The 55,896-nt window shown below is 68.6% G+C and carries 51 protein-coding genes and 2 tRNA genes (2 of these 53 only partly in view); 26 read left to right on the top strand and 27 right to left on the bottom strand.

The genetic code is table 11. The features are described 5' to 3' along the window. The 6 genes from SJY11_RS15120 to modA form a co-directional block, all read right to left on the bottom strand. Nucleotides 1–10, bottom strand: the 5' end (the start) of a protein-coding gene (locus SJY11_RS15120; RefSeq protein WP_376987403.1) for a M20 family metallopeptidase. It extends 1,412 nt beyond the left edge of the window; the window shows 10 of its 1,422 coding nt (coding positions 1–10); its start codon is at nt 8–10; the stop codon falls past the left edge of the window. A 119-nt stretch (nt 11–129) separates the two neighbouring features. Then, on the bottom strand, nt 130–537 hold the full coding sequence (cueR, locus tag SJY11_RS15115; RefSeq protein WP_376987401.1) for a Cu(I)-responsive transcriptional regulator: 408 nt from the start codon (nt 535–537) through the stop codon (nt 130–132). Then, nucleotides 534–950 carry a winged helix-turn-helix domain-containing protein gene (locus SJY11_RS15110; protein WP_376987399.1) on the bottom strand — a complete coding sequence of 139 codons (417 nt, stop codon included), beginning with the start codon at nt 948–950 and terminating at the stop codon, nt 534–536. The genes cueR and SJY11_RS15110 overlap by 4 nt, the downstream gene beginning before the upstream one ends. A gap of 75 nt (nt 951–1,025) precedes the next feature. Beyond that, nucleotides 1,026–2,120 carry a molybdenum ABC transporter ATP-binding protein gene (modC, locus tag SJY11_RS15105; RefSeq protein WP_376987397.1) on the bottom strand — a complete coding sequence of 365 codons (1,095 nt, stop codon included), beginning with the start codon at nt 2,118–2,120 and terminating at the stop codon, nt 1,026–1,028. Continuing rightward, the gene (gene modB / locus SJY11_RS15100; RefSeq protein WP_376987395.1) at nt 2,117–2,815 is read right to left on the bottom strand and encodes a molybdate ABC transporter permease subunit; all 699 of its coding nucleotides are present in this window, start codon (nt 2,813–2,815) and stop codon (nt 2,117–2,119) included. Before modB ends, modC begins: the two co-directional genes overlap by 4 nt. Continuing rightward, nucleotides 2,812–3,588 (bottom strand): molybdate ABC transporter substrate-binding protein, encoded by a 777-nt coding sequence (modA, locus tag SJY11_RS15095; protein WP_376989339.1) that lies wholly within the window; start codon nt 3,586–3,588, stop codon nt 2,812–2,814. The genes modB and modA overlap by 4 nt, the downstream gene beginning before the upstream one ends. A 138-nt stretch (nt 3,589–3,726) precedes the next feature. Between modA and SJY11_RS15090 the strand changes: the two genes are divergently transcribed. Continuing rightward, nucleotides 3,727–3,933 carry a TOBE domain-containing protein gene (locus tag SJY11_RS15090; protein ID WP_376987394.1) on the top strand — a complete coding sequence of 69 codons (207 nt, stop codon included), beginning with the start codon at nt 3,727–3,729 and terminating at the stop codon, nt 3,931–3,933. Between the two features lie 18 nt (nt 3,934–3,951). Here SJY11_RS15090 and SJY11_RS15085 read toward each other — a convergent pair whose 3' ends face one another. The 4 genes from SJY11_RS15085 to SJY11_RS15070 form a co-directional block, all read right to left on the bottom strand. Then, nucleotides 3,952–4,476 carry a cupin domain-containing protein gene (locus SJY11_RS15085; RefSeq protein ID WP_376987392.1) on the bottom strand — a complete coding sequence of 175 codons (525 nt, stop codon included), beginning with the start codon at nt 4,474–4,476 and terminating at the stop codon, nt 3,952–3,954. A 60-nt stretch (nt 4,477–4,536) separates the two neighbouring features. After that, nucleotides 4,537–6,084 carry an MFS transporter gene (locus SJY11_RS15080; RefSeq protein ID WP_376987390.1) on the bottom strand — a complete coding sequence of 516 codons (1,548 nt, stop codon included), beginning with the start codon at nt 6,082–6,084 and terminating at the stop codon, nt 4,537–4,539. A 185-nt stretch (nt 6,085–6,269) separates the two neighbouring features. Beyond that, nucleotides 6,270–7,127, bottom strand: coding sequence for a 3-mercaptopyruvate sulfurtransferase (gene sseA, locus SJY11_RS15075; protein ID WP_376987388.1), 858 nt, complete (start codon nt 7,125–7,127; stop codon nt 6,270–6,272). 52 nt (nt 7,128–7,179) lie between these two features. Next, entirely contained in the window at nt 7,180–7,896 is a 717-nt protein-coding gene (locus tag SJY11_RS15070; RefSeq protein WP_376987386.1) for an alanyl-tRNA editing protein, read from the bottom strand. Nucleotides 7,897–8,090: 194 nt separating this feature from the next. On the opposite strand from SJY11_RS15070, the gene SJY11_RS15065 reads away from it, so the two are divergent. Next, the gene (locus tag SJY11_RS15065; protein ID WP_376987384.1) at nt 8,091–8,885 is read left to right on the top strand and encodes an SDR family NAD(P)-dependent oxidoreductase; all 795 of its coding nucleotides are present in this window, start codon (nt 8,091–8,093) and stop codon (nt 8,883–8,885) included. A 10-nt stretch (nt 8,886–8,895) separates the two neighbouring features. Here the strand turns inward: SJY11_RS15065 and SJY11_RS15060 are convergent, their stop codons facing one another. Continuing rightward, complete coding sequence (locus tag SJY11_RS15060; RefSeq protein ID WP_376987382.1) at nt 8,896–10,347, bottom strand: cryptochrome/photolyase family protein; 1,452 nt, start codon at nt 10,345–10,347, stop codon at nt 8,896–8,898. Nucleotides 10,348–10,986: 639 nt separating this feature from the next. Next, nucleotides 10,987–11,061 (bottom strand) — tRNA-Asn (locus tag SJY11_RS15055). Between the two features lie 170 nt (nt 11,062–11,231). Between SJY11_RS15055 and SJY11_RS15050 the strand changes: the two genes are divergently transcribed. Next, nucleotides 11,232–11,305, top strand: a tRNA-Cys gene (locus SJY11_RS15050). Nucleotides 11,306–11,374: 69 nt separating this feature from the next. Here SJY11_RS15050 and SJY11_RS15045 read toward each other — a convergent pair. Beyond that, nucleotides 11,375–12,178, bottom strand: a complete 804-nt coding sequence (locus SJY11_RS15045) for a hypothetical protein (RefSeq protein ID WP_376987380.1) — start codon at nt 12,176–12,178, stop codon at nt 11,375–11,377. Nucleotides 12,179–12,461: 283 nt separating this feature from the next. Here SJY11_RS15045 and SJY11_RS15040 point away from each other — a divergent pair, with 283 nt between their 5' ends. From SJY11_RS15040 to SJY11_RS15030, 3 genes are all read left to right on the top strand, one after another. After that, nucleotides 12,462–13,100: a protein-L-isoaspartate O-methyltransferase family protein gene (locus SJY11_RS15040; protein ID WP_376987378.1), complete on the top strand. Its 639-nt coding sequence runs from the start codon at nt 12,462–12,464 to the stop codon at nt 13,098–13,100. A gap of 225 nt (nt 13,101–13,325) precedes the next feature. Continuing rightward, on the top strand, nt 13,326–14,660 hold the full coding sequence (locus tag SJY11_RS15035; protein WP_376987376.1) for a TolC family outer membrane protein: 1,335 nt from the start codon (nt 13,326–13,328) through the stop codon (nt 14,658–14,660). A 186-nt stretch (nt 14,661–14,846) separates the two neighbouring features. Continuing rightward, entirely contained in the window at nt 14,847–15,428 is a 582-nt protein-coding gene (locus SJY11_RS15030) for a PopZ family protein (RefSeq protein ID WP_376989337.1), read from the top strand. 19 nt (nt 15,429–15,447) lie between these two features. Here SJY11_RS15030 and SJY11_RS15025 read toward each other — a convergent pair whose 3' ends face one another. Together SJY11_RS15025 and SJY11_RS15020 are read right to left on the bottom strand one after the other, a co-directional pair. Continuing rightward, complete coding sequence (locus SJY11_RS15025) at nt 15,448–15,678, bottom strand: hypothetical protein (RefSeq protein ID WP_376987374.1); 231 nt, start codon at nt 15,676–15,678, stop codon at nt 15,448–15,450. Then, a complete protein-coding gene (locus tag SJY11_RS15020) occupies nt 15,678–16,163 on the bottom strand; it encodes a pyridoxamine 5'-phosphate oxidase family protein (protein WP_376987372.1) in 486 nt (161 codons plus the stop codon). The genes SJY11_RS15025 and SJY11_RS15020 overlap by 1 nt, the downstream gene beginning before the upstream one ends. A gap of 216 nt (nt 16,164–16,379) precedes the next feature. Between SJY11_RS15020 and SJY11_RS15015 the strand changes: the two genes are divergently transcribed. The 5 genes from SJY11_RS15015 (at nt 16,380) to SJY11_RS14995 (ending at nt 23,340) form a co-directional block, all read left to right on the top strand. After that, a complete protein-coding gene (locus SJY11_RS15015) occupies nt 16,380–19,199 on the top strand; it encodes a valine--tRNA ligase (RefSeq protein ID WP_376987371.1) in 2,820 nt (939 codons plus the stop codon). A gap of 155 nt (nt 19,200–19,354) precedes the next feature. Beyond that, on the top strand, nt 19,355–19,936 hold the full coding sequence (locus tag SJY11_RS15010; protein ID WP_376987370.1) for a YqaA family protein: 582 nt from the start codon (nt 19,355–19,357) through the stop codon (nt 19,934–19,936). 290 nt (nt 19,937–20,226) lie between these two features. Further along, entirely contained in the window at nt 20,227–21,957 is a 1,731-nt protein-coding gene (ilvD, locus tag SJY11_RS15005) for a dihydroxy-acid dehydratase (protein WP_376987369.1), read from the top strand. Next, nucleotides 21,944–22,894: a tetratricopeptide repeat protein gene (locus SJY11_RS15000; RefSeq protein ID WP_376987368.1), complete on the top strand. Its 951-nt coding sequence runs from the start codon at nt 21,944–21,946 to the stop codon at nt 22,892–22,894. Before ilvD ends, SJY11_RS15000 begins: the two co-directional genes overlap by 14 nt. Before the next feature lie 80 nt (nt 22,895–22,974). Further along, entirely contained in the window at nt 22,975–23,340 is a 366-nt protein-coding gene (locus SJY11_RS14995; RefSeq protein ID WP_376987367.1) for a hypothetical protein, read from the top strand. A gap of 99 nt (nt 23,341–23,439) precedes the next feature. Here SJY11_RS14995 and xth read toward each other — a convergent pair whose 3' ends face one another. The 4 genes from xth to SJY11_RS14975 all read right to left on the bottom strand — a co-directional run bounded on the left by xth (nt 23,440) and on the right by SJY11_RS14975 (nt 25,935). Next, nucleotides 23,440–24,225 carry an exodeoxyribonuclease III gene (xth, locus tag SJY11_RS14990; RefSeq protein WP_376987366.1) on the bottom strand — a complete coding sequence of 262 codons (786 nt, stop codon included), beginning with the start codon at nt 24,223–24,225 and terminating at the stop codon, nt 23,440–23,442. 14 nt (nt 24,226–24,239) lie between these two features. After that, nucleotides 24,240–24,953: an LrgB family protein gene (locus SJY11_RS14985; RefSeq protein ID WP_069057219.1), complete on the bottom strand. Its 714-nt coding sequence runs from the start codon at nt 24,951–24,953 to the stop codon at nt 24,240–24,242. A gap of 11 nt (nt 24,954–24,964) precedes the next feature. Continuing rightward, nucleotides 24,965–25,336, bottom strand: a complete 372-nt coding sequence (locus tag SJY11_RS14980) for a CidA/LrgA family protein (protein ID WP_376987365.1) — start codon at nt 25,334–25,336, stop codon at nt 24,965–24,967. Nucleotides 25,337–25,443: 107 nt separating this feature from the next. After that, nucleotides 25,444–25,935, bottom strand: coding sequence for a BA14K family protein (locus SJY11_RS14975; protein WP_376987364.1), 492 nt, complete (start codon nt 25,933–25,935; stop codon nt 25,444–25,446). A gap of 243 nt (nt 25,936–26,178) precedes the next feature. Here SJY11_RS14975 and SJY11_RS14970 point away from each other — a divergent pair, with 243 nt between their 5' ends. Further along, nucleotides 26,179–26,763: a TIGR00645 family protein gene (locus SJY11_RS14970; protein ID WP_376987363.1), complete on the top strand. Its 585-nt coding sequence runs from the start codon at nt 26,179–26,181 to the stop codon at nt 26,761–26,763. Between the two features lie 50 nt (nt 26,764–26,813). On the opposite strand, the gene trpE is transcribed toward SJY11_RS14970, so the two are convergent. Next, on the bottom strand, nt 26,814–28,343 hold the full coding sequence (gene trpE / locus SJY11_RS14965) for an anthranilate synthase component I (protein ID WP_376987362.1): 1,530 nt from the start codon (nt 28,341–28,343) through the stop codon (nt 26,814–26,816). Nucleotides 28,344–28,345: 2 nt separating this feature from the next. Then, the gene (locus SJY11_RS14960) at nt 28,346–30,259 is read right to left on the bottom strand and encodes a peptidylprolyl isomerase (protein WP_376987361.1); all 1,914 of its coding nucleotides are present in this window, start codon (nt 30,257–30,259) and stop codon (nt 28,346–28,348) included. Between the two features lie 198 nt (nt 30,260–30,457). Here SJY11_RS14960 and tpiA point away from each other — a divergent pair, with 198 nt between their 5' ends. The 8 genes from tpiA (at nt 30,458) to SJY11_RS14920 (ending at nt 37,349) form a co-directional block, all read left to right on the top strand. Continuing rightward, on the top strand, nt 30,458–31,219 hold the full coding sequence (tpiA, locus tag SJY11_RS14955) for a triose-phosphate isomerase (RefSeq protein ID WP_376987360.1): 762 nt from the start codon (nt 30,458–30,460) through the stop codon (nt 31,217–31,219). 166 nt (nt 31,220–31,385) lie between these two features. After that, the gene (gene secG, locus SJY11_RS14950; protein WP_326912209.1) at nt 31,386–31,787 is read left to right on the top strand and encodes a preprotein translocase subunit SecG; all 402 of its coding nucleotides are present in this window, start codon (nt 31,386–31,388) and stop codon (nt 31,785–31,787) included. Between the two features lie 211 nt (nt 31,788–31,998). Beyond that, on the top strand, nt 31,999–33,627 hold the full coding sequence (locus tag SJY11_RS14945) for a CTP synthase (RefSeq protein WP_376987359.1): 1,629 nt from the start codon (nt 31,999–32,001) through the stop codon (nt 33,625–33,627). 79 nt (nt 33,628–33,706) lie between these two features. Then, nucleotides 33,707–34,108 (top strand): DUF350 domain-containing protein, encoded by a 402-nt coding sequence (locus SJY11_RS14940; RefSeq protein ID WP_376987358.1) that lies wholly within the window; start codon nt 33,707–33,709, stop codon nt 34,106–34,108. A gap of 10 nt (nt 34,109–34,118) precedes the next feature. Then, nucleotides 34,119–34,730 carry a DUF1190 domain-containing protein gene (locus SJY11_RS14935; protein WP_376987357.1) on the top strand — a complete coding sequence of 204 codons (612 nt, stop codon included), beginning with the start codon at nt 34,119–34,121 and terminating at the stop codon, nt 34,728–34,730. Between the two features lies 1 nt (nt 34,731). Beyond that, complete coding sequence (locus SJY11_RS14930) at nt 34,732–35,901, top strand: glutathionylspermidine synthase family protein (protein WP_376987356.1); 1,170 nt, start codon at nt 34,732–34,734, stop codon at nt 35,899–35,901. 104 nt (nt 35,902–36,005) lie between these two features. Next, on the top strand, nt 36,006–36,902 hold the full coding sequence (locus SJY11_RS14925; protein ID WP_376987355.1) for a VOC family protein: 897 nt from the start codon (nt 36,006–36,008) through the stop codon (nt 36,900–36,902). A gap of 42 nt (nt 36,903–36,944) precedes the next feature. After that, the gene (locus SJY11_RS14920; RefSeq protein ID WP_376987354.1) at nt 36,945–37,349 is read left to right on the top strand and encodes a DUF350 domain-containing protein; all 405 of its coding nucleotides are present in this window, start codon (nt 36,945–36,947) and stop codon (nt 37,347–37,349) included. Nucleotides 37,350–37,368: 19 nt separating this feature from the next. On the opposite strand, the gene mdoH is transcribed toward SJY11_RS14920, so the two are convergent. Continuing rightward, nucleotides 37,369–39,552: a glucans biosynthesis glucosyltransferase MdoH gene (gene mdoH, locus SJY11_RS14915; RefSeq protein ID WP_376987353.1), complete on the bottom strand. Its 2,184-nt coding sequence runs from the start codon at nt 39,550–39,552 to the stop codon at nt 37,369–37,371. Further along, nucleotides 39,540–41,102 carry an OpgD/OpgG family glucan biosynthesis protein gene (locus tag SJY11_RS14910; protein WP_376987352.1) on the bottom strand — a complete coding sequence of 521 codons (1,563 nt, stop codon included), beginning with the start codon at nt 41,100–41,102 and terminating at the stop codon, nt 39,540–39,542. Before SJY11_RS14910 ends, mdoH begins: the two co-directional genes overlap by 13 nt. Nucleotides 41,103–41,370: 268 nt before the next feature. On the opposite strand from SJY11_RS14910, the gene glmU reads away from it, so the two are divergent. After that, a complete protein-coding gene (glmU, locus tag SJY11_RS14905) occupies nt 41,371–42,735 on the top strand; it encodes a bifunctional UDP-N-acetylglucosamine diphosphorylase/glucosamine-1-phosphate N-acetyltransferase GlmU (protein ID WP_376989336.1) in 1,365 nt (454 codons plus the stop codon). 114 nt (nt 42,736–42,849) lie between these two features. Then, nucleotides 42,850–44,676, top strand: a complete 1,827-nt coding sequence (gene glmS / locus SJY11_RS14900; RefSeq protein ID WP_326912217.1) for a glutamine--fructose-6-phosphate transaminase (isomerizing) — start codon at nt 42,850–42,852, stop codon at nt 44,674–44,676. Between the two features lie 18 nt (nt 44,677–44,694). Here glmS and SJY11_RS14895 read toward each other — a convergent pair whose 3' ends face one another. Beyond that, nucleotides 44,695–45,072: a YbaN family protein gene (locus tag SJY11_RS14895; RefSeq protein WP_376987351.1), complete on the bottom strand. Its 378-nt coding sequence runs from the start codon at nt 45,070–45,072 to the stop codon at nt 44,695–44,697. A gap of 166 nt (nt 45,073–45,238) precedes the next feature. Between SJY11_RS14895 and SJY11_RS14890 the strand changes: the two genes are divergently transcribed. Further along, nucleotides 45,239–45,958 carry a DUF502 domain-containing protein gene (locus tag SJY11_RS14890; RefSeq protein ID WP_376987350.1) on the top strand — a complete coding sequence of 240 codons (720 nt, stop codon included), beginning with the start codon at nt 45,239–45,241 and terminating at the stop codon, nt 45,956–45,958. 690 nt (nt 45,959–46,648) lie between these two features. Then, nucleotides 46,649–47,170, top strand: coding sequence for a hypothetical protein (locus SJY11_RS14885; protein ID WP_376987349.1), 522 nt, complete (start codon nt 46,649–46,651; stop codon nt 47,168–47,170). A gap of 7 nt (nt 47,171–47,177) precedes the next feature. Here the strand turns inward: SJY11_RS14885 and recG are convergent, their stop codons facing one another. After that, nucleotides 47,178–49,280 carry an ATP-dependent DNA helicase RecG gene (gene recG, locus SJY11_RS14880; RefSeq protein WP_376987348.1) on the bottom strand — a complete coding sequence of 701 codons (2,103 nt, stop codon included), beginning with the start codon at nt 49,278–49,280 and terminating at the stop codon, nt 47,178–47,180. Between the two features lie 162 nt (nt 49,281–49,442). Here recG and SJY11_RS14875 point away from each other — a divergent pair, with 162 nt between their 5' ends. Both SJY11_RS14875 and mfd read left to right on the top strand, forming a co-directional pair. Next, nucleotides 49,443–49,739, top strand: coding sequence for an FAD assembly factor SdhE (locus SJY11_RS14875; protein ID WP_376987347.1), 297 nt, complete (start codon nt 49,443–49,445; stop codon nt 49,737–49,739). Between the two features lie 117 nt (nt 49,740–49,856). Beyond that, a complete protein-coding gene (gene mfd, locus SJY11_RS14870) occupies nt 49,857–53,405 on the top strand; it encodes a transcription-repair coupling factor (protein WP_376987346.1) in 3,549 nt (1,182 codons plus the stop codon). Nucleotides 53,406–53,505: 100 nt separating this feature from the next. On the opposite strand, the gene SJY11_RS14865 is transcribed toward mfd, so the two are convergent. Both SJY11_RS14865 and SJY11_RS14860 read right to left on the bottom strand, forming a co-directional pair. Next, entirely contained in the window at nt 53,506–54,522 is a 1,017-nt protein-coding gene (locus tag SJY11_RS14865) for an AMP-binding protein (RefSeq protein WP_376987345.1), read from the bottom strand. Between the two features lie 12 nt (nt 54,523–54,534). Further along, on the bottom strand, nt 54,535–55,896 hold the 3' portion of the coding sequence (locus SJY11_RS14860) for an extracellular solute-binding protein (RefSeq protein ID WP_376987344.1). 450 nt of this gene lie beyond the right edge of the window; only the last 1,362 of its 1,812 coding nucleotides appear in the window; the start codon falls outside the window, past its right edge — the gene reads right to left on this strand; its stop codon occupies nt 54,535–54,537.

Below are 55,896 nucleotides of genomic sequence, written 5' to 3'. Positions count from 1 at the left end.
GGTTGTCCATGATGGTCCTGCCTTGGTCGGACCGGCATATGACCAATCGCGCCCCGTCCCGTCCAGCCGGCTGACGCATGGCCGGGGCGATTCCAGGGCAGTTTCATGCATGGCCGGCAGGCTGCCCTCTCAGCAGCAGGAAGCGGCGGGCGGCGCGGAGAGATCGCTGAGGATCGGGCAGTCGGGCCGGCCGTCGCCCTGACAGGTCTCGGCGAGATGGCGCAGCGTGTCGGCCATGGCCTGGAGCTCGGCCGCCTTGGCTTCGAGATCGCGGACATGGCTCATCGCGAGCTGCTTCACATCGGAACTGGCGCGGCTCTTGTCGCGCCAGAGCGCGAGCAAGGCGCGCGTCTCGTCGAGCGAGAAGCCGAGATGGCGGGCGCGGCGGATGAAGCGCAGCGTGTGCAGATCGTCGCCGGCATAGACGCGGTACTGCGCCTGCGTCCGTTGCGGTGCCGCGATCAGCCCGATGCTCTCGTAATAGCGGATCATTTTGGCGCTGACGCCCGATTGCCGTGCCGCCTCGCCGATGTTCATGGCGTCGTCTCCTTCGCTTCCGCCGGCTGCGCCTTGGCCGGGCGTGGGGTCGGATCGATCGCGCCGCGCAGCGCCTCGATCGGCGCCGCCGCCGCCTCCAGCACCGTGCGCTCGACCGCCCGGTAATGCGCCAGCACCTCGTGGCCGAGCGGCGTCAGCCTTGCGCCGCCGCCCTGGGCGCCGCCGGGCTGGGCCTCGACGAGGGGGTGCTTGAACATCCGGTTGAGATCGTCGACGAGCAGCCAGGCGCGACGATAGGACATCGTCATCGCCCGGCCCGCGCCCGAGATCGAGCCGGTGCTGGCAATCGCCTCGAGCAGATCGGCCTTGCCGGGCCCGAGCCGGCCGCCGGGCGTGAAATCGAGCCGCAGGCCGAGCCTGAGCGCGGGGCGTGTCTCAGTCGGTGCGGGCATGGCGGCGTCCTCGGGCATGCTGTCATGATAGGCATCGGACGCCGAATGCCCAAGGCGACCATGGGCGAAAGGCCTCTAAGGCGTTTCGACCGAGACGCTCTTCACGATGGCCACGACCGGGCTTCCGACGCCGAGCCCGAGTTCAACCAGCGATCTGCGGGTCAACCTGGCCGCCAGCATCGCGCCGCCGCAGTCGATCCGCAGATCGACCGTGCCGGCTTCGGGACCTCCGGCCGTCGCGATCTCCGCGACCATGCCGTGCAGCTGGTTGAGCGCGCTGATACCGGTGACCGGCGCGAGAGCGACCATGACGTCGCTGGCGAGAATGCGGATCCGGATCGTCTCGCCGGGGCGCAGGCCTGTCCGCACGACCTCGATCAGGCCGGCACGCGTCTCGATCCGGGTCAGCCCGAAACCGGGGTCGACCGCGCCGACGCGGCCCTCGATCAGCGAACTGGTCTCGGGCGCGCCCGGCAGCCGCGCGAGATCCGGGCGCGCGAGGGTATCGGCGGCTGGCCCGCAGGCCCTGACCGTTCCGGCCTCGAGGATCGCCACCGTCGTCGCCAGCCGCGCGACCTCGGCCACCGCATGCGAGACATAGACGATGGGGATGCCAGCCTCGTCGCGCAGGCGCTCGATATAGGGCAGGATTTCGGCCTTGCGGGCCTCGTCCAGCGAGGCCAGCGGCTCGTCCATCAGCAGCAGGCGGGGGTTCGATAAGAGTGCCCGGCCGATCGCGACGCGCTGCTTCTCTCCGCCCGAGAGAGCCCCGGGGCGGCGCGCCAGCAGATGGCCGATGCCGAGCAGGTTGAGCACGTCGGCGAACTGGCTGCTGGCCCTGGCGCTGCGCGGGGCGAACCAGCGCCCGAAGAGCAGGTTCTGTCGCACGCTGAGATGCGGGAACAGCCGCGCCTCCTGGAAGACATAGCCGATGCGGCGGCGATGCTTGGGCAGGAAGATGCCGGCCTGCGTGTCGACCAGCACTTCGCCATCGACCACGACGCGGCCGACCGTTGGCGCGATCAGCCCGCCGATGATGTTGACCAGCGAGGTCTTGCCGGCGCCGGAGCGCCCGAACAGCGCCGTGAGGCGGCCATCGGAGCGGAACGACGCGTCCAGATCGAACGTGCCCAGGCGGTGGCGGATGGCGACGTCGATCACCGGGCTCATTCGACGGCGATCCGCCGTCCGACGAGCCGGGCGAGCCATTCAGACAGCACCAGCGCCGCCACCGAAATGGCGATCGAGATCAGCGTGAGCCGCATGGCGCCGGCATCACCATTGGGGATTTGGGTGAAGGTGTAGATCGCCGAGGGCAGGGTCTGCGTCTCGCCGGGAATATTCGAGACGAAGGTGATGGTGGCGCCGAACTCGCCCATCGCCTTGGCGAAGCTCAGGATCATGCCGACGAGGATGCCGGGCAGGCAGAGCGGCAGGGTGACGACGATGAAGACCCAGGCGGGGCTGGCGCCGAGCGTGCCCGCCGCATCCTCGAGCTTGCGGTCAACAGCATCGATCGAGAGCCGGATCGCGCGCACCATCAGCGGGAAGCCCATCACCGCCGCCGCGAGCACGGCGCCAGTCCAGCGGAATGAGAGGACGATGCCGAACCAGTCGTACAGAAACTGGCCCACCGGCCCGCGCCGGCCGAACCAGATCAGAAGCAGATAACCGGTGACCACAGGCGGCAGGATCAGCGGCAGGTGAACGGCGACATCAAGGATCGACTTGCCCCAGAAGCGCCCGCGCGCCAGCAGCCACGCCACCGCGAGCCCGAAGGGCAGGCTCACGAGCATGGCCGTGGTGGCAACGAGCAGGCTCAGGCGGACCGCCGTCCATTCTTCCGGGGACAGCCAGTCGGTCACGTGGCGTTGGCGGCCTTGTTCGGGACCGTGAAGCCCTGCTTCTCGAAGGCGGCCCTGGGGCCGGAGCTGCGCAGGTAGGTGAGGAACGCGACCGCATCGGGGTGGGTCGAGTCCCTGGTCACGGCGACGGGGTAGAGAATCGGCGGGTGGGAATCCTGCGGGAAGGTGGCCAGGACCTTCACCTTCGGATCGGCGGCGGCGTCGGTGGTGTAGACGATGCCGAGCGGCGCCTCGCCGCGACTGACGAGCAGCAGCGCGGCCCGCACATTGTCAGCCTGTGCGACCTTGTCCTTGACCTTGTCCCAGGCGCCGAGCTTCTCCAGCGCCGCCTTGCCGTATTTGCCGGCCGGCACGGATTCGACATTGGCCATGGCGAGGCGGCCGGAGCCGAGGGCAGCAGTGAGCTCAAGGCCCGCCCCCATGGCGATGGTGGCGGTCGAATTGGAGGACGCGATCAGGGCGATGCGGTTGGCGAGCAGGGTGACGCGGGTGTCGGGCCGGATCAGCCCCTTGCCGGCGGCATAATCCATCCAGTCGAGATCGGCCGATAGGAAGAGGTCGGCCGGCGCTCCGGCTTCGAGCTGCTTGGCGAGCGCGCTGCTCGCCGCATAGGAGATCTTCGGCACCGGCTTGCCGGTTTGCCTAACCCAGGCGGCCGTCGCGTCGTCGAGCGCGTTCTTCAGGCTGGCAGCGGCGAAAATCACCAGATCGCGCGGCTGCGCGAGAGCCGGGCCCGCGCCCGATACGAGACCGATGGCCGCAGCCATGGCCATTCCCAGAATTGCACGCCGCTTGAGCATGTGACGGTCCTCCGGATGACACCGCTGTGTTTGGTTGTATATAGCGATGCTCGCAGAAGCTGGCGAGGCGAGTCAAGGCTCCGCGCTGCCAGCAGTGAGAGGAGAGACCGGATGAAAATCAGCGCTCGCAACCAGCTCAAGGGCCGGATCGTCGAGATCACCCGTGGCGCGACGACGGCGCATGTGCGCCTCGACATCGCCGGCACGATCGTGACGTCGGCGATTACCAACGCGGCCGTGGACGAGTTGAACCTCGCCGTCGGGCAGGAGGCCTATGCCGTCGTCAAGGCCTCCGACGTGATGATCGCGATCGACTGAACCTTCGCTTCGTCGGCGTCAGCCCGGCGGGTGCTTGTGGATCGGGTCGACCCAGTAGACCGATTCCGGCGCCTCGACCGGGTCGACATCGGTGATGTTCACCACCACAGCCTCGTTGTCCGAGCGGACCAGCACGCATTCGAGCGGGTTGTCGGGGTCGGCGTTGATCTCCTGATGCGGCACGAAGGGCGGCACATAGATGAAGTCACCTGGGCCGGCTTCTGCAACGAACTCCAGCCGCTCGCCCCAGCGCATCCGCGCCTTGCCGCGCACGACATAGATCACGCTCTCCAGCTCGCCATGGTGGTGCACGCCGGTCTTGGCATTGGGCTGGATCGAGACCGTTCCGGCCCAGATCTTCTGCGCGCCGACGCGGGCATGGTTGATCGCGGCCTGCCGGAACATGCCCGGCGTCTGGGCGGTGTTGGAATCGAGCCTGTCGCCGGTGATGACGCGCACGCCGTCATGCTTCCAGCGCGGCTCGTCGTGCTGGCCGTGGTCATGCGGGTGATCGTGCGGATGGTCGTGGTCGTGATCGCTCATCGGGCGGCTCCTCCGCGGCGAGGGTAGGGCAGATGCGGCGCCCGGGGAACCGCCTCGCCGTCAGGCCGGGTGCGCGATCGCGGCCGGGACCTTCCGCAGCAGGACGACGGCCATCGCGGCGGTGACGATCAAGCCGAGCGTCGCAACCAGCGCCGAGAGCTGCATGCCCGCAACGAAGGCGCCCCGGGCCGCCGCCAGCAGGCTCGCGGCGAGATCGGGCGGCAGACGGGCCGCCTCCGCGACGGCGCCGCCGAGCGTGGCCGCAGCGCTGCGGGCGGCGTCGGGGGCCAGACCGCCCGGCTGGGTCAGGGCCATCTGGCTGCGATAGACGGCGGTGACGATGCTGCCGAGGACCGCGATGCCGACGGCGCCGCCGAACTCCAGGCTGGTTTCGGAGATCGCCGCCGCCGAGCCGGCGCGCTCCGGCGGGGCGCTGCCGACCACCAGTTCCGTCGTCAGCGCGACGACCGGGGTGAAGCCGAGCGAGAAGACCACCGAGGCGACCACGACGAGACCGACGCTCGAGTCGATGTCGATGCGCGAGAGCAGGGCGAAGCCCAGCGCCGCCATGGTCAGGCCCATCGCCATGATCTGGGCCGGCCGGAAGCGGTGGGCGAGCACGGGCACGATCGGCGTGCCCAGGATGAAGGCCAGCGCCGAAGGCAGGCTCCAGAGCCCGGCCTCGAGCGGGGAGAAGCCCTTCACCAGCTGCAAATACTGGCCGATGAAGAGGAAGCTGCCGAACAGGAAGAGGAAGCCGAGCACATTGATCGCCAGCGCCGCGCTGATGACCGGATTGCGGAAGAGGCGCAGGTCGAGGAAGGGATCGGCGAGACGGCGCTGCCGGCGCAGGAAGAGACTGCCGATGGTGAGCCCCGCGAGGATGGGCAATGCGGCCTGCCAGCCGGCGCCATGCTCCGCCATGTGCTTGATGCCGTAAATGACCGCCAGCACCGCCGTAAGAGAGAGGGCCGCGCTGGCGAGATCGACCCGCCCCGCCTGCGGATCCTTGAACTCCGGCAGCAGGATAGGGCCGAGGATCAGCAGCAGGATCATCACCGGCACGCCGACGAGGAAGACCGAGCCCCACCAGTAATGCTGCAGCAAGAGCCCGCCGACGAGCGGCCCGATCGCCCCGCCGGCCGAGAAACTGGCGATCCAGATGCCGATGGCGAAGGTTCGTTCCTGCGGATCGAGGAACATGTTGCGGATCAGCGACAGCGTCGAGGGCGCCAGCGTCGCGCCGGCGATGCCGAGCAAAGCGCGGGTCGCGATCAGCATCTCGGCGCTGGTCGAGAAGGCGGCGAGGATCGAGGCCAGGCCGAAGGCGGCGGCGCCGATCAGCAGGAGCTTGCGCCGCCCGATCTTGTCGCCGAGCGTGCCCATGGTGATCAGCGAGCCCGCGACCATGAAGCCGTAGATGTCGACGATCCAGAGCAGCTGCGCCGCGCTCGGCTTGAGATCGACGCTGAGCTGCGGGATCGCGAGATTCAGGACGGTGAGGTCCATCGAATAGAGCAGGCAGGGCAGGGCGATCACGGCCAGCCCCAGCCAGTCCCGGCGCGTCGCCCTGGCGGGAATTGCCGTCATCTCGGGGGCGGGCGTCATCGTAGCAGTCCGTCTCGTGTTCGCGATGGTCGCGGCCGCCTCTCGGATCGAAAAGTGGGAAGCCTTATGACAGGAATGACGACCCGTCTGTGACAGCAGGCTGAATGGCCTGCCGTCCAATTGTTATCCATTCAGTTTAGTGTTGTCGAGAGGCGCGCCGGTCAAGGACACGGCGCCTCCGCGTCCTAGCCGCGCTTCGCCGGTCCCGTCGCGAGCGGGCGGTCGCTGGCGCCCCATTCGGCCCAGGAGCCGTCATAGATCGCCCGGGCCGGCTTGCCGATCGTCTCCAGTGCCGTCGACAGGATCGCCGCCGAGACGCCCGAACCGCAGCTCGTGATCAGCGGCCGGTCGAGATCGACGCCGGCCTCGGCAAAGGCGGCGGCGATAGCGTCCGGCGATTTCAACTGCCCGTTCTCGACGATCGCGGGGAAGGGCAGATTGAGCGACCCGGGCATGTGGCCGGAGCGGACGCCGGCGCGCGGCTCCGGCGCCTCGCCGCGGAAGCGGTCGCCGGGACGGGCATCGACGACCTGCGCGGTCCCCTCGGCCAGGGCGCGGGCGACATCGCCGGCATCGGCCACGGCGGAATGGTCGAGACGGGCGGTGAAGCTGCGCGCGGCGCGGCTGCGCGGCGGGCCCTGCTCGATCGGGCGATTCTCGGCCTGCCATTTCGGGAAGCCGCCTTCGAGAATCACCACGTCTTTGGCGCCGAAGGTCTTGAAGGTCCAGCGCACGCGCGGCGCGGCAAACAGCCCGAGCCCGTCATAGACGACGATGCGCATGCCGTCGCCGATGCCCATCGCGCCGACCGCGGCGGCGAAGGCCTCCGGGCGCGGCAGCATGTGCGGCAGGTCGGAGCCGGTGTCCTTGACCGCGTCGATGTCGAAACGCAGGGCGCCCGGAATGCGCCGCTCGGCATACTCGGCATGGGGATCGCGGCCATGGACCGGCAGGTACCAGGAGCCGTCGACCACAACGACGTCGGGCGCGTCGAGGCGCTGCGCGAGCCACTCGGTCGAAACGAAAACGGTGTCGCTGGGCATGTGGGCGTTTCCCCTGAACTTTGATTGTTTCGCCGTCGGCGGTCGGGCGCCCTCAGGCGAGCGCGATCCGGACGCGGCGGTTCTGCTTGCCCTTCTTCTCGATATCCGTGACCGCGACAAGGCCGATCTCGGCGGTGTTGCGGACATGGGTGCCGCCGCAGGGCTGCAGATCGATCTCGCCGATCGCGACGAGCCGGATGCGGCCCGAGCCACGCGGCGGCTGGACCGACATGGTCTTGACCAGGCCTGGATTGGCGTCGAGTTCGGCATCGGTGATCCAGCGCTCGATCACGGGTGCGTCGCGCGCGACCAGGGCGTTGAGCTTGTCGGCAATCTCCGCCTTGTCGAGCCCACCCTCGGGAATGTCGAAATCCAGCCGGCCATCGCCCTCGCCGATCGCGCCGCCGGTGACGGGGAAGGGCAGGACGACGCTGAGCAGATGGAGCGCGGTGTGGATGCGCATGCGCTTCAGCCGCCGCTCCCAGTCGAGGACGGCGGTCAGCGCCTCGCCGGGCTGGGGCACGGGCTGGCCCTCCATCGGCACATGCAGCACGCGGCTGCGGTCCTGCGGATCATAGATCGCGCTGCCGATCTCGATCGCGGAGCCATCGGCCCGGCGCAGCAGGCCGGCATCACCGGGCTGGCCGCCACCGGTGGCGTAGAAGACGGTCTTGTCCAGTTCGATGCCGCCGCGCTCATTGATCGCCAGCACGGTGGCGGGGGTCTCGGCGAGATAGGCGTCGTGGCGGAAGAGCAGGGCGGTGGTCATCGGTCTCGCACTCTTGAGATTCGTCCCGGCGGTCGCGCCGGGGGCATCGGCATGGCCTCGCGAGACTGCACCGATCCCGGCGCCCGCGCTACAGCGCGGTTGCGTGGGCGCTGCGCTTCGGTGACGGCGGAGGAGGGCTTCCGTCCGCCCGGCGCAGGGCCTAGATAGGCGGTCTTCCCCGTCAGCGAGGTCCCATGTCCCTGCCGCGCATGCAGCCGAGCGACGGCATCGCCTGGATCACCGGCGCGAGCACGGGAATCGGCGAGGCGCTGGCGCTCGAACTGGCGCGGCGCGGCTGGAGCGTCGCGATCACGGCGCGGCGGCTCGACCTGCTCGAGGATGTGGCGCGGCGGGCGGAAGGGTTGCCCGGCCGCATCGTCGCCCATGCCGGCGACGTCACCGATTCCGCTGCGATGCAGGCGGTGGTCGACGGCATCGAGAGCGTCCATGGTCCGATCGCGCTCGCCGTGCTGAACGCTGGCATCGCGCCCGAGTCGGACGGCCTCCTCGACATGGAGGCCTTCGAGCGAATCATCGCGGTCAATCTCGTCGGCGTCGCCCGCGGCGTGTCGGCAGTTCTGGACCGCATGGTCGCGCGCGGCCGCGGTCAGATCGCGGTCAACGCCTCGGTCGCCGGCTATGGTGGGCTGCCGGGCGCCTCCGCCTATGGCGTCTCCAAGGCGGGCGTGATCCATCTCTGCGAGACGCTGAAATTCGACTGCGACCGGGCGGGGATCACTCTCCAGCTGGTCAATCCGGGCTGGGTCGACACGCCGATGACGCGCCCCAAGACGGTGCCGATGCCCTTCATCATCACCCCGGAGGCGGCGGCGCGGCGCATCGCCGACGGTCTGGCGTCGGGCGGCTTCGAGATCACCTTCCCGCGCCGCCTGGCCTGGCTGCTCAAGGCGGTGAACCTGCTGCCCTATCCGGCCTATTTCTCGCTGCTGCGGCAGGCGTCCCGGCGCGAGCGCGCCAGGACGCTCTGAACCACGGGCGTCAGTCCCGGGTCGCGGCCAGGGCCGCCAGCGCCCGCTCGCGACCGGCGTCGAGATCGACGATCGGCCGCGGATAGGTCTCGCCGAGCCCGATCCCGGCGCGGCGCAGGGTGCCGGCATCGGCCTTCCAGGGCTCATGGATCAGCGCGTCCGGCAGGTCTGCGATCTCCGGCACCCAGCGACGGACATAGAGGCCGTCGGGATCGAATTTCAGCCCCTGCGTGACCGGGTTGAAGATCCGGAAATACGGCGCGGCGTCGGCGCCCGAGCCCGCGACCCACTGCCAGCTGGCCGCGTTGTTGGCCGGGTCGGCATCGACCAGCGTATCCCAGAACCAGGCCTCGCCCTTGCGCCAGTCGATCAGCAAATGCTTGATCAGGAAGGAGGCGACGATCATCCGGACGCGGTTGTGCATCCACCCGGTGGTCCAGAGCTCGCGCAGACCGGCATCGATGATGGGGTAGCCGGTCGCTCCGCGCTGCCAGGCCTTCAGCCCGGCTTCATCGCGGCGCCAGGGAAACGCGTCGAAACGGGCGTTGAAGTTCCGCGTCGCGAGTTCTGGATTGTAGAACAGCAGGTGATAGGAGAATTCGCGCCAGCCGATCTCCGACAGGAACTTTTCGGCATCGGACGAGGAGGCCGCGGCCTCTCCGCTTTCGACGGCGCTGCGCGTCGCATGCCAGATCTGGCGCGGGCCGATCTCGCCGAAGCGCAGATGCGGCGACAGGCGCGAGGTTGAGACATAATCGGGCCGGTTGCGGCCCTCGCCATAGCCGTTGAGTGGGCCGGTGAGAAAATCCGTCAGTGCCGCGGCCGCGCCGGCCTCGCCGGGCGTCCAGGCTTCACGCAGGCCGCCAGCCCAGTCCGGGCTCGTCGGCTCGAGGGCCAACGATTCGAGCGTCACCGCCATCGCCGCCACAGGCTGCGGCAATTTGAGTGGAAGGACCCGTTCCGGAGCCGGCCGGGGCGCCGGCGGCTCGCCCAGCGCGCGCGCGGCACGCCAATAGGGTGAGAACACCTTCATCGGGTCGCCGGTCTTGGTGGTGACCTGCCAGGGCTCGTTCAGCAGCGCGGCGTTGAAGGTGGCGACGCGATGGCCGGCAGTCGTCAGCGCGGTCTTGAGGTCGGTGTCGAGAGCGATTGCTGCGCCTTCATAGCGCCGGCTCCAGGTGACGAGATCGACCTTCGCCTGCGCCGCGACGCGCTGCAGGATCTCGGCAGGATCGCCCCGCATGATGACGAGCTCCGCGCCGCGCTCCGCAAGCGAGGCGCCGAGCGACGCCAGCGACCGCGACAGCCACCAGCGGCTCGCAGCACCGGGAGCGCGCCGCGCGTCGCCCTCGTCGAAGATGTAGAGGCACAGGGTCGGGCCGTTCTCGACAGCGGCCGCCAGGGCCGGATTGTCGGCGAGGCGCAGATCGTCGCGAAACCAGTGGAGGGATGAGGCTGCCATGCGCGAGAGCTAACGCTTGGTCGCCCGCCGCGCCAGCAGGGCGAATGCGGCAGGAGGAAGCAGGCCGGTTCGCCCTGCGCCCGCTGCCACCGGCCTGTTACTCGTGCTGGCGGGTCACCAGGTGCAGTCCCATGGCGATCGCGGCGGTCGTAGCGACGTCCGTAGCTGCGCTGTGGCGAGCCGTAATGGCGGCGATAGCCATAGCCTGGCCGCGATAGCGGTTCCGCGGCCCGCAACAGCGACCTTCCGGATCCTTCATTGCCGCGGATCTGGGCCAGTTCGATGTCTGACCTGACCGGGTCGGCCAATACCGGCGGCACGGGGATCGAAGTCCCTGCCAGGGTGCCGGCCGCCCTGCCAGGCCCGGCGTCGTCACCGCTGCGAGAATCAAGTTGGTCATGTCTTGTGTCCCGGGCGGGAGCTGCGTGGCTGTTCGGCCCCTGACACCCCAGCGTCGCAGGCGCCCGATGGTTGCAGGAGAGCAAGGCGCCGCTCCAACTCCGGGTGGAATCGGTCTCGAATCGGGGCCTGAAAGGGGGACGCCATCGTGGGAAATTCCGGCCGGAGGCCGGTGAGGCAGCGACGGCGCAGTGCCCAAATGCGAAAGGCCCGTGGCAGGGCACGGGCCTTTCGAAACACTGGCTCCCGGAGCAGGATTCGAACCTGCGACCAATCGATTAACAGTCGATTGCTCTACCGCTGAGCTATCCGGGATCGGTGGCCGCGTATAGCGACGCCGTTCCGGCGACGCAACCCCTTTTCCAACCGCTCTCCCGGAATGGCGCCGATCTGCACCGTCCCCCTAGCATGGCAGTTGCGGCGCGGCCCTGCATATGGTTATAGCGGGCCATCGGGTCGGCGCTGCGGCGTTTCGGTCCGCGGAAGGCCTCGTGGCGGAGTGGTTACGCAGAGGACTGCAAATCCTTGCACCCCGGTTCGATTCCGGGCGAGGCCTCCAATCTTTTTCAGACGATCGATCGTTGAGGACGCGACCGGCCATCGCTAGGGCGGGGCGTTCGGCTGCGCGTCAAGAGCCCGGATCGCCGACGACCAGCGAGGCTGGCTCGGTGTAAGGTGCGACAAGGCGTTCCAGCATGCCAGCGGTCTCCGGATCCTTCGCGAAATGGATCAGGCTCCAGATCTCTCCCGCCATCTCGAGCAGATACTGCTCGGCGGCGGCGGCATCGAGCGCCGAAAAATCGAACTTGGTTTCGTTTCCGGGGCGGCCGGCTGCGACGTAACGCGCCATCCGGCTGCGCAGTGCGTCGGAATATCGCTCGATCGTGGGGTTCTGATTGACCTTGGCGATGAGCATTCCGCCCTCGGCGACGGCCGTCAGCATCCGCCGCAACAGAATCGTCCGGTTGAAGTCGGACAGCTTTTCCAGATTGGTCTGCAGTTCCGGCAGAAAGGATGCGCGCGGGTTGGAGACGGTTCCGCTCATGCCGGCGGCCCCCGTCGTCTCCAGATAACGGCCGATTGGCCTGAGGAACTCGAGGTCGCAGGAAAGACCGCTGCACCGAATGCGTTGGGCACTGATCTCGACGGCGACCTGGCGGCCCGACGCGGTGTCGATGACAGCCTCCTCGCAATCATAGAAGCCGTGCCGATCCAGCAGCCAGAGCCGCCGGTCTCGATCGCCGTCGCTGCGCGCGCTGCCCTTGCCGACCAGCGACTGGCCGTCGAGTTCCTCCCAGATCCGCTCGACCAGGGCCAGATAAGCGCTGTTGGCGGCAAGATAGCGCGCATCATACAGGCCGGTGGTCGAAAGGACCGTCGCGACCTCCGAGCGGTCAACGAGCCTCAGGCAGAGAGATTTCGTATCGAACATGCCGGCCGTCCACGCGAGTCGCGCATGACGTTACGTCATATATCTGATGCGCGACACATGACTCCGCTTGCCCTGGCGTCGGGATTGCGCGTCATGCGCGCAACGACGCCGCGACCTGCCTGTCGCGTCGCGAGGGCGGCGGGCGGCGTCTTGCCTTTTGCAACGCACTCGAACAGAAAGCAGCCGTGGTCGACGGGGACGCTTTCGCGCGGCACGGCGCGGCGTGCAGGTCATGTGCGACCGCGGCCGGCCTCGTCGTCGGGACGCACGGAGAATTCGGGACATGGACAGTTTCGCCGCCTTGCGCCGCATGATGGTCGACTGCCAGCTGCGGACCTATGACGTGACCGACCGTGCCGTGCTGGCGGCGGCGGACACGGTGCCGCGCGAGGCTTTCCTGCCGGCCTCGCTATCGCATCTGGCCTATCTCGACCAGGCGGTGGGGCTTCCCGGGACGGGGCGGGCGCTGATGGCGCCGATGGTGCAAGCCCGCATGATCCAGGTGCTCGATCTGCAGGCCGGGGAGCAGACGCTCGATTATGGCGGCGGTTCCGGTTACGGCGCGGCTCTGATGGCGCAGATGGGCGCCGAGGCGACGCTGTGGGAGCCGGATACGGCCGCACTCGAACAGGCCAGGGCGGCGTTCGCCCAGGCGGGCACGACGGTTGCGGCTTCGGCGGAGAAGCCGGCAGATGCCAGCTTCGACGCGATCCTCGTCTCGGGTGCCTGCGAGACGACGCCGGATTCGCTGTTTGCGCTGCTGCGCGAGGGCGGCCGGCTCGTCGTGGTCGAGGGCAGCGGCCGCGCCGCGCGTGTGAAGCTCTATCAGAAGAGCGGCGGCAAGGCTTCGGGGCGTGCCGTGTTCGACGCGGCGGCGCCGGCGCTCGAGGAGTTCCGCACGAAGCCGGAATTCGTGTTCTGATACCCGGCAGTGTCGCATTTTTGCGGCACAGACGCAGGCATGGTTGGCAATGCTGCATCTGCGCGTTGGCGGATGGCGAGCGGCGGGCTATGTATCATTTCTTAGTATGCCGAGGCTGGGGCGATGCCTGGGCGCGACTTGAGTCCGCACATGAGGCGTCCTGTGGTAAGATGGTTTGATGGTAGAAAGATCTGCGGATCGGGTCTGGCGGCTGCGCTGGGCCTGATGATCGCGTCGGGAGCATCTCCGGCTCTCGCCCAGACCATGGAGGCGGCGCTGGCGCGCGCCTACTCCGGCAATCCGACCTTGAACGCCCAGCGCGCCTCTCTGCGGGCGACGAACGAGAACGTTCCCCAGGCGCTGTCGGGCTATCGGCCCCGCATCACGGCCTCGGCCGATATCGGTGCGAGCATCACGGATGCGAATATCCCGGGTGCGCGGACCTCGACCACGCGTCTCGCCCCTCGTGGCGGCGGCGTCCAGATCGACCAGAACATTTTCGACGGCGGCAAGACCCGCAACTCGGTCGGGCAGGCTGAATTGCAGGTGCTCGGTGCCCGCGCCACGTTGCGCAACACCGAGCAGAACGTCCTGCTCGACGCTGCGACGTCGTATATGAACGTGCTGCGCGACACGGCGATTCTCACCCTCAATCGCAACAACGTCGAGGTGCTCGAGGAGCAGCTGCGCCAGACGCGCGATCGTTTCCAGGTGGGTGAAGTCACGCGCACCGACGTCGCGCAGGCCGAGGCGCGGCTGTCTCAGTCGCAGTCGCAGGCCATTCTCGCCGAATTGAACCTGAAGACATCGATCGCCCGCTATCGCCAGAACGTCGGTGCCGAGCCGAGGCAGTTGGCGCCGGGGCGGCCGGTCGAGAACCTGCTGCCCAAGACGCTGCCGGCCGCGCTGAACGCTGCGCTCTCCGGGCATCCCGCGATCATCGCATCGCTGCACGGCGTCGATGCGGCCGAGCTCCAGGTCAAGGTGACGGAGGCCGATCTCTATCCGGTGCTCGGTGTCCGCGGTCTCGTGCAGCAGCGCTACGACGCCAGCACCTTCGGCGACAATCGCACTTCCGCGAGCGTCGTCGGCACGCTGACGATCCCGATCTATGAGGGCGGTCAGGTTTATTCGCGGACGCGTCAGGCGAAGGAAACCGCCGGCCAGCGCCGCATCGAGGTCGACACCCAACGCGATACCGTCCGCGCTGCCGTCGTTTCGGCCTGGGGCGGGCTGGAAGCCGCCAAGGCCCAGATCGTTGCCGCGCAGGCGCAGGTCCAGGCGGCGGAAACCGCGTTGTCGGGTGTGCGTGAGGAGGCCAAGGTCGGCCAACGGACGACGCTCGATGTGCTGAACGCCCAGCAGGAGCTCGTCAGCGCGCGCTCGACACTGGTGACCGCGCAGCGTGACCGCGTTGTCGCCTCCTATTCGGTGCTGTCTGCGATCGGCCGGCTCTCGGCCGCCACGCTGAAGCTCCGGGCCGAGGCCTATGACGAGCGCAAGCATTACGAGCAGGTGAAGGGCCTGCTCTGGGGCACGCAGACGCCGGACGGGCGCTGACCCTGGCGGTTGCCCCGCGCGCCGGGCTGGGCGCAGCGTCCGCCCACGGGGTATTCGCGCAACAGACGTGCTTTCCCTGTGGGCGAGGTCGCGACGTGCCTTGCCTGACATCACCTGCGTGAAATACTCGATTACTGGGCGGCGTTGATTCTGTCGGTGCGCCCGGAGTCGAGTGGTCCGGATCCAATGAGCGCGCAACCGAAGCCCAACGAACCGTCGATGGAGGAAATCCTCGCCTCCATCCGGCGGATCATCTCGGACGACGAAAAGCCGGCCGAAGAGGGCGCGGCCGTCGAAGCTGCGCCGGTCGCACCAGAAGAGCCGCCTGAGCCGCCGCCTGTCGAGGACGACGATGTTCTCGATCTCGGGGCCGAGGCGGCGCGCGTGCTTCCGCCCGAAGAGCCTGCCGACGTGCCGGACGGCGACGTCGATTTCCTCGAACCGCCGCCGGCTCCCGAGCCGGTCGTCACCGCGCCGCCGCCGGAACCGGAACCCGCCCCGGCGCCTGTCTTCGCGGCCGCGCCTCCTCCGCAGCCAGCGCTCGACATGGCGCAACTGCTCTCCGACCAGACCAGCTCCGCCGTCACCAGTGCCTTCGGGCAGCTCGCCCACACCGTGCTGACCAACAATGCGCGGACGCTGGAGGATCTGGTCAAGGACATGCTCAAGCCGATGCTCAAGACCTGGCTGGACGACAATCTGCCGACCATGGTCGAGCGTCTGGTGCGCGCCGAGATCGAAAGGGTGGCGCGCGGCGGCCGTCACTGACCGCAGCGCGCTCTATTGGTCAGACGTCGCCGATCCGACGGCGGCTCTCCGCAGCCCCCGTCTTCAGCCGTTCGAAGGCGCCGGCCTGGTTGAGACGCTTGAACGCGAAGGCCGCGAGCGTCATCATCGCGGTCGGCGCGCCGAGCCGCGAGACCAGCATCGCGAGGCCGACGGCCACCGGGCGGGGATAGCGGCCGGACGCGGCTTCCGCCGCGATCCAGGCGCCGACGGCGTGAACGAGCAGGTTCATCAGAGCACCACCTTCCGATTGACGCCGATATCCGGCTTGGCACCGGTCAGGGCCGCGGCCGCCATCTTTACCGTCGTGACGATCTTGCCGGGGCTGGCCCAGAACTCCGCCATCGAAGGCCGCACGCGCAGCACGCGGATGTTCGGGTCGTCCTCACTGTCCCAGAAGGCCTTGTTGCTCGGCTCCCAGAGCTGCTTCACCTTGGCCCGGTCGTCGACGACGGTCGCGGTGCCGGTCACCGAGACGTAGCGCATGCTGCTGTTGTCGGCGAAGGTGACGCAGACATTGTCGTTGATGCGGATCTCGTCGTCCTTGTGGTGGCGACGGTCGGTCAGGAAAAAGATCGTGTCCTCGTCGCGCTCGCCATGGGCGTGCATCGGCCGGGCGCGCAACTCGTCGCCCTCGCCGTCATGGGTCACGAGCATCGCGAATTTGATGTCGTCGATCAGGTCCCAGACCTGGGTCTGTTCGGTGTGATGGGTCATCTCGAAGCTCCTGCTGGATTGCAGCTTCAACCGTCGTGGGGCGTGGTGGTTCCGCCACGATGGGGCGCAAGCGAGGCCTTCGGCAGGTTGCGGCGTCGTCGCAGCCTCCCTGACGGTTGACGCGAGGGGGCCGCTTGCGCTCTTAAGTCCGGCAACCTTTCGGGCCCAGTTTCTCCGGCCGGGCCATGTCCCGGTCGTTTTCGTTCGAGCGAAGCGATGATGGACAAGACATTCGAGCCGGCCGCCGTCGAGGCGCGGATCAGCAGGGCCTGGGAGGAGGCGAACGCCTTTGCCGCCGGGCGCGGCGCGACGCCGGGTGCCGAGCCCTATTGCATCGTGATCCCGCCGCCCAACGTCACCGGCTCGCTGCATATGGGCCACGCGCTCAACAACACGCTGCAGGACGTGCTCTGCCGCTTCGAGCGGATGCGCGGCAAGGACGTGCTCTGGCAGCCGGGAACCGACCATGCGGGCATCGCCACGCAGATGGTCGTCGAGCGCAGGCTCGCCGCCGAGAACAAGACCGACCGGCGCACCATGGGCCGCGAGGCCTTCCTGGCCGAGGTCTGGAAGTGGAAGGAAGAGTCCGGCGGGACGATCGTCAATCAGCTCAAGCGGCTGGGGGCCTCCTGCGACTGGTCGCGCGAGCGCTTCACCATGGATGAGGGGCTGAGCCAGGCCGTCCTCAAGGTCTTCGTCGCCCTGCACAAGCAGGGCCTGATCTACCGCGCCAAGCGGCTGGTGAACTGGGACCCGAAGTTCCAGACCGCGATCTCGGACCTCGAGGTCGTGCAGGTCGAGAAGACCGGCTCGTTCAAATGGCAGCGCAGCAGTGAGGACGAGTTCGACTCGGCCAAGCTCGACAAGGTCCTGAGCAAGGATCCGGGCGGGCATCTCTATTATTTCAACTACCCGCTCGAAGGCGTGACCTACGACGCCGACGACGCCTCGACCTATATCCAGGTCGCGACGACCCGCCCGGAGACGATGCTGGGCGACACCGGTGTCGCGGTCCATCCGGATAACGAGCGCATCGGCAGCCTGATCGGCCGCAACGCCGTGCTGCCGCTGGTCGGCCGCGTCATCCCGATCGTCGGCGACGACTATGCCGATCCGGAGAAGGGCACCGGCGCGGTCAAGATCACCCCGGCGCATGACTTCAACGATTTTGAGGTCGGCAAGCGCCACAAGCTCGCGGTCATCAACATCCTCGATGGCGAGGCGCGCATCCTGCTGGCGGAGAACGAGGCCTTCCTCCAGGGCAGCGCGCCCGAGGGGCAGACGCTGGCGCTGCACGGTCTCGACCGTTTCGCGGCGCGCAAGACGGTCGTCGCGCTGATGGCGGAGCGCGGCTTCCTCGCCAAGATCGAGCCCAACACCAACACCGTGCCGCATGGCGACCGCTCGGACGTCGTGATCGAGCCCTGGCTGACCGACCAGTGGTATGTCGACGTCAAGCCGCTGGCCAACCGCGCGCTCAAGGCAGTGCAGGACGGGCGCACGAAGTTCACGCCCGAGAACTGGACCAAGGTCTATTACGACTGGCTGGAGAACATCGAGCCCTGGTGCGTCTCGCGCCAGCTCTGGTGGGGCCACCAGATTCCGGCCTGGTACGGGCCCGATGGCGAGTGCTTCGTGGCGGAATCGGAAGCCGCCGCTCAGGCGCTGGCGCTCGGCCATTATGGCGGTGCGGTCCAGCTCACGCGCGACGAGGACGTGCTCGACACCTGGTTCTCCTCAGCGCTCTGGCCGTTCTCGACGCTGGGCTGGCCGGAGGATACGGCGGAGCTGAAGCGCTACTACCCGACGGCGACGCTGGTCACCGCCTTCGACATCATCTTCTTCTGGGTCGCCCGGATGATGATGATGGGTCTCAACTTCATGGACGAGGTGCCGTTCAGGGACGTCTACATCCACGCCATCGTTCGCGACGAGAAGGGCGCGAAGATGTCGAAGTCGAAGGGCAACGTCATCGATCCGCTGGTGCTGGTCGACCAGTACGGGGCCGATGCACTGCGCTTCACGCTGGCCGCGATGGCCGCCCAGGGCCGCGACATCAAGCTCGCGACCAACCGTGTCGAGGGCTACCGCAACTTCGCGACCAAGATCTGGAACGCGGCCCGCTTTGCCGAGATGAACGGCTGTGCCCGCGTCGAAGGCTTCGACCCTGCGCAGGTGAAGCTGCCGCTCAACCGCTGGATCCTCAGCGAGGCCGCCACCGCGGCCGAGGGCATCGCGGCGGGCATCCCGAGCTTCAGGTTCAACGAGGCGGCGGGCGCAGCCTATCGCTTCGTCTGGAACCAGTTCTGCGACTGGTATCTGGAGTTGGCCAAACCGGTGCTGCAGGGCGAGGGCGTCGATCCCGCCGAGAAGACCGAGACGCAGGCGACGGTCGCGCATGTCATCGACCTGATCTGTCAGTTGCTGCACCCCTTCATGCCCTTCCTGACCGAGGAACTCTGGGCGCAGAAGGCGGGCGAGGGGGCTCCGCGCGCATTGTCCGCAGGAGATGCGGCGCTGGTCTGCCTGACCCGCTGGCCGGACCTCGCCGCGCTGAAGGACGAGGCAGCGGAGGCCGAGATCGGCTTCGTCGTCGATCTGATTTCCGACATCCGCTCGGTCCGCTCCGAGGTGAACGTGCCCGCCGGCACGCAGGCGCCGCTGGTGCTCGTCAACGCGTCTCCTGCGACGCGGGCCACGGTCGAAGCCTGGGCGCCGATGATCGAGCGCCTGGCGCGCGTCTCCGCCATTGCTTTCGAGGCGGCCTCGCCGGCGCAGTCGGCCCAGATCATCGTGAGGGGCGAGGTCGCGGCGCTGCCGCTGGCCGGGATCATCGATCTCGAGGTCGAGCGCACGCGCCTGACCAAAGAGATGGCGAAGCTCGACCAGGACATCGCCACCGTCGACAGGAAGCTCGGCAATCCCGACTTCATGGCCCGGGCGCCGGAGGAGATCGTCGTGGAGAATCGCGAGCGCAAGGCGGCGGCAGAAGCGCGCAAGCTCAAGATCGCGGAGGCGCTGGCGCGGCTGTCGTGAGGACCGCGCCCGTTTTCGGCCGCGGGGCTGTCGTCAAATTGACGTTACCGCAAGACATTGCTGGCATTCTTCCCGCGACACGGTTAGATGCGCGTCGGACGCAAGCCCGCCATGCATCTCGATGCCGATAACCCAGGACCGGTTGTTCTTCCGCCATGTTGAAGCGCGCCTATGACGGGCTGGTTGCCTATTCCTCGCATCCGGCCGCCCCTTGGCTGCTGTTCTTCCTGACCTTCGTCGAGAGCTCGGTCAGCCCGCTGCCGCCGATCCCGCTCCTGATTCCGATGTGCATCGCCCGGCCGGACCGCGCCTGGTTCTATGCCGGGGTGTGCTCGCTGGGCGCCGTGCTCGGCGGCTATCTCGGCTACGCCATCGGCGCACTGCTCTACGACTCGGTCGGTTCCTGGCTGATCAGCATCTATGGGCTGCAGGACAAGGCGGCGCAGCTGATCTCGACCTCGCAGGATTTCTGGTTCTGGGTGCTGGTGACCAAGGGCCTGACCCCGATCCCCTTCAAGATCGTGACGATCATGTCGGGCTTCCTGCATTTCGACCTGTGGAAGTTCACGATCGGCATGGTGATCTCGCGCGTCACCTTCTTCGCGATGATTGCGGTCGCGCTGCGCTATTATGGCGACGACATTCGCATCTTCATCGAGAAGCACCTGCCGATGACGGCGCTCGCACTCGTGGTGGTCATCGTCGGCGGCTTCTTCATCCTGCCGATGGTGCTCTGAGCGCCGCCGGGCGTACCCTGTCGGGCGGGTTGTGGCATCGCGGCAACAGTTCGCCGGATTGCGCCGGGGTACCGGCGCCGGGATGGAACCGCCGCGATCCCGCCACAAAGCGCCCTCAGCAAGGGTGGGTGATAAGTCTCTGAGATATAGACGAATTAAAGTCTGATTCCGGGGTCGCGGGTGCTGATATGCGGCATCGGGGAGGGCGGGACCGACGTTGCGCCCGGCTTGGCCTGCGTGGCACATCTGCCGCGCGCGTCACAGCGCAGGGTGGAACGAGGAAAAAGACGATGGATGCGCGTGTTTTCGACAAGTCCAGGCTTCCCAGCCGGCATGTGAGCGTGGGCCCGGCCCGCGCCCCGCACCGCTCCTATTACTACGCCATGGGCATGACCTCACGGCAGATTTCCCAGCCCTTCGTCGGCGTCGCCTCCTGCTGGAACGAGGCCGCGCCCTGCAACATCTCGCTGATGCGCCAGGCCCAGGCCGTGAAGAAGGGCGTCGCCTCGGCGCAGGGCACGCCGCGCGAGTTCTGCACCATCACCGTCACCGACGGCATTGCCATGGGCCACCAGGGCATGAAGTCGTCGCTCGCCTCGCGCGAATGCATCGCCGACTCGGTCGAGCTCACCATGCGCGGGCATTGCTATGACGCGCTCGTCGGCCTCGCCGGCTGCGACAAGTCGCTGCCCGGCATGATGATGGCGATGGTGCGCCTGAACGTGCCCTCGATCTTCATCTATGGCGGCTCGATCCTGCCCGGCACCTTCAAGGGCAAGCCGGTCACGGTGCAGGACGTGTTCGAGGCGGTCGGCAAGCACTCGGTCGGCGCCATGTCCGACGAGGACCTGCAGGAACTCGAGGAGGCGGCCTGCCCCTCGGCCGGCTCCTGCGGCGCGCAGTTCACCGCCAACACCATGGCCACCGTCGCCGAGGCGATCGGCCTTGCGCTGCCCTATAGCTGCGGCGCGCCGGCGCCCTACGACGTGCGCGACACCTTCTGCTACACCGCCGGCGAGATGGTGATGGAGCTGATCGCCCGCAACATCCGCCCGCGCGACATCGTCACCCGCAAGGCGCTCGAGAATGCGGCGATGGTCGTCGCGGCCTCGGGCGGCTCGACCAATGGCGCGCTGCACCTGCCGGCGATCGCGCATGAATGCGGCATCGATTTCGATCTCTTCGCCGTCGCCGAGATCTTCAAGAAGACCCCCTACATCGCCGATCTGAAGCCGGGTGGAAAATACGTCGCCAAGGACATGTTCGAGGTCGGCGGCATCCCGCTGCTGATGAAGACGCTGCTCGACCACGGCTTCCTGCATGGCGACTGCATGACGGTCACCGGCCGCACGATCGCGGAGAACCTCGCCAGCGTGAAGTGGAACGACGAGCAGGACGTCATCCGTCCCGCCAACAAGCCGCTGTCGGACAATGGCGGCGTCGTCGGCCTGCAGGGCAATCTCGCCCCCGAGGGCGCGATCGTGAAGATCGCCGGCATGACCACCGAGCAGCTGACCTTCACCGGCCCGGCGCGCTGCTTCGACTGCGAGGAGGACGCCTTCGCCTGCGTCAGCAAGCGCGAGTACCAGGTCGGCGACGTGCTGGTGATCCGCTACGAGGGCCCCAAGGGCGGGCCGGGCATGCGCGAGATGCTGTCGACCACGGCTGCCCTCTACGGGCAGGGCATGGGCGACAAGGTCGCGCTGATCACGGATGGCCGCTTCTCGGGCGCCACCCGCGGATTCTGCGTCGGCCATGTCGGGCCTGAAGCCGCCGTCGGCGGGCCGATCGGCCTGATCCGGGACGGTGACATCATCGAGCTCGACGCCATCACAGGAAAGCTCGCAGTCCGCCTTTCTGATGCCGAACTTGAGGAGCGTCGTAAGAGCTGGGTGCCGCGGAAGACGGACTACAACTCCGGCGCTCTCTGGAAATATGCGCAGACCGTCGGCTCCGCCAAGGGAGGGGCCGTGACCCATCCGGGCGGCGCCGCCGAGACCCATTGCTATGCGGATATCTGAGACCACGATCGCAGCCTTGTTCCTCGTCCTGGGTGGCCAGCAGGCCGCCTGGGCGCAGGATGTCATGGGCGGTCGGGGTCCGGTTCCGCCCCGGCCGATCCCCGGGGTGGCGCTGCCCGAGCCCCGCGCGCTCGACGTGCCCTCCGCCGGCGCGGCGACCATCGCGCCTTCTCCCAACGCGCCGGCCGCCCATACGGCGCTGCCGCTCGTGCCCTTCAGCAGCGCGCGTGACGCGATCCGCGCCTGGATGCGGGATTCCACGGCCGGCAACCAGGCTGGTGCCGTGCGCGCGCTCGAATACGCGGCCGCGCAGGGCCATCTCACGGCGCAGTTCAAACTCGGCCGAATGTATGCCGGCGGCGAGGGCGTGCCCGCCAACGATCTCAAGGCGTTCGAGTATTTTTCGAAGATCGCGGACGAGAATGCCGACGCGATTCCCGGCACGGCCAATGGCCGCATCGTCGGCAGCGCCTTCGTGGCGCTCGGCGGCTATTTCATGGACGGGATCAACGGCAGCTATGTCCGCCCGAATCTCGACCGCGCCTTCGACATGTTCCACTACGCCGCTTCCTATTTCGGCGATCCGGAAGGCCAGTACAATCTCGGCCGGCTCTACATGAACGGGCAGGGCACGCGCCGCGATGCGCGTCAGGCGGCGCGCTGGATGAAGCTCTCGGCCGAGAAGGGCTATGCGCCCGCGCGCGCCGTCTTCGGCGACATGCTGCTGCGCGGGGCCGAGGGCGTGCCGCGCCAGCCGGTGCTCGGGCTGATGTGGCTTTCGCTGGCGCGCGAGAGCGCCGATCCCGACCGCGACAGCTGGATTATCGAGCGCCACGAGACGGCGTTTGCGACCGCTTCGGCCGGCGATCGTACCGCGGCGCTCGCCCTGATCGAGCGCCAGCAGGTGGCCGGCGCACGCGCTGCCGTGCCGCGCTGAGGCACCGCCCTTTTCCGACGCCGGTCGCATCCAGCCGCAGGAACGTCGCGTAACGGCTCCGTCAATCGGAGTCCCGTTCCATGCACATCGCACGCCTTGTCGTCCTCGCCGCGCTTGTCTCCCTGCCGGGCGCGCCCAGCCTGGGGCAGGAGGCCTATGAAAGCTGGCCCGTCCTGGCCGATCCGTTTCCGAGCACCGGCGGCGGCGGGATCATGATCCACGACTACGATCCCGTCGTCGCAGGCGGCGAATGCACCACGCATTTCCGCGCCATCGAGCCCAACGGCACCGTCTATCGCAATGCGATCGTGTTCGACGCGGTCGAGGCGCAGGGCGGCATCCTCTGCACGAACGGCCGCTGGCGTTCGCTCGATAGCGATGCCACCGGCACCACGCCGTTCAAGGTCTTCATCAAGGACGGGGTGAAGCGCGGCTCGGGCGAGTGAGCCGCACGTCGTCATTGCGAGCGCAGCGAAGCAATCCAGGGGCCGCGCGCTCGACGTCCAGTTGGATTGCTTCGCTGCGCTCGCACTGACGGGACGGCTTCAGGCTGCCCGCAGTTCCACCATCACCGGCACATGGTCCGACGGCTTCTCCCAGCCCCGCACATGCTTGGCGATCTGCACGCTTTCCAGCCTGTCGGCGGCCTGGGGCGAGAGCAGGAGATGGTCGATGCGGATGCCGTTGTTCCGCTGCCAGGCGCCGGCCTGATAGTCCCAGAAGGTGTAGAGGCCGGCCTCGTCGGTGGTGGCGCGCAGGGCTTCGGTGAGACCGAGATTGATGAGCCCCCGGAAGGCCGTGCGGGTCTGCGGCAGGAAGAGCGCGTCCGAGACCCAGGCGGCCGGATCGCGCGCGTCGCGCGGCTCGGGGATGACGTTGTAGTCGCCGGCCAGCACCAGCGGCTCCTCATGGGCGAGCAGCATCCGCGTATGGGCGGTGAGGCGCTTCATCCAGCCGAGCTTGTAGGGATATTTCTCGGTGTTGGGCGGGTTGCCGTTGGGCAGGTAGATCGAGGCCAGCCGGACGACGCCGCCGGCCAGCGGCAGCACGCCCTCGAGATAGCGCGCCTGCTCGTCGGCCTCGTCGCCCGGCAGCCCGCGGCGGACATCCTCGAGCTTCGCCCGAGACAGGATCGCGACGCCGTTGAAGGTCTTCTGGCCGTGGGTCTCGACCTGCCAGCCGGCCTCCTCTATCTCGCGGCGCGGGAAGTCGGCGTCCATGCATTTGATCTCCTGCAGGCAGAGCGCGTCGGGCTGCGCCTCCTTCAGGAAATCCAGCAGATGGCCGAGCCGCTGGCGGACCGAATTGACGTTCCAGGTGGCGATGCGCACGGGCAGGCTCCGGTTCAGAAGAAGCGCAGGATAAGCGGCACCAGCGCCGCCGTGACAAGCCCGTTGAGGCCCATCGCGATGCCGGCGAAGGCGCCGGCCACAGGATTGACCTGGAACGCGCGCGCCGTGCCGATGCCATGCGCGGCGAGCCCGGCGGCGAAGCCGCGGGCCCGCCAGTCGGTGAAGCCGAGCACGACCATCAGCGGCGTCACCATGACCGCGCCGAGGATGCCGGTCGCGATCACCAGCGTGGCAGTGAGCGAGGGTTCGCCGCCGATCTCGCGGGCGATGCCCATGGCGATCGCCGCCGTGACCGATTTCGGCGCGAGCGAAGCCAGGATCGGATGCGGCACGCCGAAGGCCGCCGCGATACCGACAGCGCTGACAACCGCGGTCACGGCGCCGGCGAAGAGCGCCGCCAGGATCGGCAGCACCGCCTTGCGCACCAGCGGCCAGTGCCGGTGCAGCGGCAGGGCGAGCGCGACGGTGGCCGGGCCGAGCAGGAAGTGCACGAACTGCGCGCCCTGGAAATAGGTCTCGAAGGGCGTGCGCGTCGCCGTCAGGATCGCGGCCAGCAGGGCGACGGCGATCAGCACGGGGTTGGCCAGCGGGTGGCGCCCGAAGCGGGCGGAGATCCGGTCGGCGACGACATAGGCGATGAGCGTCACGGTGAGCCAGAGCAGCGGATCGGTGGCGAGATAGACCCAGAGCGTCTCGACGCGGGCCAGATCGGGCGCGATCACGACTCCGGCTCCGCCCGGCTGCCGACCAGCGCCGCGACCTTAACGAAGACGAACGCCGTGACGGCCAGCGTCAGCGCCGTCGAGAGGGTGAGCGCCACGATCAGCCCCGGTCCATGCGCCGCCAGGGAGGCGGCGTGGCGCACGATGCCGGTGCCGGCCGGCACGAACAGCAGGGACAGGTGAGCCAGCAGGACGCCGGCCACAGTCGCCAGCGGGGCGCCGTCCTGCGCCGCCGCCGGACGCAGCCGCAGGCCGAGGAACAGCAGCGCCATGCCGATGACGGGGCCTGGAACCGGCAGGGCGAACAGGCGGGCCATGGCCTCGCCGACGAGCTGGCAGGCCAGAAGCAGGGTCAGGGCTGAGATCATGCAGGGCGGCTCCGATGCCGCTCCACCCTAGCGCCGTCCATGCGCGCAAACAAAAGCCTCCCCGCGGTGCTGCGGGGAGGCTTGGACGATCCGGACGTCAGGCGGCGTCAGGGGCAGGCGCGAACCACGCCACCCTTGGCGATGTAGGTGCCGGTCTCGGGATCGTAGGAGCGGAAGCGGCGCGAGCAATAGGCGACGGCGTCGACATCGCTCGGGCTGTAACCATAGGCGCGCAAGGGCGCTCCGTAGACCGGCGCCGGCTCGACATAGACTGAAGGCGGCGCGACATAAACCGGGGCCGGCGCCACATAGCGCGGGGCGGCCAGCGCACCGGCAGCGAGCGCGCCGCCGATCACGCCGGCGGCGATGCCGGCGCCGACGGCCGCTCCGCGACCGCCGCGGTAATAGCCGTAGCGCGGGCCATAATAGCGCGGGCCATAGCCGTAGCGGCGATACTGCACGGTTTCGACGAGACCGGTCGCGGCACCGGCGGTCGCCAGGGCCGGGCCGGCCGCGGCAGAGATCGGGGCAGCTAAGGCCGGGGCCGCCAGCAAGGCCGTGCCGACGAGGGCGGCAGCGAGGGTGAAGGTCTTGATCATGGGCGGATCCTCTCTTCAGGAGCGAGAGGAAGCTTGCGCATCCTCCGATGGTCACAAAGCGTAACGGCGACGCTCGTTGGTTGGAAAGGTGACACGTGATCGCGTCAAAATTTCGTCGTGTGTCGCACGGGAGAGCCGTGGTCGCGTCCATGCGGAAGACGCTTGCACGCCGCCGATCTGCGCTCCATATCGCAGCGACCGATTTTGCACTGCATCATCCGTTTGCAGGATACGATACCGACCATGGCGCAGGCTGACGAAACCCCTCCTCAGAAGACGGCCCCGGCGCCCGTGCCGCTCAGCCTGATGTCCCGGATCATCTTCGGTTCGCGCTGGCTGCAGCTGCCGCTCTATCTCGGGCTGATCGTGGCGCAGTGCGTCTATGTCTTCAAGTTCCTGAAGGAGCTGGTGCATCTGGTCCAGCACGCCACCGATTTCAGCGAGCAGCAGATCATGCTGGTGGTGCTGGGGCTGATCGACGTGGTGATGATCTCGAACCTGCTGGTGATGGTCATCGTGGGCGGTTACGAGACCTTCGTCTCGCGGCTCAATCTGCAGGGTCATCCAGACCAGCCGGAATGGCTCAGCCACGTCAACGCCAGCGTGCTCAAGATCAAGCTCGCCATGGCGATCATCGGCATCTCGTCGATCCACCTGCTGCGGACCTTCATCGAGGCCGGCAATATCGGCAGCGCCAACCGCACCACCGACTACACCGAGACCGGCATCATCCTGCAGACGGTGATCCACACGGTCTTCATCCTCTCGGCCATCGGCATCGCCTGGGTCGACCGGATGACAGTGGCATCGCCCGGCAAGGGACACTGACGGGCCCCTGCCTGTCTCCGCAGCGGCTCAGGAGGCGCGGAGACCGCGGCCTACTGGCCCCGCCCGGCCCGTGCGGCGAAACGGATCGCCTCCTCGGCGGCGCGGAACAGGGCCTTGGCCTTGTTCACGCATTCGGCCTGCTCTGACGCGGGGTTCGAATCATAGACGATGCCCGCGCCGGCCTGGACATGCATGCGGCCGTCCTTGACCACGGCCGTGCGCAGAACGATGCAGGTGTCCATCTCGCCATTGGCGCCAAAATAGCCGATGCAGCCGCCATAGGCGCCGCGCGCATCGTGCTCGAGCTCGTCGATGACCTCCATGGCGCGCACCTTCGGTGCCCCCGAGACGGTGCCGGCGGGGAAGCCTGCCGCCAGCGCCGCGAGCGCGTCATGGCGCGGATCGATCGTCCCCTCGACATTCGAGACGATGTGCATGACCTGGCTGTAGCGCTCGATGAAGAAGGAATCGGTGACCTTCACCGATCCGATCTGCGCGACGCGGCCGACATCGTTGCGCCCGAGATCGAGCAGCATCAGGTGCTCGGCCCGTTCCTTGGGGTCGGCCAGCAGCTCCTGGGCGAGGGCCTCGTCCTCGGCCGGCGTGGCGCCGCGGCGGCGCGTGCCGGCGATCGGCCGGATCGTGACCGTGTCGTCGCGCAGCCGCACCAGGATCTCGGGGCTCGAGCAGACGATCTGGAACGCGGCGAAGTCGAGATAGCAGAGGAACGGCGCCGGATTGACGCGGCGCAGGGCCCGGTAGAGCGCAAAGGGCGGAAGCTGGAACGGCGCCTCGAAGCGCTGCGACAGCACGACCTGGAAGATGTCGCCGGCGCGGATGTAGTCCTGCGCGGTCGCGACCATGCCGTGGAACTGCGCCTCGGTGGTGTTGGAGACGATCGCCGGCTCGGGCAGGGCGGCGATGTCGATCGCCGCCTCCGGGGGCAGGGGGCCTTCCAGCGCGCGTACCACCGCATCCAGCCGCTCCAGCGCCCGCTCATGGGCGGCGCGGGCCGAAACGCCGGGCTGGTGGCGCACCGGCGTCACGACATGGATCTCGTCGCGCACCGAATCGAACACGACCATCAGCGTCGGCCGGGTCAGGATGGCGTCGGGCACGCCCGTGCCGGTGTCCTTGGGCTCCGGCAGGCGTTCCATCAGCCGGACCATGTCGTAGCCGAGATAGCCGAAGACGCCCGCCGCCATCGGCGGCAGCTCGTCGGCGCCCGTCGCCTCGGCCTGGGGAATGGCGCTTTCGTCGAGCAGCGCCCGCAGGCTCTCGAAGGCCGGGCGGGGATCGGGGAGGAAGGCCTCGCCGAGCGCCGGGCGGCAGAGCGCGGCCTCGCCGCGATGGCAGCGCCAGATCAGATCGGGCTCGAGGCCGATCATCGAGTAGCGGCCGCGGACCGCGCCACCCTCGACCGATTCGAGCAGGAAGGCCGGCCCCGTCGTGGCGTGGCGCAGCTTCAGAAAGGCGGCGACGGGCGTCTCGCAATCGCCGACCAGCACCTGCCGCAGGATCTGCGGGGTGCCGGCCTCGTAGGCGGCGGCGAACGCGTCGGGACCCTGCGCCTCGGTCATGGTCAGTTCTGGTTGCCGCCGGTGGCGTTGCGGAACGCCGCCTCGTTGATCGAGACGCTGAGTTCGGCCTGCCGCTGCGCGACATATTGCGTGAGAATGTCCTCGCTGACGCTGGCGCCGAGCGTGCGGGCGAAGTTCTCGGCCTCTTGAGTCGTGCGGGCATAGCTCGGCACTGTGGCGGCATCGACCTTGAACAGGATGCGCCCGCCATCGGCGACGGACGCCGAGCCGCTCTTGCCGGCCGGGGTGCCGAAGATCAGGCTGACGACATTGGCGGGCAGGTCGGGGCGCTGCTCCTGGCGGCCGATGCCGGCCGCCTGCTCGATCGTCAGTCCGGCTGAGGATGCGACGACATCGAAAGACTCGCCCTTGTCGAGCCGCTCGACCAACTCGCGCGCCTTGGCGGAGAGGCGGCTGGCGACCTCGTCAGCGCGCCATTGCGTCTCGACCTGCGCCTTGACCTCGTCGAAACCCTGCTCGCGCGCCGGGTCGATCGTCCTGACGTCGTACCACACATAGCCCGTGTCGCGGGGCAGGCGGATCGCCTCGTTGTCGACCCCCGGCTCCGAGCGGAAGATGGCCTGGACCGTGGCGTCGCCGCCAGCCAGCGGAGCCTCGGCGCTGCCGTCCGGGCGGAGGAGGCCGGCATCGATCGGCCCGACGCTGCGGAGCGGCAGGTTGAACTCCTTGGCGATCTCGGCCAGCGGCCGGGCCGCGGCGCGCTGGTCCTCGATCTTGTCGTGTATCTCGGTGATGAGACTTGCGGCGCGGCGCGTGGCGACGTCGCCGCGCATCTCTGCCGCGACCTGCTCGAAGGGGCGCACTGTCTCAGGCACGACCGCGGTCACGCGCAGCAGCACCGGGCCGAAGGCACTCGTGACGGGGGCGCTGACCGTGCCCTCCGCCAAGGCGAAGGCGGCGTCGCGGACGGCCGGATCGAAGACCTGGGTGCGGGTGAAGCTGCCGAGCGTCAGTTCGGCCGCGGCGATGTTGCGCGCGGCCGCGACGGCATCGAAGCTCTCGCCGGCCTCGATGCGGGCGCGGGCGGCCTGCGCCTCCTCGGCATTGGGGAAGACGATCTGCTGGATGGTGCGCGTCTCGGGCGTGGTGAAGCGCTGCGCCTTCACCTCCTCATAGCGCGCGCGGGCCTCGACCTCGCTGACGGCGGCGGCGTCGGCCAGCGTCTCGGCCGACAGCGCGAGGATGTCGGCGGTGCGCCGCTCGGGCGCCCGGAACGCGCCCTTGCGCTCCTCGAAGAAGGTCTTGAGCTGCGCCTCGGTCGGGGCCGGAATCTCGCCGGCCAGGCCGGGCGCCAGGCGCGCCAGGGTGACGTCGCGCCGCTCGTTGCGCAGGCGGTGACCAAGTTCCTGGAGCGCCACCGGCGCGCCGACGGCGCCCACGACCATCTCGCCGATCTGCTGGCGCAGGATGGTCTCGCGCTGCTCGCGCACATAGCTCTGCTCGGTGAAGCCGTTCGAGCGCAGCAGATCGTTGAAGCGCGGCGCCGAGAAATTGCCGGAGGCGTCGCGGAAGGTGGGATCCGCGAAGATCAGCGTGCGGATGGTGTCGTCGGACACGGCCAGGCGCATGGACTGCGCCGTCTGATCGAGCACCGAGGCCGTCACCAGGCGCGAGAGCGCCTGCCGGTTGAGGCCGAGCGCGCGGGCCATCTCCGGTGTGATCTGGCGGCGCTGCTGGCGGGTCAACTGCTGGAGATCGTTCTGGAAGGCCGTGCGCATCTGCTCCAGGCCGATCTCGGCCTTGCCGACGCGGGCGACGGAGTTGCGGCCATACCCCTGGAAGATGTCGCCGATGCCCCAGATCGCGAAGGAGAAGATCAGGAAGCCGAACAGGACGAAGATGAGAAGCTTGCCGAAAAAGCTCCGACCCGCGTTGCGGATGCCCGTCATCATCATGGAGATCTGTCTTTCCTGGCCCTGGCGGGGCGCTGCGGGCGCCCCGGCCGGTTTTCGTCGGCGCTGCTTATAGGAACCGCAGCGCCGTGCCGCAATCGCCCCCGCGGATTCGTGTGCCATCGACGCAGGCGAGGCCCGCCACCGTTGCAGGCCACCGCCGGCATTGCTAGAGCCGCAGCAGCATTCGGGAGAACGCATGTGACGCGCAGCATCAGGCCCCTTGTGGCCGGCAACTGGAAGATGAACGGACTGAAGGCGGATCTCGCCATCGCCGCCGCTGTCGCAAAGGGCTACGATTCCGGCCTGAAGAGCGCCGTGGATTTCGCGATCTGCCCGCCCGCCAGCCTGCTCTATCCGGCGAGCGCCGCGCTGATCGGCTCGCGGATCGCAACGGGCGGCCAGGATTGCAGCATGCAGGAGGCCGGCGCCTTCACCGGCGAGGTCTCGGCCGCGATGCTGGCCGATGCAGGGGCCGCTTTCGTCATCGTCGGCCACTCGGAGCGGCGCACACTCCATGGCGAGACCAACGCGACGGTGAAAGCCAAGGCGCAGGCGGCCCATCGGGCGCTGCTGGTGCCGATCGTCTGCGTCGGCGAGACGAAGGCCGAGCGCGAGGCCGACAAGGCCGTCGCTGTCGTCCGCAAGCAGCTGCGCGGCTCGGTTCCCGACAATGCGACGGCGGCGACGCTGGTCGTGGCCTATGAGCCGGTCTGGGCGATCGGCACCGGGTTGACCCCGACGGCGGCCGATGTCGCCGAGATGCACGAGGCGATCCGGGCCGAACTCGGCCGCATGCTCGGCAAGGCGTCGGCGGCCGGCGTGCGCCTGCTCTATGGCGGCTCGGTGAAGCCGTCCAACGCGGCCGAGCTGATGACCGTCGCCCATGTCGACGGCGCGCTCGTCGGCGGGGCGAGCCTCAAGGCCGAGGACTTCTTGGCGATCGCGCGGGCCTGCGCCTGACGGCCGGCGCCAGAAAAGCCGGTCGCGCGCCGCATCACCGGGGTGGTGCGACCGCCAAGCGCGTGCTATGTGCCGCGCCGTGTTCGCCGGCCCCTCGGGCCGTCGTCGAACAGGAGGAGCGGGCGACCCTTGGCGGTGGCCCGCGCCATACCCATTTCGTGAGCTCATGCAGAACGTTCTCATCGTCATCCATCTGATCATCGTGGTCGCGCTCGTCGGCGTGGTCCTACTGCAGCGCTCCGAAGGCGGCGGGCTCGGCATGGGGTCGGGCGGTGGTGGGGCAGGCGGCTTCATGACCGGTCGCGGCCAGGCCAATGCGCTGACGCGGACGACGGCGATCCTCGCCGGGGCCTTCTTTCTGACCTCGATCGTGCTCGCCGTGATGGCCAATCAGGGCCGCGTCCAGCGCTCGATCATCGACGGCGCGCCGGCGCCGACCGCTCCCGCGGGGCCTGCCGGGCCGAGCGCCCCCAATGCCGGTGGCGTGCTCGACCAACTGCGCCAGTTGCAGGCGCCGAGCGGCGCGCCGCAGCCGCCCACGCCGGCGGCGCCAGTGCCGCAGCAGTGAGGCAGGGATGTCCCGCAAAAGTGGTTTCCGCTTTTGCGACAAGGATGTGCCCAAGCAAGTCTTGGCAGGGGCCGGGCAACCGGCCCTTCTCTTTTGTGTGGGGTGCGTTCGCCGCCGGGCGGCGCTCTCCTGTGGACAAGCGTGCAGGGCAGGACGGGGCTGCACGCCTGGACTTAGCGAATCGCACCCGTCGCTTTAGAGGTGTCCACCCATGACGCGGTATGTCTTCATCACCGGCGGCGTGGTGTCTTCGCTGGGCAAGGGCCTGGCGGCGGCGGCGCTGGCCGCCCTCCTGCAGGCGCGCGGCCACACGGTCCGCCTGCGCAAGCTCGACCCCTATCTGAACGTCGATCCGGGCACGATGAGCCCGTATCAGCATGGCGAGGTCTTCGTCACCGACGACGGGGCGGAAACCGACCTCGATCTCGGCCATTACGAGCGCTTCACCGGCCGGCCCTGCAACAAGGGCGACAACATCACCACCGGCCGCATCTACATGGACATCCTGACCAAGGAGCGTCGCGGCGACTATCTCGGCGCGACCATCCAGGTCGTCCCGCATGTCACCAACGCCATCAAGGAGTTCATCCTCGACGGCAATGAGGGCTACGACTTCACCCTGGTCGAGATCGGCGGCACCGTCGGCGACATCGAGAGCCTGCCCTTCCTCGAGGCGATCCGGCAGGTGAACCAGCAGTTGCCGCGCGGGCAGTGCATCTTCATCCACCTGACGCTGCTGCCCTACATCCCCACGGCCGGCGAGCTGAAGACCAAGCCGACGCAGCACTCGGTCGCCGAGTTGCGCTCGATCGGCATCCAGCCCGACATCCTGCTCTGCCGCACCGACCGCGAGATCCCTCGCGAGGAGCGCCGCAAGCTGGCGCTGTTCTGCAATGTCCGCGAGACGGCGGTGATCGAGGCCCGCGACGTCGCCTCGATCTACGACGTGCCGCTATCCTACCACGCCGAGGGGCTCGACAACGAGGTCCTGGCCGCCTTCGGCATGGATGCCAGCCAGGAGCCCGACATCTCCAACTGGCGGCGCATCTCCGAGCGCGTGAAGAACCCCGAGGGCGAGGTCACCATCGCCATCGTCGGCAAATATACGGGGATGAAGGACGCCTATAAATCCCTGATCGAGGCGCTGATGCATGGCGGCATCGCCAACCGCGTCAAGGTCAACCTCGACTGGATCGAGTCGGAGGTCTTCGAAAAGGAGGACCCGGCGCCCTTCCTTGAGCATGTTCACGGCATCCTCGTGCCGGGCGGCTTCGGCCATCGCGGCGCCGAGGGCAAGATCAGGGCTGCGACCTTCGCCAGGCAGCGCAAGGTGCCCTATTTCGGCATCTGCTTCGGCATGCAGATGGCAGTGATCGAGGCGGCACGCTCGCTCGCTGGTATCACGGACGCAAACTCGACCGAATTCGGCCCGACGACCGAGCCCGTCGTCGGCCTGATGACGGAATGGATGCGCGGCAACGAGATCGAGCAGCGCGCGGCCGACGGCAATCTCGGCGGCACGATGAGGCTGGGCGCCTATGCCTCGACGCTGGCGGCGGGTTCCAAGATCGCGCAGATCTACGGCACGACCGAGATCTCCGAGCGCCACCGCCACCGCTATGAGGTCAATATGGGCTATCGCGACCGGCTCGAGGCTGAAGGCATGAGCTTCTGCGGCCTCTCGCCGGACGGTCTGCTGCCCGAGACGATCGAATATCCCGACCATCCCTGGTTCATCGGCGTGCAGTACCATCCCGAGCTGAAGTCGCGCCCCTTCGAACCGCATCCGCTGTTTGCGAGCTTCGTCGAGGCGGCGATGGTGCAGAGCCGGCTGGTGTGATGCTGCGCATCGGACCGCTGGCGTTGCGCTCTGGCTGACGTATAGTGACCTCCGCGACAGGGTGACGCGGGGGTACGGCATGGCGATCTCGATGGCGGGGCTGCCCGCGTTCCTTTTGTACTTCGTGCTCGGCGCCGCGCTGATCGGCTGTTTCGTGGCTATCTATCTGCGCCTCACCGCCCATGACGAGATCGCGCTGATCCGCGGCGGCAATCTCTCGGCGGCGATCGCGCTCGGCGGCAATGTCGCGGGCTTCTCGGTGCCGCTCGAAAAGGCGATCGCGCAGGCGAGCAGCATCCCCGATCTGGTGATCTGGGCGATCGCCGCGATGATCATCCAGTTCGGAGCCTATGGGCTGGCGCGCATGCTGATCCCCGATCTGTCGCGCAAGATCGAGGAGGATCGCCTGCCTTCGGCGGTGATGCTCGCGGTCATCGCGGTGATCTCAGGCACGCTCGCCGCCGCCAGCATGACGGCCTGAGGAGGTGGCGATGAAACGCTCGACCCAGATCGGCCTGGCCGCGGCGGGCCTTCTGCTCGTCGCGAGCTATTTGGGCCGGAGCGGCTCTCAGGACCAGAGCGAGGAGAGCCTCGTCTACGGCAATCTCGCCGAGTGCCGGGCCGGCGGGCAACTGACCTCGACCCAATGCGACCAGCGTTTCCGGGAGGCCTCGGCCAACCATCTGCGCGACGCGAAGAAGTTCACCAGCACCAGCGCCTGCGAGGCCGAATACGGCTCGGGCTCCTGCCAGAGCGCGGTCTGGAACGGTGCCTCGGTGGTGGTGCCGGCGCTCGCCGGGTTCATGCTGGCGCGCAGCCTCGCCCAGGGCGGCGGCGCGGCACAGCCCCTGCTGCCGCCGACGCGCCAGGCCTGCCCGCCGGGAGGGCAGGCGCCGGAATGCCAGCAGGCGCGCTCCTCGTCATCCAGCGGTGGCTTCTATGCAGGGCGCGGCGGCTCCTCCGCGCGTGCCTATTCGACCACCTCGGGCGCCGCGCTGGTGGCGCGCGCCGGCTCGTCGCCGGGCGTGGCGACGACAACCACGACCTCACGCGGCGGCTTCGGCTCGACCGCGCGGTCCTATTCCTCCTCCTCCTCCTCCTGAGATGCGCCGGGTTCCCCTCGCGCCGCGCCCCGACTGGCAGACGCAAGTCGAGCGGCTGGGCTTCGCCTTCCACACGCTCGATGGCGAGACCTATTGGGACGAGAGCGTCGCCTATGCCTTCACGCTCGACGAGATCGAGCGCGATCTCGAGGCGCCGACGGACGCGATCGAGCAGCTCTGCTTCGCCTTCATCGAGAAAGCGATCGACGACGATGCGGTGCTGACGCGGCTGGCGATTCCCGCGGCCCACTGGGATTTCATTCGCGACAGCTGGCGGCGCGGCGACCGCAACCTCTACGGCCGGCTCGACCTCGCCTATGACGGCAGGGGCCCGGCCAAGCTGCTGGAATACAACGCCGATACGCCCACCGCGCTGTTCGAATCGGCCGTGGTGCAATGGGACTGGCTGGAGCAAGGCATGGCGCGCGGCGCGCTGCGCCCGGATTGCGACCAGTTCAACGCGCTCCACGAGCGGCTGATCGCCGCCTTCGCGCAGCTGCGCCAGCCCTCGCCCTACCGGCTGCATCTCGCCTGCGTCCAGAACAGCAACGAGGACAGGGGCACGGTCGATTATCTTATGGACTGCGCCGTCCAGGCCGGGCTCGATGCGCGCTTCACCTATGTCGAGGAAATCGGCCTGCTCTCGGACGGGCGCTTCTGCGACGGCGCCAACCAGCCGATCGAGACGCTGTTCAAGCTCTATCCCTGGGAATGGCTGTTCCGCGAGGGCTATGCCGCAAACCTCGCCTCGTCGCGCTGCCAGTTCGTCGAGCCGCCCTGGAAGGCGCTGCTCTCGAACAAGGGCCTGCTGGCCTGCCTGTGGGAGATGGAGCCCGGCCATCCCAATCTGCTGCCCGCCTTCTTCGAGGGCGACCCGCGCTGCGCCGGGCTCTCGGCGCGCCATGTGCGAAAGCCGCTCTATTCGCGCGAGGGCGCCAACATCGCCCTGATCGAGCGAGGCGCCGTGATCGACAGCGACGACGGGCCCTATGGCGCCGAGGGCTTCATCCTGCAGGACGCCGCGCCGAACCTCTTCGCCGAGGACGGCCACTATGCCGTGCTCGGCTCCTGGCTGGTCGCCTCGCAGGCCAGCGGCCTGTGTGTGCGCGAGGATGTCTCGCCGATCACCAAGAACGGCTCGCGCTTCGTTCCGCACTATATCGAAGGGTGAGGCGGGCGGGGCAGAACCGTTGCGCCCCGGCGGCGCATGACCGGCGGGCGCCGACCTGCTAGGGATGGTGTAACCCCCCTGCAGCCGTTGCGAGAGCCATGCCCATGTCCATGCCCATGACCGATCCGACCGCTGCCCCGTCGCCACGCGGCCTCGACCATCTCGTGATCGGCGTGCGCGATCTCGATGCCGCCGGCGCCTTCTACGAGAGGCTCGGCTTCACCGTCGGCGCCCGCAACCGCCATCCCTGGGGCACGGAAAACCGGATCGTGCAGTTCCCGGGGTCGTTTCTGGAACTGATCACGATCGGCGATGCCGCAGCGATTCCGGCGCCGGCGCCCAGGCAGTTCTCCTTCGGCCAGTTCGTGCGCGAGGCGCTGGAGCGTGGCGAGGGCCTGTCGATGCTCGTCCTCGAAAGCCGGGACGCCAAGGCCGATGCGGCCGCGTTCCACGGGGCCGGCATCGGCGATTTCGAGCCCTTCTTCTTCGAGCGCCAGGCGAAGCGGCCCGATGGCAGCACCGTTCGCGTCGCGTTCTCGCTGGCCTTCGCTGCCGATCCGCTGGCGCCGGAATGCGGCTTCTTCGTCTGCCAGCAGCACGAGCCGCAGAATTTCTGGAACCCCGCCTTCCAGCAGCACGCCAATGGCGCCAGCGCGCTCTCGGCCGCGATCCTCGTGACCGACGACCCCGGCAAGCATCGCACCTTCCTGTCCGCCTTTGCCGGTTTTCCGGACGTGCTCGAGGGCAACGCGGACTATGTCCTGACGCTGCCGCGCGGGCGCATCGACGTGCTCGATACCGAGGCCGCGCAGGCGATCTACCATGCCGAGCCCGACACGACGCCGGCCCGCTTCCTCGGGTTTTGCGTCACCGTTCCCGATCTCGATGCCCTCGCCGAGCGGCTCGAGGCGGCGGAGATTTCCTTCGGCCGGGGCGAGGAGCGGATCGTGGTACCGGCCGAGGCGGCGATGGGCTGCGTCATTGCCTTCGAGCAGGGTTGAGGGGCAGGCTCCCCGGCATCGGCTCACAGGATTCGCACCATCATGATCGCGCAGGCGCTTCTGAAACTCCCCGATTTCGCGCTGTTCTTCTCGGTGTCGCTCGCACTCGTGGGCGTCTACCTGGCGGTCTACACGGTCGCGACCTCGCATAACGAGTTCGGCCTGATCCGTCAGAACAACATCGCGGCGGCGCTGTCGCTCGGCCTCAGCCTGACCGGCTTCGCCCTGCCGCTGTCGAGCGCGGTCGTGCATTCGACCACCATCGCCGACCTGCTGGTCTGGGGCGCGGTCGCGATCGTCGTCCAGTTGATCGTCTATGTGCTGGTGCGGATCGTCCTGCCGAACCTCTCGGCCCGGATCGCGGCGGGTGAACTCGCGGCGGCGCTCTTCCTCGGCGCGGCCTCGCTCGCGGCCGGTGTCATCAACGCGGCGGCGATGAGCTTCTGACGGCGAACCGCCAGCGGGGTCACCCCGCCGGGCGCTCGGCGGGCAGCGAGGCGAGCAGCGCCACCAGAGCGCGGTCGTGCAGCACGACCATGCGCTCCTTCGGCTTCAGCCAGATCGCGGCATCGTCGATCGTCTCGGCATCGACGAGCTTGGCCTGGGCGACGGCGCGCTCCGGCTCGATCTCGCCACGCCGCCGTGGCGCGGCCTCCGGCAGCATGGCGTCATGCGCGTCCCGCAGGGCAGCATCCGAATGCAGGGCCCGCAACCCGTCGGCATCATCGTAGCCCGCGGCGGCGAACTCGGCCTGAAGCGCGTTGGCCCGCTGCGCGACGGCCGGCGGCTCGCTCTCCTCGGGCGTGAAGAGCAGCTTGCGGCGCTTGAGCCAGAGGCCGATGGCGAGCTGGCCCGAAGCCCAGGAGAGCGGGATCGCGAGCACGAGACCGACGATGGTCGGGGACATCCAGGCGAAGAGCGAGGTCGCGATCAGGAAGGCCGAGATGCCGGTGACGAGCCCCAGCAGCGTATGCATGCGGTGGCGTCGGACGATGTCCCGGAGCGGGATCGAGCCGTCGTCACGGCGCTGCGGGTTCCAGCCGGTGTCGCGCCCGAGCAGGATCTGGAAGACCGAGCCGGACTGGATCAGCATCATGATCGGCGCGAAGAAGGCCGAGAACAGCACCTCGATCACGGCCGAGATCACCAGCCGGATCGCGCCGCCGCCGGCCCGCCTGAGCTTGGAATCGAACAGGCTCAGCAGCAGCCCGAACAGCTTCGGCGCCAGCAGGATCGCCATGGTCAGGGCGAAGAGGTTCAAGGCGCGCTCGGGGTCGAAGCGCGGCCAGACCGGGAAGAGCGTGAACTCTGAGGTGAAATATTCCGGTCGCGCGTAGCTGACCTGAAGCACGATCAGGATGCCGACGACGAGTTGCATCAGCCAGAGCGGCGAGGCGAGATAGCCCATGATCCCGGTGGCGAAATGCTGCCGCGTCGGCGCGACGAAGCCCTTGGCGCCGATGATGCGCGAGTGTTGCAGGTTGCCCTGGCACCAGCGCCGGTCGCGCACGGAGACGTCGATCAGCGAGGGCGGGCTCTCCTCATAGGAACCCGTCAGGTCCGGCAGCATGTAGACCGACCAGCCGGCGCGGCGGATCAGGGCGGCCTCGACGAAATCGTGGCTCAGCACATGGCCGCCGAAGGGCGGTTTGCCCTTGAGGTCGGGCAGGCCGCAATGGTCGGCGAAGGCCCTGGTGCGGATGATCGCGTTGTGGCCCCAGTAATTGCCATCGCGGCCTGACCACATGGCCAGCCCGGTCGCGATGACGGGGCCGTAGACCCGCGCGGCGAACTGCTGGAGCCGGGCGAAGAAGGTGTTGCGGTTGATGATCAGCGGCAGCGACTGGATGATGCCGGCGTCCGGATCTGCCTCCATCGCGGCGGCCAGGCGCACGATGCAGGTCCCGGTCATCAGGCTGTCGGCGTCGAGCACCACCATATGCTCGTAATGGCCGCCCCAACGCGTGACGAAATCGGCGATGTTGCCGGCCTTGCGGTGATGGTTCTTCGGCCGATGCCGGTAGTAGACCCGCGCGCCGGGGCCCAGACGCTGGCGCAGCGCCAGGAAGGCCCGCTCCTCGGCGATCCAGACATCGGGGTTCGTGGTGTCCGAGACGATGAAATAGTCGAAATGGTTGCCGAGTCCGGTGGCCTCGACGGATTCGCGGATCGCCGCCAGCGCGGCGAAGGTGCGGGCGGTCGATTCGTTGTAGATCGGCATCACCACGACGGTTCGATGCTGCAGCGTCTCGACGCGGGCAGTCCGTGAGCGAGCGAAGATCAGCCCGAGGAAGCCGAGGACGGCACTGGTGAAGGCCAGAGAGATCCAAGAAAAATTGATCGTGAACAGCACGAGCAGGACATACTGCAACGAGGTCGTGCGGCTGACCGAGACGACGTTGTACATCTCCCAGGCGCCGTAGCCGGTCAGCGCCAGCCCGCCGCCGAAGACGAAGAGCCGCTTCAGCCACGGTGTGCGCCAGGCCTGCGGGGCCACCGGCCTGCGACGGTCGCTGTCCGTCCAGCGGCTGAACGACTGGACGGGCATGATCAGGCGATTTTCGGGGGGCGTCGCCGGCTCCTGGCCGGCAGCAAGCAGATGCTCGGGCATCGGGACCTCGCCCGGGTGGGGCGCCGTCACCACGTCCATCGGTTCAGCCAGGTTTCCGAGACGGGCTGTCCGCCGGACTGCAGGACGAGCCGCAATTCGCAGAGGCTGTCCGTCCCGGGATCGACCTCGAAGCCGACGCGCATCAGCTTGCGCTCCGGGAAGGGCCAGAGCCGGATGTTGTGAATCTGACCCGGTTGCGTGGTGATATGGGCCCGTGTCGAGGCGACCATGGCGGCATCCGCCAGCCTGTCGCCGGTGAAATCGACGAGGAAACGCCGCCGACGCCCTTGGCTGCCGCGGCCCTGCCGCATGCGGGTGGCGAGCGCGAGGCCGGGACGTTCCGGCGGCTGCCAGCACCAGGCCTGGCGATAGGCGATCGCGGTCTCGCTGCCGGCGGGGAGCGACTGACGCGGGCGCCAATAGGTGATGACGTTGTCGTTGACGTCCGACTCGCTGGGAATCTCGATGAGCTGGACCGAGCCCGCTCCCCAGTCGCCGAGCGGCTCCATCCAGACGCTGGGGCGCAGTTCGAAGCGCTGGTCTTCGTCCATGAAGGCGGCCGAGTCGCGCTCGCGCTGGACCAAGCCGAAGCCCTTCGGGTTGGCGTCCATGAAGGACGAAACCTGGAGCGTCGCCGGGTTGCTGACCGGACGGTAGATCCATTCCCCCGTGCCCGAGCGCATCTGGACGCCGGAGACCTCGTGCACGGCGGGGCGGATGTCGTCGAAGCCGCGCCGGCTCTGCGGCCCCGAGAGGAACGTGCCCATGGTACAGCCGAAGCCGATATGGTCGAGCTGCTGGCGGGCGAACAGCGTCATCTCGACATCCATCAACGTGACGTCGCCGGGCCGCAGCGTCATCCGCAGCGCGCCGGTGAGGCTTTCGGAATCGAGCAGCGCATGAATGACGAGCAGGCCCGAGGCCGGGTTCGGCCGCTCGATCCAGAAGGCACGGAAGAAGGGGATCTCCTCGCCGCGGGTCTCGCCCGGGCGCAGGATCAGGGCGCGGGCGAGGGCGCCGAAGTTCTGCCCCCGCGCCAGGGCCCGGAAGAAGGTTGCGCCCTGAAACATCGCCACTTCGAAGGGCCGCTCGAGACCCGTCGCGATGCGCATCCCGGAGAACTGAAGATCGACACTGGCGGCCGGCGGCGTGACACGGCCATAATCGAACCTGGAGCGATCGAAGGCGACGCGGCGGACCGCGCCATCCTCGATCGTGAACAGGTTCACCGGATTGGCGAAGACGTAGCCGCGATGGAGCGGCTCGATGGTGAAGCCGCGATTCTCGCCGGCCCAGATCAGGCTGCCCGGCTGCGCCCGGATACCGGAATACAGATCGAAGGGGAGGGACGCGTAGCCCTCGGGCAGATCGGTCGCCACCAGCGGCACGACGGGCCGTTGCGCGAGGATGCGCGCGGTGTCGATGACCAGCGAGGGATCGAACGGTTTGCCGTCGAACAGGAAGGACTGGTTGATGGCCGCAAGCGCCGTGGGAACCTGGGCACGGGCCGCGCCCGCGGCGACCAGCGTAGCGGCCGCGGCGCCGCCGGAACCTTCGAGAAACTGCCGACGATTCAAAGGTTTCGACATCAGACCCAACATGCGCGGACGACGCCCTCGCCCTTGCGCGCTTCTAGAGCATTTCCCGGTGAGATGAAAAGCGGCCGGGTCGGTAATTTCTGGCGGATGGGTCGTCTCCTAGCGGCTCGACGCGCAAACAGCCAAGCTGACTTTGGCAAATGCCGAAGGGATCGGCTATCCACCAGCTCTGCAACACCACCATGCGCCGACACGACCCGGAACGGTCGCGCCGACGGGCCCGTCGCGGCCGGCAAAGGAAACGACAATCATGACCGAAATGCAGTCCCCCCGGTCCTGCCTGGCGATTCTGCTCGCGGCCGGCGAAGGCACGCGGATGCGCTCGCAGCGTCCCAAGGTGCTGCACGAGGTCGGCGGGCGCTCGCTGCTGGGCCATGCCCTGTCGGCGCTGGCGGCGGCCGGGGCCGACAGGATCGTCGTGGTCGTCGGGCCCGACCGGCCGGAGGTGGCAACGGCCGCGCAGGCGCTGCTGCGCTCGGCCCAGATTGTGGTGCAGGCGGAGCGGAAAGGCACTGCCCATGCGGTCCTGGCGGCAAGGGAGGCGCTGGCGGCCGGTTATGACGATGTTGTCGTCGCCTTCGCCGATGCGCCGCTGGTCCGGCCCGAAACCTTCACCGCGCTGCGCGGCGCGCTGGCGGGCGGTGCGAAGGTGGTCGCGCTGGGCTTCGAGGCGCGCGATCCGGCCGGCTATGGCCGCCTCGTCGTCGGGGAGGCGGGGCTGGAGGCGATCGTCGAGCACAAGGACGCGACGGAGGCGCAGCGCGCGATCACGCTCTGCAATGCCGGGCTGATGGCGCTCGACGGGCACGAGGCGCTGGCTCTGCTCGGCGCGATCGGAAACAGCAATGCGCAGGGGGAATTCTACCTGCCGGACGCGGTCGCCGTCGCGCGGGCCCGGGGTCTGGCGACCGCCACCGTCCTCGCGCCCGAAAGCGAGGTGCAGGGCGTCAATGACCGCATCCAGCTGGCGGCGGCCGAGGCCGAGTTCCAGCGCGGCAAGCGGCGCGCCGTCATGGCCGCCGGGGCGACTCTGACGGCGCCCGAGACCGTGTTCTTCAGCCATGACACGCAGGTCGGCCGCGACGTGACGATCGAGCCCCATGTCGTCTTCGGCCCCGGCGTGAGCCTCGCCGATGGCGCCGTGATCCATGCCTTCTCGCATCTCGAGGGGGCGGAGGTCGGGCCCGGCGCCAGCGTGGGACCCTTCGGGCGCCTGCGGCCGGGGGCGCGGCTCGCCGAGAAGGCCAAGGTCGGCAATTTCGTCGAGATCAAGGCTGCCGAGATCGGGCCGGGCGCCAAGGTCAGCCATCTCACCTATATCGGCGATGCCACGGTCGGGGCCGACGCCAATATCGGGGCGGGAACGATCACCTGCAATTACGACGGCTTCTTCAAGTATCGCACCACCATCGGTGCGGGGGCTTTCGTGGGCTCCAATTCCTCGCTGGTCGCCCCCGTCACGATCGGTGCGGGGGCGATCGTCGGCTCCGGCTCGGTCGTGACGGAGGATGTCGCCGCCGATGCCCTGGCGCTCGGCCGGGGCAGGCAGATCGCCAAGGAAGGCTGGGCGAAGAGCTTCCGCGACGCCTCGCAGGCTCGTAAGGCCGCAGCCAAAAAGCCCTGAAAAGCGGCCATCGCCGCAAGCTGGCATTCACAGTTCGACATTTAGAGTGATTTTGCGTGGGGGTGCCGGAGCGCTATGCGGTTGGCCAACGGCAACGTCTGAAGAGGTCTTCGCATGTGCGGCATCGTCGGGATTCTGGGCAAGGAAGCGGTCGCGACCCAGGTGGTCGAGGCGCTCAGGCGGCTCGAATATCGCGGTTATGATTCAGCGGGCGTCGCCACGCTGGAGCATGGCCTGCTGACCCGCCGTCGCGCCGAGGGCAAGCTCAAGAATCTCGAAGTCCGCCTGTCCAGCGAACCGCTCGAAGGGTTGATCGGCATCGGCCATACCCGTTGGGCGACACATGGCAAGCCCAACGAGACCAACGCCCATCCGCACGCCACCGCCAAGCTCGCGGTCGTGCATAACGGCATCATCGAGAACTTCCGCGAACTGCGGGCGGAACTCCAGGCCGACGGCTACGTCTTCGCGACCGAGACCGACACCGAGATCGTCGCCTTCCTGGTGACGCGCGAACTCGATCGCGGCCTAACGCCGGTCGAGGCCGTGGCGGCGAGCCTGCCGCGGCTGCGCGGCGCCTTTGCGCTCGCCTTCCTGTTCGAAGGGCAGGAAGACCTGCTGATCGGCGCGCGCAAGGGTTCTCCGCTCGCGGTCGGAATCGGTGACGGCGAGATGTATCTCGGCTCGGATGCGCTAGCGCTCGCCCCTTTCACCAACCTCATCGCCTATCTCGAAGAGGGCGACTGGGTCGTGCTCAACCGCAAGGGCGCGAGCTTCTACGACAAGGCCAACCAGCCCGTGCAGCGCCGCGCCCAGCGTGTCGCCGCCGGCGCCTTCCTCGTCGAGAAGGGCAATCACCGCCATTTCATGGCGAAGGAAATCTACGAGCAGCCCGAGGTCGTCGGCCATACGCTGACCCAGTATCTCGATATGGCGGCGGGGCGGGTGCGCCTGCCCTTCGAGGGCACGATCGACTGGGCCTCGCTGTCGCGGCTGTCGGTTTCGGCCTGCGGCACGGCCTATTATGCCGGGCTGACGGCGAAGTACTGGTTCGAGAAACTCGCCCGCCTGCCGGTCGAGATCGATGTCGCCTCGGAATTCCGCTACCGCGAGGCCCCTTTGCCGGAGAACGGACTGGCGCTCTTCGTTTCGCAATCGGGCGAGACCGCCGACACGCTGGCCTGCCTGCGCTACGCCCGGCAGGAACGGCAGACGGTGCTGTCCGTCGTCAACGTGCCGACCTCGACGATCGCGCGCGAGAGCGATGCGGTGGCCCCGACCATGGCCGGGCCGGAGATCGGCGTGGCCTCGACCAAGGCCTTCACCTGCCAGTTGACGGCGCTCGCCTGCCTGGCGCTCGCTGCCGCCCGTGGGCGCGGCACGCTGTCGGCCGAGGAGGAGGCGCGCCATGTCCAGAGCCTGATCGCCCTGCCGGGGCTGATGGCGAAGGCGCTCGAGCTCGAGCCCGAGATCGAGAAGCTCGCTCGCGAGCTCTCGAAGGCCCGCGACGTGCTTTATTTGGGCCGTGGCACGAGCTTCCCGCTGGCGCTCGAGGGCGCGCTGAAGCTCAAGGAAATCAGCTACATCCACGCGGAAGGCTATCCGGCGGGAGAACTCAAGCACGGGCCGATCGCGCTGATCGACGAGCAGATGCCGGTCATCGTGGTGGCACCGCATGACGGCCTGTTCGAGAAGACCGCCTCCAACATGCAGGAGGTCGCCGCACGCGGCGGGCGCATCATCCTGATCACCGACGCCAAGGGCGCTGCCGAATGCGGCATCGAGCCCGAGACGACGATCATCATGCCGGACATGGACCCGACCTTCGCGGCGATCGTCTATGCGCTGCCGATCCAGATGATCGCCTATCAGACGGCGGTTTTCATGGGCAAGGACGTCGACCAGCCGCGCAACCTGGCAAAATCCGTCACGGTCGAGTGAGGCTGGACCCGGTCGGGATCAAGGTTCCGGCCGGCTCGCGACATATAGGCCAGCGGCCAGCAGGCACAGCCCCGTCGCCCACAGCGCGACAGGCGGTGCGTTCGTTCGCGTCAGGATCGCGAAGCTGATCAGCATCGAGCCGCAGGCGACCAGCTTCACCCTGCGGTCGATCGTGCCCGCCTCGCGCCAGCGCCGCACCTGCGGGCCGAGCCGCGGATGACCGAGGAGCCAGGCCTCGAACCGTGGCGAGGATTGCGAGAAGCACCAGGCGGCCATGATCAGGAAGATCGTGCCCGGCATCAGCGGCAGGATCATGCCGACGGCCCCCAGCGCCGTCAGGACCCAGCCGGCCGCGAACAGCAGCGAACGGCGGAAGCGGTGGATGCGGCGCGTCATCGCCCGGGAAGCTCCGCTGATTCCGTTTCCAGTGGCCACGAAAGCACCCTCCGGGCGCCGCTCGCAAGCACGGGACGCGGCGATCCTTGAATTCGGGCGGTGCCGCTGGCACGTCTGTCGCATCGCGTCCCGACGCTCGCGCCCTTCAACCCATCGGACCCGCCGCATGACGCCCACTCCGCCGGACCCACGCCTCGTCGCGCAGGCCGACCTGCTCAACCCGAGCTTCGGAACGCGCCTGCGGCGCTATTTCCTGACCGGCCTCGTGATCGCGGCGCCACTCGCCATCACCGCCTCGGTGACATGGTGGTTCGTCAATTTCGTCGACGGGCTGGTCAAGCCGCTGATTCCGGCCGCCTATTGGCCCGATACGCATCTGCCCTATCCGATCCCCGGCTTCGGGCTGATCATCGGTCTGCTCGGGCTGACGCTGCTCGGCTTCATGACCGCCAATCTCGTCGGCCGCACGCTGATCGACGCGGGCGAGGCGATCCTCAACCGGATGCCCGTGGTCCGCGGGCTCTACAAGGGCGTGAAGCAGGTCTTCGAGACGATCTTTTCCCAGTCTGGCACCTCATTCCGCAAGGTCGGCATGGTGCAGTTTCCGCAGCCGGGCATGTGGTCGATCGTCTTCATCGCCCAGGAAGCGGCGCCCGAGATCGCCGGGCGCCTGCCGGATGGGGACGAACAGATCGGCGTCTTCCTGCCCTGCACGCCCAATCCGACGACGGGCTTCTTCTTCTACCTGCCGCGCCGCGAGGTGGTGGACCTGCCGATCTCCGTGGAGGACGGTGCCAAGCTGATCATGTCCGCCGGGCTGATCCAACCCGGCGCGGTGGCCGCGAAGGGATCCTTGCGCCCGCCGCCGACGACGACGCAGGCCTGACGCGCCCCTTGCATCGCGCTGTGATTGTGGTTGAGATGGAGGCGCGGCGGGGTTGGCGCCGCCGAAATGGCGAGGCTTGGATGAGGACATTCGGTCGTCCCGCCCTTGCGGCTCTGCTTTCGGTCCCCGCCGCACTGTCGGCCGGGGCAGCCGAATATCGCCAGGCATTTCCGGAACAGACCGAAGGCTGCTTCATCCGCCGCTACGACCGCACGCATCTCGCTGCGAACCCGGCGCAGAGCGTCGCGGAGATCGTCATTGCCCGGGACCGCGCCGCGCTGCGCCGCGAGGCGATCGACGGTCCCGAGGCGCCCGAACTGGCCCTCGCCGTAAGTGCGCGGCTGCGAGGCTCGGGAAGGGTCGGGCCCGAGCCACTGGACTGTCACGGCTTAAGGGCCTGGGAGGCCTGGGAGGCCGGAAAGGGGGGGGGCGGGAGCGGCTGCAATGCGCCTCCGCCTGCGGGCGCGGCGATGTCGACATCCTTGTCGAAGGCCCGAACCGTCTGGTCCTGCGGATCGGCGGAACGGTCGAGGGGCAGCCGATCACCCATGCCATCGGCATCGGCCGGTCCTGCTCCCGCGAGAGCGACGTCGTCTGGCTCGGGGACAAGGCCGCCGACCGGGTGTTCGTGCTGGAGCGCGCCCCGACGGCGCGATGCCGGCCGTGAGGGGCCTGCCCGGAGGGCTTGCGATGCTGTCGTTCCTCGCCGTGCCGGCGCTCGCGCAGACACGTGAAACAGCGCTGGACGCGTCGCTGCCAAAGCTGGAGCCGGTCTGCTATGCGCGGTTCTACGATGCCGCCCATCTGCGCGCCCATCCCCAACAGAAGGTGAGTTCGGTCAGGCTGGTGCGGGATTTTCCGACGATCAGATCCGAACGTAGCCTGGAGGCGCAGCGCGAGGCGGAGCAGGGCCGCAGCGCCTATTTCCGCCTGATCGTGACCTACCGGGATCGCGGCTCGCACCGCTTCGTCGGCTCGGGCTCCTGCCGCGTGGCGGAGGGAGCCATCCGCTGCTCATCCGATAGCTGCGACGGCGGCGGCTTCCGGCTGCGCATCGAGGATCGCGATACACTGCTGATCGGCGATGCCAAGTGGGGGGCCGGGTTTGCAACCTCGGGCGGCTGTGCCGGTGGCGAGGGCCGCAGCCTGAACGAGGGGGCGGACGACCGGGTTTTCCGCCTGACGCGCATGCCGGTCGCGCGCTGCCGCTGAGACCCGGTCAACCGGCCCGCAGCAGCCGGATCGCGACGTCGCGCTCGAAAAGGTAGAGGAGCGTGCGGATCGCCCGGCCGCGCTCGCTGTCGAGCTGCGGGTCGCGCTCGATCAGGAGGCGCGCATCGTCGCGCGCCGCCGCGAGCAGGTCGCCATCGGTTTCGGGCCGGGCGACGCGCCAGTCCGGCGAGCCGGATTGCTTGGTGCCGAGCACCTCGCCCTCGCCGCGCAGGCGCAGATCCTCCTCGGCGATGCGGAAGCCGTCCTCCGTTTCGCGCATGATCGTCAGCCGCGCCTCGGCGACGGGGCCGAGCGGGCCCTTGTAGAGCAAAAGGCAGGTCGAGGCGGCCGAGCCGCGCCCGATGCGCCCGCGCAGCTGGTGAAGCTGGGCCAGCCCGAAGCGCTCGGCATGCTCGATCACCATGACGCTGGCATTGGGCACGTCGACACCGACCTCGATCACCGTGGTCGAGACCAGGATGCGGGTTTCGCCCGCGACAAAGGCCGCCATCGCGGCGTCCTTGTCGCGGCCGGGCATCTGGCCATGCAGCAGCCCGACCCTGTCGCCGAAGACCTCGCGCAGGGCGTCATAGCGCTCCTGCGCGGCGGCGACGTCGAGCGTGTCGGATTCCTGCACCAGCGGGCAGACCCAATAGACCTGTGCACCCTTGTCCACGGCCCGGCCGACGGCGCCGACGACCTCGTCATGGCGTTCCGAGGAGATCGCCTTGGTCACGATCGGCTGACGGCCGGCGGGTTTCTCGGCGAGGATCGAGATGTCCATGTCGCCGAACCAGGTCAGCGAGAGCGTGCGCGGGATCGGCGTCGCCGTCATCACGAGGATGTCGACCGCCTCGCCCTTGGAGCCGAGCAGAAGGCGCTGATGCACGCCGAAACGGTGCTGCTCGTCGACGATGGCGAGCGCGAGGTCGTGGAAGGCGACGCCCTCCTGGAAGAGCGCATGGGTGCCGACCGCGATCGCGATTTCGCCGCTCGCCAGTCCTTCCAGAACGCGGGCCCGGCCGGGGCCCTTCTCGCGCCCGGTGAGCAGAGCGAGCTTCAGCCCGGCCTTCTGGGCGAGCGGGGCCAGTCTCTCGGCATGCTGGCGCGCCAGGATCTCGGTCGGCGCCATCAGCACCGATTGCCGCCCGGCTTCGGCGGCGGCCGCCATCGCCATCAGCGCGACCACGGTCTTGCCCGAGCCGACATCGCCCTGCAGCAGCCGCAGCATGCGCTCGGGCTTTTCCATGTCGTCATGGATATCGACGAGCGCCTGGCGCTGGCCGTCGGTGAGCGTGAAGGGCAGGGCGCTCTCGATGGCATGGCGCAGCCGGCCGTCGCCGGAGGTGGCGCGCCCGGCGCTCTTCTTCTGCTGGCGGCGCACCAGCGCGAGCGCGACCTGGCTCGCCAGCAGTTCGTCATAGGCGACGCGACGGCGGGCGATCGTGTCGCCCTCGATCGCCTTGAGATCGTCAGGGTGATGCAGAGCCTGCATCGCCTGCGGGAAGGACGGAAAGCCGCTCTTCGCCAGGAAAGCGGGATCCTGCCATTCTGCGAGATCGGGACATTTCTCGGCTGCGGCGGCGACGATTCTCGCCATCACGCGCGGTCCGACGCCCTCGGTCAGCCCGTAGACCGGCTCGATCGAGGGAAGCGTCGCCGCGTGCTTGGGCTCGAGCAGCCGGTCGGGATGCACCATCTGGCGCATGCCGTCCCAGAGTTCGAGCTTGCCGGAGATGATGCGATAGGCGCCGATCGGCATCGTCTGCAGCAGATGGCGGACATCGGCATGGAAGAAGACGAGGGTGACGTCGCCGGTCTCGTCCTCGACGAGGATGCGATAGGGCGCCTTGGCCTTGGTTTCGGGCGGCGGGCGGTGTTCGGTGACGCGGGCGGAAAAGGTCGCGATCCCGCCGATCGGCGCATCGACGATCGAGGCACTGGGCCGCCTGTCGATGGCCCCCGTCGGCAGACGAAACAGGAGATCGACGACGCGGGCGCCTCGGGTTTCGTCACCCAGCAGCTTGTCGAGCGCCTTCGCCGTCTTGGGCCCGACGCCGGGCAGCGTCGTCACGGGGGCGAAGAGCGGATCGAGCAGGGAGGGGCGCACGCGGCAACTCGGCTTGTGTCAGGAGTGCGAAGATTTGCCGCCCTCGGGCCGCTGACTTCGCGGGATGCGGAGGCTATATAGCCCGCATCGGCAGGCTCCGCGACGGGGCCGGCCCGATCGCCATTGCACCATCCCGTGGTTTCCCATCAAACCGAGGCTCCCATGAGTGGCTCGACCCGCACCAGCGCCGACCTCGATCCGCGCCGCCGCAAGATCCTGTTCCGCTCCTGGCATCGTGGCATGCGCGAGAACGACCTGATCATGGGCGGCTTCGCGGACGCCCATATCGGCGAGCTCTCCGAGGCCGAGCTGGACGAGTTCGAGCGGCTGATCGAGGTGCTCGACCGCGATCTTCTGAGCTGGATCACCGGCGAGGCCGAGGTGCCGGAGAATTACGACACCGCCGTGTTCCGCCGGCTGAAGGCGTTCCACCATCACGAGCGGCCGATCCACGTCTGACGTGACGGGGCGAAAGCCGGCGCAAGCGTCATGGTCGGGCTTGACCCGACCATCTCTGAATTCATTGCCCTCTCGTCCCGAGATTCTCGGGTCAAGCCCGAGAATGACGCATTCCCCATGAGCATCCCGCCTCCCGCCCAGATCGCCAAGCTGCAGAGCGACCGCATCCTCGATGCGCTCCATCGTGGCGACAAGCCGACGCTCGCCAGCGTGCCGGACGGCTTCGATGCCGTGATCCTCGCCGATCTGACGCGGGCGCGGGCGAAGAAGGCGGAGGGGCCGGCGATGCTCGTCTTCGTCGCCCGCGACGGCCAGCGCCTGCAGGTGCTGGAGACCGCGCTGCAGTTCGTCGCGCCCGATCTCGAGGTGATGTCCTTTCCGGCCTGGGACTGCCAGCCCTATGACCGCGTCTCGCCGGCGCCCTCGATCGTCGCGCACCGCATGACGACGCTGTCGCGGCTCGCCAAGACCAAGTCCGGCGACAAGCCGCGCCTGCTGCTGACGACCGTGAATGCCGCGCTCCAGCGCGTGCCGGCCTTCTCGAAGGTGGCCTCCGAGAGCTTTTCGGCGGCACCGGGCAACATGGTCGATACCGAGCAACTGGCGCGCTGGCTCGACATGAACGGTTACTTGCGCACCTCGACCGTGCGCGAGACCGGCGAATTCGCGGTGCGCGGCGGCATCGTCGATCTCTTCCCGCCGGGCATGCCGGCGCCGATCCGGCTCGATTTCTTCGGCGATACGCTGGAATCGATCCGCACCTTCGATCCGGAGACGCAGCGCACCACCGGGCAGATGCGCGGACTCGACCTGGTGCCGATGTCCGAAGCGCAGATGACCAGCGAGAGCATCCGGCGCTTCCGCCAGAGCTACATCACCACCTTCGGCACGCCGGGCCGCGACGACACGCTCTATGAAGCCGTCAGCGAGGGCCGCCGGCCGGCGGGGCTGGAGCATTGGCTGCCGCTGCTGGCGGAGCGGCTCGACACGCTCTTCACCTATCTGCCGGACGTGCCTCTGGTGCTCGACCACCAGGCCGAGGATGCGGTCGGCGAGCGGATCAGCCTGATCAAGGATTACTACGACGCCCGCAAGGCGGCGATGGACCAGCCGAGCGCCGGCGGCGTGCCCTACAAGCCGCTGAAGCCCGATGCGCTCTATCTCTCGCCGGCCGACTGGCGCGGCATCGTCGACCAGTCCGGCGTCGCCACGCTGACGCCGTTCCAGCTGCCCGACAGCGACGGCAAGCTGATCGTCGATCTCGGCGCCCGCCAGGGCCGCAGCTTCGCCGCCGAGCGTGCCGACAATGCCGGCAGCGTCTTTGACGCGGCGGTCGCGCATGTGAAGGCGCTGGAAAAGGATGGCCGGCGCGTCATCCTCTCGGCCTGGTCGGAGGGCTCGCGCGAGCGCCTCGCCCATGTGCTGGCCGATCACGGCCTCAAGACCGTGCAGATGACCGGCTCTCTGCGCGCCGCCTTCGACCTGAAGCCCGGCACGACCGCGCTCGCCGTCTGGGGCTTCGAGACCGGCTTCGAGGCCGGCAAGCTCGCCGTCATCGGCGAACAGGACATCCTCGGCGACCGGCTGGTGCGCCCGCGCAAGAAGACGCGCCGGCCGCAGGACTTCATCGCGGAGCTGTCCTCGCTCTCGCCGGGCGACCTCGTCGTCCACGTCGATCACGGCATCGGCCGCTTCATCGGGCTGCGCTCGATCACGGCGGTCGGCGCGCCGCATGACTGCCTCGAGATCCATTATGCGGCCGATTCCAAGCTGTTCCTGCCGGTTGAGAACATCGAGCTGCTCTCGCGCTACGGCTCGGAGGACACCGAGGTCGCGCTCGACCGGCTCGGCGGCGGCGGCTGGCAGGCCCGCAAGGCCAAGCTGAAGCAGCGCATCCGCGAGATGGCGGGCAAGCTCATCGCCATCGCCGCGGCGCGCGCGTTGAAGGAGGCGCCGCGCCTGATCCCGCAGGAGGGGCTCTACGACGAATTCTGTGCCCGCTTCCCCTATGAGGAGACGGAGGACCAGCAGAACACGATCGATGCCGTGCTCGACGACATGGCGGCGGGCCGCCCGATGGACCGGCTCGTCTGCGGCGATGTCGGCTTCGGCAAGACCGAGGTGGCGCTGCGCGCCGCCTTCGCCTGCGCGCTCGCCGGCAAGCAGGTCGCGGTGGTCGTGCCCACCACGCTGCTGGCGCGGCAGCATTACCGCAACTTCGCCGAGCGCTTCAAAGGCCTGCCAGTGAATGTCGGCCAGGCCTCGCGCTTCGTCTCGGCGCAGGACCTCAAGGCGGTGAAGGCTGGCATCAAGGACGGCACGATGGATATCGTCGTCGGCACCCATGCGCTGCTGGCTAAGGGCATCGAGTTCAAGGATCTCGGCCTCGTCATCGTCGACGAGGAGCAGCATTTCGGCGTCAACCACAAGGAGCGGCTGAAGGAGTTCCGCGCCGAGGTTCACATGCTGACGCTGACCGCGACGCCGATCCCGCGCACGCTCCAGCTCGCCATGACCGGGGTGCGCGAGCTCTCGATCATCGCGACGCCGCCGGTCGACCGTCTCGCCGTGCGCACCTTCGTGACGCCGTTCGACCCGCTGATCGTGCGCGAGGCGCTGCTGCGCGAGCGCTATCGCGGCGGGCGCTCCTTCTATGTCGTGCCGCGCATCGAGGACATCGCCGACGTCAAGGATTTCCTCGACAAGCAGGTGCCCGAGGCCAAGGTCGGCATCGCGCATGGCCAGATGGCGGCGGGCCAGCTCGAGGACGTGATGACGGCGTTCTACGAGGGCCAGTACGATGTGCTGCTCTCGACCACGATCGTCGAATCCGGGCTCGACATCCCGACCGCCAACACGCTGATCATCCACCGCGCCGACATGTTCGGCCTGGCCCAGCTCTACCAGCTGCGCGGCCGCGTCGGCCGCTCCAAGGTGCGCGCCTATGCGCTGTTCACGGTGCCGGCGACGCGCAAGCTGACCGACCAGGCGCAGAAGCGGCTCAAGGTGCTGCAGTCGCTCGATACGCTGGGCGCCGGCTTCCAGCTCGCCAGCCACGATCTCGACATCCGCGGCGCCGGCAACCTGCTCGGCGACGAGCAGTCCGGCCATATCAAGGAGGTCGGCTACGAGCTCTACCAGCAGATGCTGGAGGAGGCGGTGGCCGCGCTCAAATCCGGTGTCGAGTTCGAGAGCGAGGCGCAGTGGTCGCCGGCGATCCAGATCGGCGCGCCGGTGATGATCCCCGAGCATTACGTCACCGACCTGACGCTGCGGCTGACCCTCTACAAGCGGCTCTCGACGCTGGACGACGACGGCGACCTGCAGTCCTTCGGCGCGGAACTGGTCGATCGCTTCGGGCCGCTGCCCGAAGAGGTCCAGCAGCTGCTCGAGATCGTTGCGATCAAGGCGCTGTGCAAGCGCGCCAATGTCGAGAAGGTCGAGGCCGGCCCCAAGGGCATCATCGTCGCCTTCCGCGACAACGAATTCGCCAACCCGGAAGGGCTTGTCTCCTATGTCGCGAAGATCGGCACGCTGGCCAAGGTGCGCCCTGACATGCGCGTCGTCTTCATCGACGATTTCGAGACGGCGGAAGCGCGGCTGAAGGGCACGCGGCGCCTGCTCACCGATCTGGCGCGGATCGCGGAGCGCAAGAAGGCGGGCTGAGCCTCCACGGTCATGGCGAGCGCAGCGAAGCAATCCAGGTGACGTCGAGCGAGACATCTGGATTGCTTCGTCGCTTTGACGACGCCGTCTCGACGGGCCGCTACCGCCGGCTGACCGCGATCTCTGCGGCGCTGGTGACGTCGATGTCGACGATGGCGATGTCGGCGCGGTCGACCGCCGGCAGGCTGCGCTTCCCGGCCGGGCGCTGCACGAAGACGAGGCTCGCCAGCGCCGGATGGCTCGCCAGGCGCGAATGGGCGAGCGCCGCCTCCATCGTTCCCGGCAGCACGAGATGGACGTTGCGCCCACCGGCGAGGCAGGCCTGGAGGTCGCCGAGGCTGAACAGGCCGAGCGTCAGCAGTTCGACGCCGGTCAGCATCGCCATGGCCGGGCCGCTGGCCAGCGCCGCGAGATCGCCGCCGACCAGCGTCGTCACGATCCGCGAGGCTTCCATCGGCTTGAGCAGGCGCGAGATCTCGAGCGCCCGGGCGAGCACGTCGCGCTCGGTGACGGGAAGGGGGCCGGCCAGCGTCATGGCGTCGACGACCTGGAGCGGCGCACGCTCGCCGAATTCCGGCAGCGGGTGCAGGGTGGCGCTGTCCATCAGCCGGTCGAGCGGCGCGATGCCGTCGGGTATGTCGGCGCCGAAGCCGCCGACGAAGCGAGTCCCGAAGGCGCGCACCGCGAGCTCGCGCAGCATCAGCAGCGGCCGCAGCGGGCCGACCCGGGAGACGCCGAGCGCCATGACGGCATCGGCGGCCTCGATCAGCCGCAGCAGTTCCAGCTCGTTGCCATGCATCGGCAGCAGCATGGGCGAGAGGCCCGCGCGCAGGCAGGCGAGCACGGAGACGATGGCCTCCGGCCCGAGTGGCGCCAGGATCGCCACGCGCGCCCCGGGCTGGGCGCGGTTGACCGCGAGCAGCCTCGCGAGCCTGTCGGCGGCGCCATGGAGTTGTCCGAAGCTCTGGGAGCCCGGGATCGCATCGCTCCAGCCCTGCCGGCCGGGCGGATCGCGCAGCGCCGGCTCGTAGCCGCGACCGGCCGCCAGCGCCTGGAGCAGGGTGTCGAAATGCAGGCCATCCAGGAGGGCAGCGGCTTCGTCCGGTCCGGCCCGCATCGGCGAGGTCTCTCAGTTCGCGGGCGCGGGCGCCGCGGGGCGGCGGGCCAGCACTTCGGTGGACAGGAAATAGCGCGGCTTGCGGGCCGGCAGCACGATGTCGCGCCCATGGGCGATCCAGCTGTCCGGCAGGTAGTAGAGCGGCACGACGTAGAAGCCCGAGAGCAGCAGCCGGTCGAGCGTGCGCGCGGCGGCGACGAAATCCTCGCGCTCGCGGGCGGCGAGCAGGGCCTGCAGCGTCGCATCGATCGCCGGCGAGGTGACGCCGGCATAGTTCAGCGAGCCCTTGCGGCCGGCATTGGCCGAGCCCCAGCGCCCGATCTGCTCGTTGCCCGGCGAGGCGGAGACGGGCCAGGTCCACTGGATCATGTCAAAATCGAAGGCCGAGAGCCGGCGCCAATACTGCACGTCGTCAATCAGCCGGACCGTGACGGCGATCCCCAGCCTGGCCAGCGATTGCGCATAGTTCAGGGCCAGCCGCTCCTGCGGCCGGTTGGTGACGGTGATCTCGAAGGCCAGCGCATCGCCGCCCCTCATGCTCCGGAGCACGCCGTCGACCAGGCCGTAGCCGGCCTTGTTGAGCAGATCGAGCGCGCGACGCGCCTGCTCGCGGTCGCGTCCCGACCCGTCCGTCGCCGCCGGTGTCCAGCTTCCGGCGAGGATGTCGGGCCGGACCGCGCCGGGGAAGGCGGCGAGCAGCGCCTGCTCGCGCGCATCGGCGGGCTGGCCGAGCGCGGAGAGTTCCGAATCCGAGAAGAAGCTCCCCGCGCGGCGGTAGACGCCGTGGAAGAGGTTGCGGTTGACCCATTCGAAATCGAACATCATGGCCAGCGCCTCGCGCACCCGCACATCACCGAAGAAGGGGCGGCGGGTGTTGAAGACCAGGCCGGTCATGCCCTTGGGCGCGTCGAAATGCAGCGTCTCGCGCAGGATGCGGCCGTCGCGCACGGCCGGCACGTCGTAGCCGGTCATCCAGCGCGTCGGGTCCGGCTCGATGCGGACATCGTAGAGCCCGGCCTTGAAGGCCTCGAAGAGGGCGTTGGAATCCCGGTAGAAATCGTAGCGGATCTCGTCGGCGTTATAGAGCCCGCGCGTGAGCGGGTGGTCCTCGGCCCAGAAATCGCTGCGCCGCTTCAGAGTGATGGTGGCACCCGGCACGAGGTCGGCGACGACATAGGGGCCCGAGCCCAGCGCCGGCTTGAAGCTGGTCTCGCCGAAGGTCTCGGCTTTGGTGGCATGTTTGGCGAAGATCGGCATGGCGCCGATGACCAGCGGCAGTTCGCGGTTGCTGCCGTCGCCGAGCTCGAACTCGACCCGGCGCGGGGAGGGAGCCGAGGCCTTGGTGACGCGGCCGAGGCTCGAGCGATGAAACGG

The organism is Allobosea sp. R86505 (genome assembly GCF_042466375.1).
GTDB lineage: Bacteria > Pseudomonadota > Alphaproteobacteria > Rhizobiales > Beijerinckiaceae > Allobosea.
Note: the sequence above shows the minus strand (reverse complement) of the source record. Positions and strands in the feature narration are given on the sequence as shown.

Bases quoted from the DNA above. Each gene is read 5' to 3' on its own strand.
- SJY11_RS14945 (WP_376987359.1), top strand. From the start codon at position 31,999: ATGACGCGGTATGTCTTCATCACCGGCGGCGTGGTGTCTTCGCTGGGC.
- SJY11_RS14875 (WP_376987347.1), top strand. From the start codon at position 49,443: ATGAGTGGCTCGACCCGCACCAGCGCCGACCTCGATCCGCGCCGCCGC.
- glmU (WP_376989336.1), top strand. From the start codon at position 41,371: ATGCAGTCCCCCCGGTCCTGCCTGGCGATTCTGCTCGCGGCCGGCGAA.
- SJY11_RS15020 (WP_376987372.1), bottom strand. From the start codon at position 16,163: ATGACCCATCACACCGAACAGACCCAGGTCTGGGACCTGATCGACGAC.
- mfd (WP_376987346.1), top strand. From the start codon at position 49,857: ATGAGCATCCCGCCTCCCGCCCAGATCGCCAAGCTGCAGAGCGACCGC.
- SJY11_RS14935 (WP_376987357.1), top strand. From the start codon at position 34,119: ATGAAACGCTCGACCCAGATCGGCCTGGCCGCGGCGGGCCTTCTGCTC.
- SJY11_RS14890 (WP_376987350.1), top strand. From the start codon at position 45,239: ATGACGCCCACTCCGCCGGACCCACGCCTCGTCGCGCAGGCCGACCTG.
- SJY11_RS15060 (WP_376987382.1), bottom strand. From the start codon at position 10,347: ATGGCAGCCTCATCCCTCCACTGGTTTCGCGACGATCTGCGCCTCGCC.
- SJY11_RS15030 (WP_376989337.1), top strand. From the start codon at position 14,847: ATGAGCGCGCAACCGAAGCCCAACGAACCGTCGATGGAGGAAATCCTC.
- SJY11_RS15090 (WP_376987394.1), top strand. From the start codon at position 3,727: ATGAAAATCAGCGCTCGCAACCAGCTCAAGGGCCGGATCGTCGAGATC.
- SJY11_RS15025 (WP_376987374.1), bottom strand. From the start codon at position 15,678: ATGAACCTGCTCGTTCACGCCGTCGGCGCCTGGATCGCGGCGGAAGCC.
- SJY11_RS14960 (WP_376987361.1), bottom strand. From the start codon at position 30,259: ATGATGATGACGGGCATCCGCAACGCGGGTCGGAGCTTTTTCGGCAAG.
- SJY11_RS14975 (WP_376987364.1), bottom strand. From the start codon at position 25,935: ATGATCAAGACCTTCACCCTCGCTGCCGCCCTCGTCGGCACGGCCTTG.
- mdoH (WP_376987353.1), bottom strand. From the start codon at position 39,552: ATGGACGTGGTGACGGCGCCCCACCCGGGCGAGGTCCCGATGCCCGAG.
- SJY11_RS14940 (WP_376987358.1), top strand. From the start codon at position 33,707: ATGGCGATCTCGATGGCGGGGCTGCCCGCGTTCCTTTTGTACTTCGTG.
- SJY11_RS15110 (WP_376987399.1), bottom strand. From the start codon at position 950: ATGCCCGCACCGACTGAGACACGCCCCGCGCTCAGGCTCGGCCTGCGG.
- SJY11_RS15015 (WP_376987371.1), top strand. From the start codon at position 16,380: ATGATGGACAAGACATTCGAGCCGGCCGCCGTCGAGGCGCGGATCAGC.
- SJY11_RS14995 (WP_376987367.1), top strand. From the start codon at position 22,975: ATGCACATCGCACGCCTTGTCGTCCTCGCCGCGCTTGTCTCCCTGCCG.
- SJY11_RS15065 (WP_376987384.1), top strand. From the start codon at position 8,091: ATGTCCCTGCCGCGCATGCAGCCGAGCGACGGCATCGCCTGGATCACC.
- ilvD (WP_376987369.1), top strand. From the start codon at position 20,227: ATGGATGCGCGTGTTTTCGACAAGTCCAGGCTTCCCAGCCGGCATGTG.
- SJY11_RS15080 (WP_376987390.1), bottom strand. From the start codon at position 6,084: ATGACGCCCGCCCCCGAGATGACGGCAATTCCCGCCAGGGCGACGCGC.
- SJY11_RS15085 (WP_376987392.1), bottom strand. From the start codon at position 4,476: ATGAGCGATCACGACCACGACCATCCGCACGATCACCCGCATGACCAC.
- secG (WP_326912209.1), top strand. From the start codon at position 31,386: ATGCAGAACGTTCTCATCGTCATCCATCTGATCATCGTGGTCGCGCTC.
- SJY11_RS15000 (WP_376987368.1), top strand. From the start codon at position 21,944: ATGCGGATATCTGAGACCACGATCGCAGCCTTGTTCCTCGTCCTGGGT.
- SJY11_RS14925 (WP_376987355.1), top strand. From the start codon at position 36,006: ATGTCCATGCCCATGACCGATCCGACCGCTGCCCCGTCGCCACGCGGC.
- SJY11_RS15040 (WP_376987378.1), top strand. From the start codon at position 12,462: ATGGACAGTTTCGCCGCCTTGCGCCGCATGATGGTCGACTGCCAGCTG.
- trpE (WP_376987362.1), bottom strand. From the start codon at position 28,343: ATGACCGAGGCGCAGGGTCCCGACGCGTTCGCCGCCGCCTACGAGGCC.
- SJY11_RS14865 (WP_376987345.1), bottom strand. From the start codon at position 54,522: ATGCGGGCCGGACCGGACGAAGCCGCTGCCCTCCTGGATGGCCTGCAT.
- cueR (WP_376987401.1), bottom strand. From the start codon at position 537: ATGAACATCGGCGAGGCGGCACGGCAATCGGGCGTCAGCGCCAAAATG.
- SJY11_RS14920 (WP_376987354.1), top strand. From the start codon at position 36,945: ATGATCGCGCAGGCGCTTCTGAAACTCCCCGATTTCGCGCTGTTCTTC.
- SJY11_RS14885 (WP_376987349.1), top strand. From the start codon at position 46,649: ATGCTGTCGTTCCTCGCCGTGCCGGCGCTCGCGCAGACACGTGAAACA.
- SJY11_RS15045 (WP_376987380.1), bottom strand. From the start codon at position 12,178: ATGTTCGATACGAAATCTCTCTGCCTGAGGCTCGTTGACCGCTCGGAG.
- SJY11_RS14895 (WP_376987351.1), bottom strand. From the start codon at position 45,072: ATGACGCGCCGCATCCACCGCTTCCGCCGTTCGCTGCTGTTCGCGGCC.
- sseA (WP_376987388.1), bottom strand. From the start codon at position 7,127: ATGCCCAGCGACACCGTTTTCGTTTCGACCGAGTGGCTCGCGCAGCGC.
- SJY11_RS15010 (WP_376987370.1), top strand. From the start codon at position 19,355: ATGTTGAAGCGCGCCTATGACGGGCTGGTTGCCTATTCCTCGCATCCG.
- SJY11_RS15035 (WP_376987376.1), top strand. From the start codon at position 13,326: ATGATCGCGTCGGGAGCATCTCCGGCTCTCGCCCAGACCATGGAGGCG.
- SJY11_RS14970 (WP_376987363.1), top strand. From the start codon at position 26,179: ATGGCGCAGGCTGACGAAACCCCTCCTCAGAAGACGGCCCCGGCGCCC.
- SJY11_RS14930 (WP_376987356.1), top strand. From the start codon at position 34,732: ATGCGCCGGGTTCCCCTCGCGCCGCGCCCCGACTGGCAGACGCAAGTC.
- SJY11_RS14910 (WP_376987352.1), bottom strand. From the start codon at position 41,102: ATGTCGAAACCTTTGAATCGTCGGCAGTTTCTCGAAGGTTCCGGCGGC.
- modA (WP_376989339.1), bottom strand. From the start codon at position 3,588: ATGGCCATGGCTGCGGCCATCGGTCTCGTATCGGGCGCGGGCCCGGCT.
- SJY11_RS15070 (WP_376987386.1), bottom strand. From the start codon at position 7,896: ATGACCACCGCCCTGCTCTTCCGCCACGACGCCTATCTCGCCGAGACC.
- SJY11_RS14980 (WP_376987365.1), bottom strand. From the start codon at position 25,336: ATGATCTCAGCCCTGACCCTGCTTCTGGCCTGCCAGCTCGTCGGCGAG.
- glmS (WP_326912217.1), top strand. From the start codon at position 42,850: ATGTGCGGCATCGTCGGGATTCTGGGCAAGGAAGCGGTCGCGACCCAG.
- modC (WP_376987397.1), bottom strand. From the start codon at position 2,120: ATGAGCCCGGTGATCGACGTCGCCATCCGCCACCGCCTGGGCACGTTC.